The organism is Aurantimonas sp. DM33-3, assembly GCF_014334315.1.
GTDB lineage: Bacteria > Pseudomonadota > Alphaproteobacteria > Rhizobiales > Rhizobiaceae > Aurantimonas > Aurantimonas coralicida.
The window spans coordinates 108,927-165,033 of the sequence record NZ_JACSGS010000002.1; the positions used below are offsets into that span (position 1 = coordinate 108,927).

The 56,107-nt window shown below is 67.6% G+C and carries 52 protein-coding genes, 1 pseudogene and 1 riboswitch (2 of these 54 only partly in view); of the genes and pseudogenes, 20 read left to right on the forward strand and 33 right to left on the reverse strand.

What is annotated here, in order from left to right; all coding sequences use genetic code 11:
- Positions 1-1,028, reverse strand: partial view of a DNA topoisomerase (ATP-hydrolyzing) subunit B gene (gyrB, locus tag H9Q09_RS03285; RefSeq protein ID WP_187389886.1) — the 5' end (the start) only. Its footprint begins 1,408 nt before the window's first position; the window shows 1,028 of its 2,436 coding nt (coding positions 1-1,028); the start codon lies at positions 1,026-1,028; its stop codon lies beyond the left edge, outside the window.
- Positions 1,029-1,242: 214 nt separating this feature from the next.
- Between gyrB and H9Q09_RS03290 the strand changes: the two genes are divergently transcribed.
- From H9Q09_RS03290 to rpsU, 5 genes are all read left to right on the forward strand, one after another.
- A complete protein-coding gene (locus H9Q09_RS03290) occupies positions 1,243-1,680 on the forward strand; it encodes a thioesterase family protein (protein ID WP_187389887.1) in 438 nt (145 codons plus the stop codon).
- A 141-nt stretch (positions 1,681-1,821) separates the two neighbouring features.
- Positions 1,822-3,243 carry a cytochrome P450 gene (locus H9Q09_RS03295; protein WP_187389888.1) on the forward strand — a complete coding sequence of 474 codons (1,422 nt, stop codon included), beginning with the start codon at positions 1,822-1,824 and terminating at the stop codon, positions 3,241-3,243.
- 375 nt (positions 3,244-3,618) lie between these two features.
- Complete coding sequence (locus H9Q09_RS03300) at positions 3,619-3,831, forward strand: cold-shock protein (RefSeq protein ID WP_024349555.1); 213 nt, start codon at positions 3,619-3,621, stop codon at positions 3,829-3,831.
- Between the two features lie 98 nt (positions 3,832-3,929).
- Entirely contained in the window at positions 3,930-4,178 is a 249-nt protein-coding gene (locus H9Q09_RS03305) for a hypothetical protein (protein WP_024349554.1), read from the forward strand.
- A gap of 109 nt (positions 4,179-4,287) precedes the next feature.
- Entirely contained in the window at positions 4,288-4,611 is a 324-nt protein-coding gene (gene rpsU / locus H9Q09_RS03310) for a 30S ribosomal protein S21 (protein ID WP_024349553.1), read from the forward strand.
- Between the two features lie 77 nt (positions 4,612-4,688).
- Here the strand turns inward: rpsU and H9Q09_RS03315 are convergent, their stop codons facing one another.
- Positions 4,689-5,243, reverse strand: a complete 555-nt coding sequence (locus H9Q09_RS03315; protein ID WP_187389889.1) for a DUF6653 family protein — start codon at positions 5,241-5,243, stop codon at positions 4,689-4,691.
- A gap of 40 nt (positions 5,244-5,283) precedes the next feature.
- Entirely contained in the window at positions 5,284-6,285 is a 1,002-nt protein-coding gene (gene cysK, locus H9Q09_RS03320; RefSeq protein WP_187389890.1) for a cysteine synthase A, read from the reverse strand.
- Between the two features lie 256 nt (positions 6,286-6,541).
- Here cysK and H9Q09_RS03325 point away from each other — a divergent pair, with 256 nt between their 5' ends.
- Positions 6,542-7,363 carry a GGDEF domain-containing protein gene (locus tag H9Q09_RS03325; RefSeq protein ID WP_187389891.1) on the forward strand — a complete coding sequence of 274 codons (822 nt, stop codon included), beginning with the start codon at positions 6,542-6,544 and terminating at the stop codon, positions 7,361-7,363.
- A gap of 9 nt (positions 7,364-7,372) precedes the next feature.
- On the opposite strand, the gene dut is transcribed toward H9Q09_RS03325, so the two are convergent.
- The 4 genes from dut to ubiE form a co-directional block, all read right to left on the reverse strand.
- Positions 7,373-7,825: a dUTP diphosphatase gene (gene dut / locus H9Q09_RS03330; protein WP_187389892.1), complete on the reverse strand. Its 453-nt coding sequence runs from the start codon at positions 7,823-7,825 to the stop codon at positions 7,373-7,375.
- Positions 7,822-9,039, reverse strand: a complete 1,218-nt coding sequence (gene coaBC, locus H9Q09_RS03335) for a bifunctional phosphopantothenoylcysteine decarboxylase/phosphopantothenate--cysteine ligase CoaBC (protein ID WP_187389893.1) — start codon at positions 9,037-9,039, stop codon at positions 7,822-7,824. Before coaBC ends, dut begins: the two co-directional genes overlap by 4 nt.
- 142 nt (positions 9,040-9,181) lie before the next feature.
- Complete coding sequence (gene ubiB, locus H9Q09_RS03340; RefSeq protein WP_187389894.1) at positions 9,182-10,768, reverse strand: 2-polyprenylphenol 6-hydroxylase; 1,587 nt, start codon at positions 10,766-10,768, stop codon at positions 9,182-9,184.
- 21 nt (positions 10,769-10,789) lie between these two features.
- A complete protein-coding gene (gene ubiE / locus H9Q09_RS03345) occupies positions 10,790-11,569 on the reverse strand; it encodes a bifunctional demethylmenaquinone methyltransferase/2-methoxy-6-polyprenyl-1,4-benzoquinol methylase UbiE (RefSeq protein WP_187389895.1) in 780 nt (259 codons plus the stop codon).
- A gap of 144 nt (positions 11,570-11,713) precedes the next feature.
- On the opposite strand from ubiE, the gene mutM reads away from it, so the two are divergent.
- From mutM to moeB, 7 genes are all read left to right on the forward strand, one after another.
- Positions 11,714-12,607: a bifunctional DNA-formamidopyrimidine glycosylase/DNA-(apurinic or apyrimidinic site) lyase gene (gene mutM, locus H9Q09_RS03350; protein ID WP_187389896.1), complete on the forward strand. Its 894-nt coding sequence runs from the start codon at positions 11,714-11,716 to the stop codon at positions 12,605-12,607.
- A gap of 224 nt (positions 12,608-12,831) precedes the next feature.
- Entirely contained in the window at positions 12,832-13,101 is a 270-nt protein-coding gene (rpsT, locus tag H9Q09_RS03355) for a 30S ribosomal protein S20 (protein ID WP_024349544.1), read from the forward strand.
- Positions 13,102-13,813: 712 nt separating this feature from the next.
- Positions 13,814-14,248 carry a rhodanese-like domain-containing protein gene (locus H9Q09_RS03360; RefSeq protein ID WP_187389897.1) on the forward strand — a complete coding sequence of 145 codons (435 nt, stop codon included), beginning with the start codon at positions 13,814-13,816 and terminating at the stop codon, positions 14,246-14,248.
- A gap of 104 nt (positions 14,249-14,352) precedes the next feature.
- Complete coding sequence (gene dnaA, locus H9Q09_RS03365) at positions 14,353-15,831, forward strand: chromosomal replication initiator protein DnaA (RefSeq protein ID WP_210315212.1); 1,479 nt, start codon at positions 14,353-14,355, stop codon at positions 15,829-15,831.
- A 178-nt stretch (positions 15,832-16,009) separates the two neighbouring features.
- The gene (gene dnaN, locus H9Q09_RS03370; RefSeq protein ID WP_187389899.1) at positions 16,010-17,134 is read left to right on the forward strand and encodes a DNA polymerase III subunit beta; all 1,125 of its coding nucleotides are present in this window, start codon (positions 16,010-16,012) and stop codon (positions 17,132-17,134) included.
- 14 nt (positions 17,135-17,148) lie between these two features.
- Positions 17,149-18,372: a DNA replication/repair protein RecF gene (gene recF, locus H9Q09_RS03375; protein WP_187389900.1), complete on the forward strand. Its 1,224-nt coding sequence runs from the start codon at positions 17,149-17,151 to the stop codon at positions 18,370-18,372.
- Entirely contained in the window at positions 18,369-19,133 is a 765-nt protein-coding gene (gene moeB / locus H9Q09_RS03380) for a molybdopterin-synthase adenylyltransferase MoeB (protein WP_187389901.1), read from the forward strand. Before recF ends, moeB begins: the two co-directional genes overlap by 4 nt.
- A 21-nt stretch (positions 19,134-19,154) precedes the next feature.
- On the opposite strand, the gene H9Q09_RS03385 is transcribed toward moeB, so the two are convergent.
- From H9Q09_RS03385 to H9Q09_RS03405, 5 genes are all read right to left on the reverse strand, one after another.
- A complete protein-coding gene (locus tag H9Q09_RS03385) occupies positions 19,155-20,549 on the reverse strand; it encodes a nucleobase:cation symporter-2 family protein (RefSeq protein WP_187389902.1) in 1,395 nt (464 codons plus the stop codon).
- Between the two features lie 185 nt (positions 20,550-20,734).
- On the reverse strand, positions 20,735-20,905 hold the full coding sequence (locus H9Q09_RS03390) for a DUF1328 domain-containing protein (RefSeq protein WP_040325970.1): 171 nt from the start codon (positions 20,903-20,905) through the stop codon (positions 20,735-20,737).
- A gap of 132 nt (positions 20,906-21,037) precedes the next feature.
- Complete coding sequence (locus H9Q09_RS03395) at positions 21,038-22,864, reverse strand: NAD(P)/FAD-dependent oxidoreductase (RefSeq protein WP_187389903.1); 1,827 nt, start codon at positions 22,862-22,864, stop codon at positions 21,038-21,040.
- 192 nt (positions 22,865-23,056) lie between these two features.
- Positions 23,057-24,994, reverse strand: a complete 1,938-nt coding sequence (locus H9Q09_RS03400) for an alpha/beta hydrolase domain-containing protein (RefSeq protein WP_187389904.1) — start codon at positions 24,992-24,994, stop codon at positions 23,057-23,059.
- A gap of 280 nt (positions 24,995-25,274) precedes the next feature.
- Positions 25,275-26,276: a D-glycerate dehydrogenase gene (locus H9Q09_RS03405; protein WP_024349535.1), complete on the reverse strand. Its 1,002-nt coding sequence runs from the start codon at positions 26,274-26,276 to the stop codon at positions 25,275-25,277.
- Between the two features lie 193 nt (positions 26,277-26,469).
- Between H9Q09_RS03405 and H9Q09_RS03410 the strand changes: the two genes are divergently transcribed.
- On the forward strand, positions 26,470-27,015 hold the full coding sequence (locus tag H9Q09_RS03410; protein ID WP_024349534.1) for an SH3 domain-containing protein: 546 nt from the start codon (positions 26,470-26,472) through the stop codon (positions 27,013-27,015).
- Positions 27,016-27,129: 114 nt separating this feature from the next.
- Here the strand turns inward: H9Q09_RS03410 and irrA are convergent, their stop codons facing one another.
- Both irrA and H9Q09_RS03420 read right to left on the reverse strand, forming a co-directional pair.
- Positions 27,130-27,576: an iron response transcriptional regulator IrrA gene (gene irrA / locus H9Q09_RS03415; RefSeq protein ID WP_009211012.1), complete on the reverse strand. Its 447-nt coding sequence runs from the start codon at positions 27,574-27,576 to the stop codon at positions 27,130-27,132.
- A 142-nt stretch (positions 27,577-27,718) separates the two neighbouring features.
- A complete protein-coding gene (locus H9Q09_RS03420) occupies positions 27,719-28,186 on the reverse strand; it encodes a hypothetical protein (RefSeq protein ID WP_187389905.1) in 468 nt (155 codons plus the stop codon).
- A 252-nt stretch (positions 28,187-28,438) separates the two neighbouring features.
- On the opposite strand from H9Q09_RS03420, the gene fabA reads away from it, so the two are divergent.
- The 3 genes from fabA to fabI are packed head-to-tail and all read left to right on the forward strand — an operon-like array spanning position 28,439 to position 31,083.
- Positions 28,439-28,969 (forward strand): 3-hydroxyacyl-[acyl-carrier-protein] dehydratase FabA, encoded by a 531-nt coding sequence (gene fabA, locus H9Q09_RS03425; protein ID WP_024349532.1) that lies wholly within the window; start codon positions 28,439-28,441, stop codon positions 28,967-28,969.
- Between the two features lie 37 nt (positions 28,970-29,006).
- A complete protein-coding gene (gene fabB, locus H9Q09_RS03430; RefSeq protein WP_187389906.1) occupies positions 29,007-30,224 on the forward strand; it encodes a beta-ketoacyl-ACP synthase I in 1,218 nt (405 codons plus the stop codon).
- A 13-nt stretch (positions 30,225-30,237) separates the two neighbouring features.
- Positions 30,238-31,083 carry an enoyl-ACP reductase FabI gene (gene fabI, locus H9Q09_RS03435; RefSeq protein WP_024349530.1) on the forward strand — a complete coding sequence of 282 codons (846 nt, stop codon included), beginning with the start codon at positions 30,238-30,240 and terminating at the stop codon, positions 31,081-31,083.
- A 30-nt stretch (positions 31,084-31,113) separates the two neighbouring features.
- Here the strand turns inward: fabI and H9Q09_RS03440 are convergent, their stop codons facing one another.
- From H9Q09_RS03440 to H9Q09_RS03465, 6 genes are all read right to left on the reverse strand, one after another.
- Positions 31,114-31,722, reverse strand: a complete 609-nt coding sequence (locus tag H9Q09_RS03440) for a thiamine phosphate synthase (RefSeq protein WP_187390131.1) — start codon at positions 31,720-31,722, stop codon at positions 31,114-31,116.
- 59 nt (positions 31,723-31,781) lie between these two features.
- A complete protein-coding gene (locus H9Q09_RS03445) occupies positions 31,782-32,579 on the reverse strand; it encodes a thiazole synthase (protein ID WP_187390132.1) in 798 nt (265 codons plus the stop codon).
- Positions 32,580-32,623: 44 nt separating this feature from the next.
- Positions 32,624-32,821, reverse strand: a complete 198-nt coding sequence (gene thiS, locus H9Q09_RS03450) for a sulfur carrier protein ThiS (RefSeq protein WP_187389907.1) — start codon at positions 32,819-32,821, stop codon at positions 32,624-32,626.
- Positions 32,818-33,957 carry a glycine oxidase ThiO gene (gene thiO / locus H9Q09_RS03455; protein ID WP_348646267.1) on the reverse strand — a complete coding sequence of 380 codons (1,140 nt, stop codon included), beginning with the start codon at positions 33,955-33,957 and terminating at the stop codon, positions 32,818-32,820. Before thiO ends, thiS begins: the two co-directional genes overlap by 4 nt.
- Positions 33,945-34,070, reverse strand: a riboswitch (TPP riboswitch). It overlaps the preceding gene by 13 nt.
- Before the next feature lie 60 nt (positions 34,071-34,130).
- Entirely contained in the window at positions 34,131-34,643 is a 513-nt protein-coding gene (locus tag H9Q09_RS03460) for a DUF2937 family protein (RefSeq protein ID WP_187389909.1), read from the reverse strand.
- A 105-nt stretch (positions 34,644-34,748) separates the two neighbouring features.
- Positions 34,749-35,642 carry a LysR substrate-binding domain-containing protein gene (locus tag H9Q09_RS03465; protein WP_348646268.1) on the reverse strand — a complete coding sequence of 298 codons (894 nt, stop codon included), beginning with the start codon at positions 35,640-35,642 and terminating at the stop codon, positions 34,749-34,751.
- A gap of 106 nt (positions 35,643-35,748) precedes the next feature.
- On the opposite strand from H9Q09_RS03465, the gene H9Q09_RS03470 reads away from it, so the two are divergent.
- Complete coding sequence (locus H9Q09_RS03470; protein ID WP_187389910.1) at positions 35,749-36,045, forward strand: hypothetical protein; 297 nt, start codon at positions 35,749-35,751, stop codon at positions 36,043-36,045.
- A gap of 107 nt (positions 36,046-36,152) precedes the next feature.
- Here the strand turns inward: H9Q09_RS03470 and pnp are convergent, their stop codons facing one another.
- Complete coding sequence (gene pnp, locus H9Q09_RS03475) at positions 36,153-38,285, reverse strand: polyribonucleotide nucleotidyltransferase (RefSeq protein WP_024349522.1); 2,133 nt, start codon at positions 38,283-38,285, stop codon at positions 36,153-36,155.
- A gap of 299 nt (positions 38,286-38,584) precedes the next feature.
- On the reverse strand, positions 38,585-38,938 hold the full coding sequence (gene rpsO / locus H9Q09_RS03480; protein WP_276324913.1) for a 30S ribosomal protein S15: 354 nt from the start codon (positions 38,936-38,938) through the stop codon (positions 38,585-38,587).
- Between the two features lie 211 nt (positions 38,939-39,149).
- On the opposite strand from rpsO, the gene H9Q09_RS03485 reads away from it, so the two are divergent.
- Together H9Q09_RS03485 and H9Q09_RS03490 are read left to right on the forward strand one after the other, a co-directional pair.
- Positions 39,150-40,268 carry a GNAT family N-acetyltransferase gene (locus H9Q09_RS03485; protein WP_187389911.1) on the forward strand — a complete coding sequence of 373 codons (1,119 nt, stop codon included), beginning with the start codon at positions 39,150-39,152 and terminating at the stop codon, positions 40,266-40,268.
- On the forward strand, positions 40,269-41,159 hold the full coding sequence (locus H9Q09_RS03490) for a hypothetical protein (protein ID WP_187389912.1): 891 nt from the start codon (positions 40,269-40,271) through the stop codon (positions 41,157-41,159).
- Between the two features lie 348 nt (positions 41,160-41,507).
- On the opposite strand, the gene H9Q09_RS03495 is transcribed toward H9Q09_RS03490, so the two are convergent.
- From H9Q09_RS03495 to metK, 11 genes and pseudogenes are all read right to left on the reverse strand, one after another.
- On the reverse strand, positions 41,508-43,394 hold the full coding sequence (locus H9Q09_RS03495; RefSeq protein ID WP_246715983.1) for a methyl-accepting chemotaxis protein: 1,887 nt from the start codon (positions 43,392-43,394) through the stop codon (positions 41,508-41,510).
- 762 nt (positions 43,395-44,156) lie between these two features.
- Positions 44,157-45,086, reverse strand: a complete 930-nt coding sequence (locus H9Q09_RS03500) for an alpha/beta hydrolase (RefSeq protein WP_187389913.1) — start codon at positions 45,084-45,086, stop codon at positions 44,157-44,159.
- Between the two features lie 2 nt (positions 45,087-45,088).
- Positions 45,089-46,186, reverse strand: a complete 1,098-nt coding sequence (gene corA, locus H9Q09_RS03505) for a magnesium/cobalt transporter CorA (protein ID WP_187389914.1) — start codon at positions 46,184-46,186, stop codon at positions 45,089-45,091.
- A 109-nt stretch (positions 46,187-46,295) separates the two neighbouring features.
- Positions 46,296-47,282: a tRNA pseudouridine(55) synthase TruB gene (gene truB / locus H9Q09_RS03510; RefSeq protein ID WP_187389915.1), complete on the reverse strand. Its 987-nt coding sequence runs from the start codon at positions 47,280-47,282 to the stop codon at positions 46,296-46,298.
- Positions 47,282-47,695, reverse strand: coding sequence for a 30S ribosome-binding factor RbfA (rbfA, locus tag H9Q09_RS03515; protein ID WP_024349515.1), 414 nt, complete (start codon positions 47,693-47,695; stop codon positions 47,282-47,284). Before rbfA ends, truB begins: the two co-directional genes overlap by 1 nt.
- A gap of 132 nt (positions 47,696-47,827) precedes the next feature.
- Positions 47,828-50,935 (reverse strand): translation initiation factor IF-2, encoded by a 3,108-nt coding sequence (infB, locus tag H9Q09_RS03520; RefSeq protein ID WP_187389916.1) that lies wholly within the window; start codon positions 50,933-50,935, stop codon positions 47,828-47,830.
- Between the two features lie 132 nt (positions 50,936-51,067).
- A pseudogene (locus tag H9Q09_RS03525) lies at positions 51,068-51,697 on the reverse strand (RNA-binding protein); the annotation flags it as partial.
- A 25-nt stretch (positions 51,698-51,722) separates the two neighbouring features.
- Positions 51,723-53,333 (reverse strand): transcription termination factor NusA, encoded by a 1,611-nt coding sequence (gene nusA / locus H9Q09_RS03530; RefSeq protein WP_187389917.1) that lies wholly within the window; start codon positions 53,331-53,333, stop codon positions 51,723-51,725.
- Positions 53,334-53,521: 188 nt separating this feature from the next.
- Positions 53,522-54,130, reverse strand: coding sequence for a ribosome maturation factor RimP (gene rimP / locus H9Q09_RS03535; RefSeq protein ID WP_187390135.1), 609 nt, complete (start codon positions 54,128-54,130; stop codon positions 53,522-53,524).
- 245 nt (positions 54,131-54,375) lie between these two features.
- Positions 54,376-55,077 carry a tRNA (guanosine(46)-N(7))-methyltransferase TrmB gene (locus H9Q09_RS03540; RefSeq protein WP_187389918.1) on the reverse strand — a complete coding sequence of 234 codons (702 nt, stop codon included), beginning with the start codon at positions 55,075-55,077 and terminating at the stop codon, positions 54,376-54,378.
- A gap of 3 nt (positions 55,078-55,080) precedes the next feature.
- Positions 55,081-56,107, reverse strand: the 3' portion of a protein-coding gene (metK, locus tag H9Q09_RS03545; protein ID WP_024349509.1) for a methionine adenosyltransferase. It continues 230 nt past the right edge of the window; the window shows 1,027 of its 1,257 coding nt (coding positions 231-1,257); the start codon falls outside the window, past its right edge — the gene reads right to left on this strand; the stop codon is at positions 55,081-55,083.

The following is a 56,107-nucleotide window of genomic DNA, read 5'->3' on the forward strand; positions in this document are numbered from 1 at the left end:
GGGTCCGGCACCTTCACCGACAAGACGCAGGACAGCCCCTCGCGGCAATCGTCGCCGGTCAGCGTCACCTTCTCGCGCTTCAGCGCGCCGGAGGTCTCCGCATAGCCGGTCACCTGCCGGGTCAGCCCGCCGCGGAAGCCCGCCATATGGGTGCCGCCGTCGCGCTGCGGGATGTTGTTGGTGAAGCAGAGGACGGATTCATTGTAGCTGTCGTTCCACCACAGCGCCGCCTCGACGACGATGCCGTCCTTCTCGCCATGCAGCACGATCGGCTCGGGGATCAGCGGCTTGCGGGCGCGGTCGAGATAGCGGACGAAGGCTTCCAGGCCGCCCTCGTAGAACAGCTCGGTGACCTTCTCGTCGGCATGGCGCTTGTCGGTGAGGATGATCCGCACGCCCGAATTCAGGAAGGCCAGCTCGCGCAGCCGATGCTCCAGCGTGCCGTAGTCGAACTCGGTGACGCCCTGGAAGGTGTCGGTCGAGGGCAGGAAGGTGATCGCCGTGCCGGTCTCGTCGCCGGCGTCCCCGGTCACCTCCAGCGAGCCGTCCGGCACGCCATGGGTGAAGGACATCTCGTGGATCTTGCCCTTGCGCCGGATCTTCATCGACAGCTTGACCGACAGCGCGTTGACTACCGAGACGCCGACGCCGTGCAGGCCGCCTGAGACCTTGTAGGAATTCTGGTCGAACTTACCGCCGGCATGCAGCTGGGTCATGATGACCTCGGCCGCCGAGACGCCCTCGCCGGTGTGGATGTCGGTCGGGATGCCGCGGCCATTGTCGGTGACGGTGCACGAACCGTCCGGGTTCAGCGTCACGGTGACATGGGTGGCGTGGCCGGCCAGCGCCTCGTCGATGGCGTTGTCCACCACCTCGTAGACCATGTGGTGCAGGCCCGAGCCGTCATCGGTGTCGCCGATATACATGCCGGGACGCTTGCGCACGGCGTCCAGCCCCTTCAGGACCTTGATCGAGTCGGCACCATATTCGGGATTGGCAAGCGGATCGGTCTCGGGGATAGCTGACATGATGGTCCTTGGTCTCGAGCCGAGCACCCGGGGAGGGCGAATCGGCCAAAATTCACTCTTTTATATAGGGTCTCTCCTTCATTGACGAAAGCGCCTGCCGGCCCTACCCCCAGCGGCAGGCCGGAATGCGGCGCGAACGCAACGCCTGCGCCGGCCGCGCGACCCGTGCCGCGCCTCCGCATCCGCTGCAATCTTCGCCGTGAGAGACCGATCCATGCCTTCCAACGACCCGACTCGGGACGACTTCCCGTTCTGGACCCACGACAAGCTGCGCTACGGCGACACCGACCGCCAGGGCCATGTGAACAACGCCGTCTACGCGACCTTCTTCGAGACCGGCCGGGTGGAAGTGCTGCATGCCGGCGAGGCGCCGCCGCCGGCCGGAACCGCCTTCGTCCTGGCGCAGATCACCATCGACTTCCGGCGCGAGATGAACTGGCCGGGCGAGGTGGAGATCGGCACGGCGGTCGAGGGCCTGGGCAACAGCTCGATCCGCCTGCGCCAGGGCGTCTTCCAGAATGGCGTCCTGTGCGCCAGCGCCGCCGCGGTGATCGTCCTGATGGACGAGACCACCCGCCGCTCGACGCCGCTGCCGGACGACATGCGCGGCCGGCTCGCGGCCCATGTGCGGACGCGCCCCGCCGAGGCCTGAACGCACGCCCTGCCCTGCCGGCAGCCGCCGGCGGCAGGGCAACGGCCCCCGGCGCCACCCGCGACGATTGCGCCGCTCGACGCGGCAATCCCTACAACCCATATGGAATCGCGGTTCCTCTCCTGCGGCGAGTCGCATTTCATGTCCGATACACTGACCGCTCCAGCCCAGGCCGCGCCCGCCGCGCCCGTGCGGCCGTTCCGCGCCCCGGCGCCGGTGCCCAACGCGACGCCGCTCGGCTTCTTCGGCTTCCTGACGACGGCCTCGCGCAATCCCATCGAGATCTGGGGCACGCGGGCGTTCAAGGAGCCCTATATCGTCGGCAAGTGGCTGGGCGTGCCGAACATCGTCATCAACGATCCGGCCGGCGTGCGCCACTGCCTGGTGGAGAACGCCAAGAACTACGTCATGCAGCCGCTGCGCCAGCGCATCCTGCGGCCGCTCCTGCGCGACGGGCTCCTGACCGCCGAGGGCGCCCTGTGGCGTCGTACCCGCAAGGCCATCGCGCCGGTGTTCACGCCGCGCCACACGGCGGGCTTCTCGGAAACCATGCAGGACCGGTCCGAACGCTTCGCCGACGGGCTCGCCGCGCGGGCCGGCGGCATGGTGGACGGCAGCCACGAGATGACGCTGCTCACCTTCGACATCCTGCAGGCGACCCTGTTCACCGACGACATCGCCGATGACGGCGAGACATTCGCCCGCTCGACCCGCGACTTTCTCGGCTCGATGGGTCGGGTCGATCCGCTCGACCTTCTCGGCGCGCCGGCCTTCCTGCCGCGGCTGCGCCGGATGCGGGGGCGCAAGTCGATGGATTATTTCCGCGGTCTCATCGCCCGCACCATCACCCGCCGCCGCGAGCAGATCGCCCGCGATCCCGACGGCGCGCCGAACGATCTCCTGACGCTGCTGGTCAAAACCGACGGCCTGTCGGCCAGCGAGATCGAGGACAACATCATCACCTTCATCGGCGCCGGCCACGAGACCACCGCGCGGTCGCTGGCCTGGACGCTGTATCTCCTCAGCCAGGCCCCCGCCGAGCGCGCCGCCGTCGAGGCCGAACTCGACACGATCCTGCCGACCCTGTCGCATCCCAGCGAATGGCTGGAGCGCCTGCCCTATACGCGGGCCGTCTTTGAGGAATCGCTGCGGCTCTATCCGCCGGCGCCGTCGCTGAACCGCACCGCGCTGGCGCCGGACCGGGTCGGCGACGTGGCGATTCCCGCCGGCGCGACGGTGCTGGTCATGCCCTGGCTGATCCATCGCCATGAAATGCTCTGGGACCGGCCCGACCATTTCATCCCCAGCCGGTTCCTGCCGGGCAATCGCGAGGCGCTCGACCGCTACCAGTATCTGCCCTTCGGGGTCGGCCCCCGGGTCTGCATCGGCGCCAGCTTCGCCCTGATGGAGGGCGTCATCGCCCTCGCCTGTCTCCTGCGGGGCCTGCGTTTCGACTATGAGGAGGCCGCGCCGCCGGAGGTGGTGCAGCGCATCACCGTGCAGCCCGATGGCGGCCTGCCGCTGAGGGTCAGCCGCCGCACGCCCGCGTCCCCGGCGGGGTGACGGGAGCGATCGCGGCCGGGCCGAATCCGGCCGCAAAGGCCCGTCGGGCAGCGCTTTGCGGCCCGGCAGCGGGGCCGCCACGCCGCGCCTTTCCGACAGTGCGCTTGCGTTCGGGCGCGTGAAAGCCCATACTATCAGTTCGGGTATTTGCAGACCCGGAGTCTGGCAGACGTTCCGCCACCGTAAAACGGCGGTTCGCTTGGTAGCGCATTGGCGCGACCAGCGCGACGAGAACCAAACCTTTCGCCGTAACCCTTGTGAAGTTCCGAATCTCCGGCCGCGGCGGCATGCCGTGTCCACACCACTCAAGAAGTCAATCGCGTCGCGAGAACACTTCAGACGATCGCCCACAGGGCAGCGACGAAAGGTAATACCATGAGCCAGACCGGCACCGTAAAGTTCTTCAACGAAGCCAAGGGTTTCGGATTTGTCACCCCGGAAGGCGGCGCGAAGGATGTCTTCCTTCACGTCTCCGCTCTCGAGCGCGCGGGCATCTCCTCCCTGAACGAAGGCGACAAGATCAGCTTCGACACCGAGCCGGACACCCGCGGCAAGGGCCCGAAGGCTGTCAACGTTCAGCGCGCCTGATTGCATGATGTGACCGGCGGGCTTCAGGCCTGCCGGTCTCTACTGTTTCGCATGGGTTCGCGGCGTTTGGTGGCGAACAACGGCGGAAGAAGGTGACGATGGAAAATTCCAGGAAGGCGCGTGAACGCGCCGAAGCGGCACTGTCCGGACCGCCGGAACGACCGGCCAAGGGCTCCGCGATTGGAATCATCGCCGCCGAAAGCCTGGCCGTCCAGGAAAAGACGGCACGATTGAAGAAGCTCCGCATGGAGCGGGATGCGGCCGAAGCGCCTGAGCCGACCAAGGCAGAGGCGAAGGCGTCGAAGGCGAAGGCCAAGACGACAAAGCCGACGGCGCGCGCTAAATAGCCGGTTGGCAGACCGACTCGGTCGCCGATCAATTCCGAGGCCCGGCCACCACCTGCCCCGCAAGGCAGGGAAATGGCCCGTGGCCCATCAACTGATGGAAGGAGTCGTTTTGAAAGTCGACGTCAGAGACAACAATGTCGATCAGGCCCTGCGGGCGCTGAAGAAGAAATTGCAGCGCGAAGGCGTCTTCCGTGAGATGAAGGCGCGTCGCGCCTACGAGAAGCCGTCCGAGCGACGCGCTCGGCAGAAGCAGGAGGCGATCCGCCGCTCCCGCAAGCTTGCTCGCAAGCAGGCGCAGCGCGAAGGCCTCGTGCCCGGTCCGAAGCGCAAGATCCGTCCCGGCGCACCTCGCCCGGGCGCACCGAGCACTGGCGCCAGTGCCAACGGCGCAGCCGGTGCACCGCGTCCGGCTTCCGCGACCTCGCAGTACTGATACGACCCATTCGCTCCTCGAGAGCAGAAAAAGCCCGGCGGATCCGATCCGCCGGGCTTTTTCGTGTCTGGGCCACCTCAGCCGTCTGACAGGTCACCGGAGTGTGGCCGCCGCCCGTCGGGCTTCGGCACCAGCCAGCGGCGGTATTCATCAGAGACCTCGCACATGTCGGCATAGAGCCAGACCATGCGGTCGACGAACCAGATCTTACCGCCCTCCGCGATGATCAGTCCGGCAACCGTGGCGGTCGCCTCGCCCCGGATCAGGCCATAGGCGAGGACCGCCACCCCGACGGCAGTGATGGAGGTGAGGATCGTCGCGGCCCGGCGATGGTGGTCCGGGACCGGCACCGCCTTCCGGTTCAGATAGACCCGCTCGCCGAAGGTCGCCCGCGACGCCCAGTTGTCGGGATTGCGGGGCGGCGGGAACAGCCGCGGATTGACCATGGCGAAGACCGCCAGGGCCGCGACCGGCGCGAGTACCCACCAGCCGATCCAGACGCGGCTCCAGATCGCCAGGACCAGGAGCGGCAGGATCGCCGCCCGGGTCCAGACGCTCCAGGGATTGGCATGGCGGGCCCAGCTCTCCTCATCCATGCGCATCGCCCGCTCGGCCAGCGCGAAGACATCCATGGCGTCCTCCCGTCGGCCGAACGGCCGGAGAGGCCCGGCGCTATTTCGCGCCGTCCTCCTCGCCCAGACCGTCGAACAGTGCCGTCGACAGATAGCGCTCGGCGAAGGACGGGATGATCACGACGATGTTCTTGCCCGCCATCTCCGGGCGCTGACCGACGGTGATCGCCGCCATCAGTGCCGCACCGGAGGAAATGCCCACCGGCACGCCCTCGATGCGGGCGACGAGACGGGCGATCTCGAAGGCGTCGTCATTGGTGACCTGCACGACCTCGTCATAGACCTCGCGGTCGAGGATCGCCGGGGCGAAGCCGGCACCGATGCCCTGGATCTTGTGCGGGCCGGGATCGCCGCCCGACAGGACATGCGAGGCTTCCGGCTCGACCGCGACGATGCGGACGCCCGGCTTGCGCTGCTTCAGCACCTGGCCGGCGCCGGTGATCGTGCCGCCGGTGCCGATGCCGGACACCAGCACGTCGATTTCGCCCTTGGTGTCGTTCCAGATTTCCTCGGCGGTGGTGACGCGGTGGATTTCCGGGTTGGCCGGGTTCTCGAACTGCTGCGGCATCACCGCATCGGGGATCTCGGCCACCAGTTCGCCGGCCTTGGCGATGGCGCCCTTCATGCCCTTGGCGCCCTCGGTGAGCACCAGATCGGCGCCGAGCAGGCGCAGCATCTTGCGGCGCTCGATCGACATGGTTTCGGGCATGGTCAGGATCAGGCGGTAGCCCTTGGCCGCGGCCGCAAAGGCGAGCCCGATGCCGGTGTTGCCCGATGTCGGCTCGATCAGCGTCGTCTTGCCCGGCGTAATCCGGCCGTCGGCCTCGAGCTTCTCGATCATGGCGACGCCGATGCGGTCCTTGACGCTGGCGATCGGGTTGAAGAATTCGAGCTTGGCGAGAAGGTTGGCCTTCACGCCCTTTTCCTTGGCCAGCTTGTCCAGCCGGACGATCGGCGTGTCACCGATGGTGTCGGCGATGGAATCGTAGATGCGTCCACGCCCGTGGGTCCGTGCGGCGCCCTCTTTCACTACCTTGTCCATGATGGTCTCCTTCCCTGTCGCGGCCCGGCGTTCATTCACTTCGCGCCCGGTCATCCTTCCTAACCTATGCCGGATCGCGCGCGGTTTTGAGGTCTGACAATCCAAAGCCGGCGGTCTGGCCGGAATAGCTTGCTAGGCCGGCGCCGGCCGATCCATGCAATTTGCAACCAATTCTTTACCCTCTCTTAGGCCGCCCCCACCAGTATGGCGGATCACGGCGGGTCCCTCGCGCCCTTTGCACGAAACGAGATTGCGCATGGCACGCTCCTTCCAGCACATTCGCACCATTTTCGGCGAGTTCGTCCTGTTGCTTCTGGCCATGACGCTGCTGTCGGTGGTCGCCGCCTTCCACATCTTCGACGGTGTCGGCCAGGCCGCGCTGAACCGTGCGCTGGGCTTTGCCGTCGTGGTGCCGATGCTGAGCGCCGTGCCCTATGCGATCTATTTCGTCGTCCGCCTCACCGGGCTGATGCAGCACAATGACGGCCTGCAGCGCGCCGCGACGACCGACCGCCTCACCGGCGTCCTGAACCGTCCGGGCTTCGACACCGTCATCCGCCGGCACATGGCCGCCCTCGGCGACCACCAATATGCGGGCCTGATGCTGCTCATCGTCGACGCCGACCATTTCAAGCGGATCAACGACCGTCTCGGCCATCCGACCGGCGACAAGGCGCTGAAGGCCATCGCCGGGGCCCTGAAGCGGTCGATGCGTGGCTCCGATGCGGTCGGGCGCCTGGGCGGCGAGGAATTCGCCATCTCCTTCCCCTGCACCAGCCTCGAACAGGGCAAGGCGGTCGCCGAGCGCCTGCGGCTGAGCATCGGCAAGCTGAGTGTCAGCGACGGCAAGCAGAGCGCCCGCCTGTCGGTCAGCATCGGCGGCGCCTTCTATACGACCCCGCAGCTCTTCGACCGGGTCTATGGCGCGGCCGACGTCAATCTCTATCATTCCAAGCGCACCGGCCGGAATCGCACGACCATCACCTCGGTCGCCGCCCATGGCCGCCGCTATCTGCAGGCCGACGGGCAGCAGCAGAACCAGCAGACCGCCCGGCTGACCGCCCTGCCCGCGCGCTGACCCGTCCGCCTAGCTGCGGCCGGTGGAGCCGAAGCCGCCGGCGCCGCGGGCGCTGTCCGACAGGCTCGCCCGCTCGGTGAAGCTCGCCTGCACCACCGGCGCGACGACCATCTGGGCAATCCGGTCGCCCCGCGCGATGGCGAAGGCTTCGCTGCCCAGATTGACCAGCACCACCTGCACCTCGCCGCGATAGTCGCTGTCGATCGTGCCCGGCGTATTCAGCACGGTCACCCCGTGCTTCACGGCAAGGCCGGAGCGCGGCCGGATCTGCACCTCGAAGCCTTCAGGAATCTCGAAGGCGAGGCCGGTCGGCACCAGCCGGCGTTCGCCCGGCGCCAGTACCAGTTCCCCCGTCACCGCCGCGCGCAGGTCGGCGCCCGCTGCCCCGGCACTCTCATAGGCCGGCAGCGGCAGGTCGGGATTGTGGGGCAGGCGCAGGATCGCGATGGCCGGCACGCTCATGAGGCCGCTCCCGCCAGGCGGTCCGCCACCCAGGCGGCCAGGCGCTTCGCCACTTCCGTCTTGTCCATCTTCGGCCATGCCTCGACACCGGCCGCCGTCACGATGTGCACCGTATTGGCGCTGCCGCCCATGACGCCGGTCCCGGCCGACACGTCGTTGGCGACGATGGCGTCGGCGCCCTTGCGGGAGAGCTTGCCGCGGGCATTGGCGAGGAGGTCGTCGGTCTCGGCGGCAAAGCCGACGACGAGCGTCGGCCGATCCGGCGCATGGCCGATGGTCGCCAGGATGTCCGGGTTCTCGGTCAAAGCGAGCGCCGGCGGGCCGCCGCCGGTCTTCTTGATCTTCCGCGCCGTCTCGGCCTCGGCCCGCCAGTCGGCGACGGCGGCGACGAAGATCGCCGCATCGGCGGGCAACGCGGCCTCGACCGCGCCCAGCATCTCGCGGGCGGTCTCGACATGGGCAACGCTCACGCCGGCCGGATCGGGGAGCGTCACCGGACCGCTGACCAGCGTCACCTCGGCGCCCAGTTCGGCCAGTGCCGCGGCGATGGCGTGGCCCTGGCGTCCCGACGATCTGTTGGCGATGTAGCGGACGGGGTCGATCGGCTCGTGGGTCGGCCCGGAGGTGACGACGATCCGCCGGCCGGCCAGCGGCTTCGGCTCCGTGTCGAGCATGGCTTCCAGCGCGCCGGCGATCTCGGTCGGCTCGGCCATGCGGCCGGTGCCGGCCTCGCCCGCTTCCGCCATCTCGCCGGCATTCGGCCCGACGAAGCGCACGCCGTCGGCGATCAGCGTCGCATGATTGCGGCGGGTGGCGGCGTGGTTCCACATGGCCGGGTTCATCGCCGGCGCCATCAGGATCGGCGCGCGGGCGGCGAGCAGGATCGCCGTCGCCAGATCGTCGGTCAGGCCGTTGGCGGCGCGGGCCATCAGATTGGCCGTGGCCGGCGCAACGAGGATCGCATCGGCGTCCCGGGCGAGCCGGATATGGCCGACATCGTGCTCGTCCTCGCGGTCGAAGAGATCGGAGAAGACCTTGGCGGCTGCCAGGGCACCGACGGCGAGCGGGGTGACGAATTCGCCGGCAGAGGCGGTCATCACCGGCGTCACCGCGGCGCCGCGCTCGCGCAGGCGGCGGATCAGGTCGAGCGACTTGTAGGCCGCGATGCCGCCGCCGATGATCAGCAGCACCCGTTTGCCCGAAAGGCCGCTCATGCCGGCTCCGCCTGAATGATCCCGATCGTCGCGGTCGCCATGCCTGCCTCGCGAAAGACGCTGTTCCACGGCCCCGTGTCTAGCGGCCGCCGTCCATCGGAGCAACAAAGGCGCCGCCGGCCGTAATGCCGGCTGGCCGGTCTCAGCCGAAGGTGTAGCCCAGCGCGATGGTCATCAGCGACAGGGCGATGATCCACTGGGCGATCAGGCGCAGGATCACGCTGGAGCGCTTGTCCGTCGCCAGGTTGTTCAGCGTCTCGTCGTCGAGGCGGATGCCCTTCTCGATGAGGTCCGGCATCTGCCGGGCGAGGATTTCCAGCCCGCCGGCAAATTCCGGCGTGCGCCGCAGGAGATGGAACAGCGAATCGACGCCGCGGCGCGCCTCGCGCAGCTTGGCCGCGGGCCCGAGCTCGGTGAGGATGTATTCCGACACCACCGGCTCGGCCGCCACCCACATGTTGAACTTCGGGTCGAAGGAGCGCGCGACGCCCTCGACCACCACCATCGTCTTCTGCAGCAAGACGAGCTCGGGGCGCGCCCGCATGTCGAAAAGCTCGGTCACCTCGAACAGCAGCGACAGGAGATGGCCCATGGAAATGGTCTCGGCCGGCTGGCCGTAGATCGGCTCGCCGATCGCCCGCAGCGCCTGGGCGAAGCTCGCCACGTCCTGGCCGCGCGGCACGTAGCCCGCCTCGAAATGCAGCTCGGCGACGCGGCGATAGTCGCGCCGGATGAAGCCGTAGAGGATCTCGGCCAGGAAGCGCTTGGACTCGTCCGACAGGCGGCCGACGATGCCCATGTCGACGGCGACGACGGCGCCGTCCGGCGCCACGAACAGGTTTCCCTGGTGCATGTCGGCATGGAAGAAGCCGTCGCGCATGGCATGGCGCAGGAAGGACTGCACGATCAGCACGCCGAGCTGCTTGGTGTCGTGGCCGGCTTCGACGATGCCGGCGACATCGCTCATCTTGATGCCGTCGATCCACTCCATCGTCAGGACGTCGCGGCCGGTGCGCTCCCAGTCGATGCGCGGCACCCGGAAGCCGGGATCGTCGGCGGTGTTCTCGGCCATTTCGGACGAGGCCGCCGCCTCCAGCCGCAGATCCATCTCGATGCGGGTGGACTGGGCCAGCGTCTCGACCACGGCAACCGGCCGCAGCCGGCGCGACGAGCGCACGTAGCGTTCCAGGAACTGGGCGATGAAGGCGAAGGTCTCGAGCTGGCGCAGGAAGCGGATGCGCACGCCAGGCCGCACCACCTTGACCGCGGCAAAGCGCTCGCTGCCGTCCTCGTTGCGGATGCGGGCCTTGTAGACCTGCGCGATCGAGGCGGCGCCCACCACCTCGCCGAGATCGATGAACAGGTCGTCGATCCGCCGGCCGAGCGTCGTCTCGATCTCGGCCACGGCCTGTTCGCGCGGAAACGGCGGCACCTTGTCCTGGAGCTGGCCGAGTTCCTGGGCGGTTGCCGCGCCGACGAGGTCGGGCCGCGTCGCCAGGAACTGGCCGAGCTTGACATAGGAGGGGCCGAGCCGGTTCAGCGCCCGCGACAGATTGTCGGAGCGCGGCCGGTTCTCGGCCGAGCCGCGTTCGATCAGCCGAGCGAAGCGGTGCAGCAGCGCCGGGCCGGGCGGCAGGCCCTCGCCCGGGAACGAGCCGACGACGCCTTCGCGGGCCAGAACATAGACGGCCCGGATAAGCGCAAGGGTGCCGGTGACGGGATTGGCCAAGAGAGGCTCCGTTCGTTCAGATCAGAGCTTCCAGCCGGAATGGATGGCCGCGATGCCGCCCGACAGGTTGCGATAGGAGACGCGCTCGAAGCCGGCCGCGCGGATCGCGGAGGCGAAATTGGCCTGGTTCGGGAAGCGGCGGATCGACTCGACAAGATATTCGTAGGATTCGCGGTCGCGCGCGACGGTCTCGCCGATGCGCGGAATGACCTTGAACGACCATTGCTCGTAGATCTTGTCGAGGATCGGCATGTCGACTTCCGAGAATTCCAGGCACATGAAGCGCCCGCCGGGCTTGAGCACCCGGTAGGCCTCCGACAGCGCCGCATCGATGCGCGGCACGTTGCGGATGCCGAAGGCGATCGTATAGGCGTCGAAGCTGGCGTCGGGCAGCTTCAGTTCCTCGGCATTGCCCTCCACGAAGACGAGATTCTCGTCGAGGCCGCGCTTGACCGCGCGCTCGGCGCCGACGCCCAGCATCGAGGCATTGATGTCGAGAACCGTGCCGCTGGCCCGCCGGCGCGAGGCCTCGGTGATGCGGAAGGCGACGTCGCCGGTGCCGCCGGCCACATCGATGAAGTTCCAGCCGGCCCGGTGCGGCGGCGACAGCCACGACACCATGGCGCTCTTCCAGACACGGTGGAGGCCGCCCGACATCAGGTCGTTCATCAAATCGTAGCGCTCGGCGACCCGATGGAAGACGTCATTGACCCGGGCCTGCTTCTCTTCCCGGCCGGTGACCGTGGAAAAGCCGTAGGCCGTCTCCATCGCTTCGGCTCCGGTCACACGCGTTCGCGACATGGGGCGGCACCTTCATTGCATCGCATCGCTTCGATGCGGATATAGGGACGGACGATCCCGGCATGCGACGCGTCCTCGGCGAAGCAGGCTGGGTTCGCCGGGCGCATCGCTCGGATGGCCCAACGGTTCGGGACTTAATCGAATATGCCGGAATTGCCAGAGGTAGAGACGGTCCGCCGCGGCCTGCAGCCCGTCCTCGAGGGTGCGCGCATCACCCAACTGCATCTGGCGCGGCCGGATTTGCGGTTTGCGCTGCCCGAACGCTTCGCCGAACGGGTCACTGGCCGGCGCATCACGGCCCTCGGCCGGCGGGCGAAATATCTCGTCGCCGAGCTGGAGGGCGACCTCGTCCTCGCCATGCATCTGGGCATGTCCGGCTCGTTCCGCATTGAGGGTCCGCAGGGCGACAGCCTGCCGGGCGTCTTCCAGCATCCGCGCTCCACCGCCCGCCTCCACGACCATGTGCGTTTCGACGTCACGACCGGAGACGGCCAGCCGGCCGCGGTGATCTACAACGACCCTCGGCGCTTCGGCTACATGACGCTGATCGCGCGGGCCGAGATGGAAACCCATCCGCATTTTTCCGGCCTCGGCATCGAGCCGACGGGCAACAGCCTGTCCGGCGCGGCGCTGGCCCCGGCCTTCGCCGGGCGCGCGGCGCCGCTCAAGGCGGTGCTCCTCGACCAGCGCATCATCGCCGGCCTCGGCAATATCTATGTGTGCGAGGCGCTGTGGCGCTCGCGCCTGTCGCCGCGGCGTGCGGCGGGAACGCTGGTGAAGAAGGACGGCCGCCCGAGCCAGCGCCTCGACCTCCTGGCGCTGAACATCCGCGAGACCATCGCCGATGCCATTGCCGCCGGCGGCTCGTCGCTGCGCGACTACCGGCAGGCCGACGGCTCGCTCGGCTATTTCCAGCACAGCTTCGCCGCCTATGACCGCGAGCACGAGCCGTGCCGGCATGCGGGCTGCCGCGGAGTCATCCGGCGGATCGTCCAGTCGGGACGCTCGACCTTCTTCTGCCCGGCCTGCCAACGCTAGGACCGCGTCCGTAACGGTGCGGCGGCGCGAAGAGGAATGCCCGCCGGGGCCCGACTTTGTCTTGACGCGCCGAATGCTCTTGCCTATAGAGGCTCTGAATTCGGCGGCACCCATGGTGCGGCCCGTTTCTTCGTGCTGCAGCGTGCACCTCTTGCCGCCCGGCACGATCAAACCGCAGTTTACCGACACAAGCGCATCGTCGCGACAGACAGAGAGAGACGAACATGGCCAACACCCCTTCGGCCAAGAAAGCGGCGCGGAAGATCGCGCGACGCACTGCCGTCAACACCGCTCGCCGCAGCCGGGTCCGCACCTATCTGCGCCGCGTCGAGGAAGCCATCGCATCGGGCGACAAGACCGCCGCGATGACCGCCTTCCTCGCCGCCGAGCCGGTGATGATGAGCGCGACCTCGAAGGGGATCTTCCACAAGAATACGGCATCGCGGAAGATCTCCCGTCTGTCGCATCGCGTGAAGGCCCTCGGCGAAGCCTGAGGCGCGTCCGATCCGCTGACGGGGGCGCATCGCGCCCCGTTCAGACCCTTTCGAAAGGCCTGGCTTAACCGCCGGGCCTTTTTGATTCCGGGCCCGGCCATGGCGATCCGGGGTGATTCCCGACGCCTTTGCAGGGCCTTCGGCGAGCCCGTCATCGATTCGACACACGCAAACCTCCCGATCGCCCGCCGCGATTCCATCGTGTGGTTTTGACGAATGATTCCAGTGACTTGCAGAAGGTCAGTGAGCATCATAAAACAGCCGGCTAAGGCCGGTTTCGGCGGCCCTTGAGTCAAGCGGACTGCCTTATTTTTTTCATTTTTATCTTTTGCCCGATGCGCTCAAAAGCTGCTTGGGAGCCAAGTCACCAGAACCACTGGTGTTTACCCTGACGGGCAATGATTCACGCGGGACGAGTCTGCCACACTGGGGGTGCTCGCATTGCGATTCACGGTTTGCGAGCCTTGCCCGAAGCTGTCGCGTTTCGTATTTTCCTCCTCGAAACAAGTGCGGGGAAAGACGAAGTGCGGGGACAACCGAACTTATCCAGAACATTCGGTCACGGTTCGAGTTGCCAGCGGCGCGGCCCCATCTCGCCTAGAGTCTAAATCCGTCCTTCCACAATTTATTCGTAGTCGATCCCGGCGCTCCCACGCCGCGGGTACGGCTGACTTCTGCCCAACGATGGGCCGGAGCGCAGGAGAGCTTTTGCATGAACGGTGAATACAAGGGCGATGTCACGCCGAAGGAATGCTGGGCGACGCTCGCCGACACGCCGGACGCGGTCCTGGTCGATGTGCGCACGGTGGCCGAATGGAGCTATGTCGGCGTCCCGCAGCTCGCCCCCCTCGGCAAGGCGGCGATCCTGCAGGAATGGCAGAGCTTCCCCTCCATGGCCGTCGATCCGGATTTCGCGGCCAAGCTCGCCCGGCGCATTGAGAGCGAAGGTGGAACCCGCGAAACGCCGGTCTTCTTCCTCTGCCGTTCGGGCGTCCGCTCCATCGCCAGCGCCGTGGCGCTGACCGGGGCGGGCTACAGCAACTGCTTCAACGTCCTGGACGGCTTCGAGGGCCCGCCGGACGAGGAAGCCCATCGCGGACGCAAGGCTGGCTGGAAAGCGGAGGGTCTCCCGTGGGTGCAGAAGTGATGCAGCAGGGCGCAGGACGATCGGCGGACACGTTGCCGATCTGGTCCGGACGGCATGACGCCGCCCGGGTGACGAAAGACAACACGAACGATTGCGGGGGCGGCATGGCGAGCGGCGGCACAGGAACTGCGGACATCATGGAGCGGGTGAATGCCCGTCTGAAGGCGCAGCTTGGGCAGGACATCTTCGCCAGCTGGTTCCAGCGCATGAAGCTCGAGGCGCCGGGCAAGGGCGTCTGCCGCATCACCGTGCCGACCGCCTTCCTGCGTAGCTGGATCCAGTCGCACTATCATGAGCTCCTGACCGAGATCTTCCGCGAGGAAGTGCCGGGCACCCTGCGCGTCGACATCGCCGTGCGCAGCGCGGTGCGCGGCGGCGGCGTGACCATTCGCCAGCCCCGTGTCGCCGAGCCGGAGAACGTGCCGGCCAGCGCGGTCTCCGCCCGTCCCGCCGCGCAGATCGGCGAAAGCCGCGCCGCGCGCAGCGCCGCCCCGGCCGAAGCCCGGCAGATGTTCGATGCGGCGCCCGCCCCGACGCCGACCTTCGGCTCGCCGCTCGACCCGCGCTATGTCTTCGACACCCTCGTCGAGGGCAGCTCCAACCGCGTCGCCCTCGCCGCCGGCCGCGCCATCGCCGAGAACGGCCCCCAGTCGGTGCGCTTCAACCCGCTGTTCATCCACGCCGCCGTGGGCCTGGGCAAGACGCATCTCCTGCAGGCGATCGCCAACGCCGCGATCCGCCGCGAGGACAAGCCGCGCGTCGTCTATCTGACGGCGGAATATTTCATGTGGCGCTTTGCCACCGCGATCCGCGACAACCGCGCGCTCGACCTCAAGGAGACCCTGCGCGGCATCGACATCCTGATCATCGACGACACCCAGTTCCTGCAGGGCAAGTCGATCCAGCAGGAATTCTGCCATCTCCTCAACGCGCTGATCGATTCCGCCAAGCAGGTGATCTGCGCCGCCGATCGCCCGGCCATGGAGCTGGAATCGCTGGATCCGCGGGTCCGTTCGCGCCTGTCCAACGGCATCACGCTGGAACTGGCGGCACCGGACTACGAGATGCGCCGCTCGATCATCCGCACCCGCGCCGCGGCCATGCGGGCCGAGGATTCCTCCTTCGACATGCCCGACGGCGTCATCGACACGATCGCCCAGCGCGTGGCCGGCTCCGGCCGCGACCTGGAAGGCGCCTTCAACCAGATCGCCTTTCGCCATTCGCTCGGCCAGCCGCTGTCGGCCGAGCATCTGGACGATCTCCTCAGCCAGCTCACCCGCGCCAACAGCGAGCGTCGGGTGCGTATCGAGGACATCCTCAAATTCGTCTCGCGCCACTACAATGTGACGCGCACGGACATCCTGTCGGCCCGGCGCACGCGGACCATCGTGCGGCCCCGCCAGATCGCCATGTATCTGGCCAAGACCATGACGCCCCGCTCGCTGCCGGAAATCGGCCGGCGCTTCGGCGGCCGCGACCACACGACGGTACTCCATGCCGTTCGCAAGATTGAGGGCGAGCGGGCCAAGGACGACAAGCTGTCCGAGGAGCTCGACATCATCCGGCGTATGATCGAGGAGTAGGCCGCCCCGGCGCGGCGCCGTCAAGGGCGGCGCCGCCGGTCCGCGGGCCTCCCCCGCTCCGGCCCGCCCAGCCTCGCGCGGTCCGGCCTTTCCAAGCGGCCTCCAAATCTCTAAGACCATCGGACCCCGGAACGGGTGCCGTCTCCTGCGGCGCCTGCCCGAACCAAACGGCTTCGTCATGCGCATCATCATCGAACGTTCGAACCTCCTCAAGTCTCTGGCGCACGTTCATCGTGTCGTGGAACGCCGCAACACCATCCCGATCCTCTCCAACGTCCTGTTGAAGACGGAAGGCGAAGGCCTGCGGCTGAAGGCGACCGATCTCGACCTGGAGATCACCGAGAGCGCACCGGCGACGGGCGAGCAGGAGGGCGCGACGACGGTGCCGGCGCATCTGCTCTACGACATCGTCCGCAAGCTGCCGGACGGAGCCGAGGTGAGCCTGGCCACCAATGCCGAGGGCACCCAGATGACGGTCTCGTCGGGCCGCTCGAACTTCCGGCTGCAGTGCCTGCCGGAATCGGACTTCCCCGACATCACCGCCGGCACGCTCAGCCACGCCTTCAAGCTCAAGGCCGCCGAGCTTGGCCGGCTGATCGAGCGCACCCAGTTCGCCATCTCCACCGAGGAGACGCGCTATTATCTGAACGGCATCTACCTGCACACGATCGAGGCCGACGGCGACCTGCAGCTGCGCGCCGTCGCCACCGACGGCCACCGGCTGGCGCGGGCCGACCAGAAGGCCCCGGCCGGCTCGGAAGGCATGCCGGGCATCATCATTCCGCGCAAGACCGTGGGCGAGCTGCAGAAGCTCCTCGGCGACAGCAATGACGAGGCCGATATCTCGGTCGAGCTGTCGGACGCCAAGATCCGCTTCACCATCGGCGCGGTGGTGATGACCTCCAAGCTGATCGACGGCACCTTCCCGGACTATCAGCGGGTCATTCCGCAGAACAACGACAAGGCGCTGACGCTGGACCGGCAGACCTTCTCGGCCGCCGTCGACCGCGTCTCCACCATCTCGTCGGAACGCGGCCGGGCGGTGAAGCTCGCCGTCGCCGATTCGCAGCTGGTGCTGACCGTCAACTCGCCGGATTCGGGCACCGCCACCGAGGAACTGGCTGTCGGCTACGATTCGGACGAGATCGAGATCGGCTTCAACGCCAAGTATCTCCTCGACATCACCAACCAGCTGTCGGGCGACGAGACCGTCTTCATGCTCGCCGATCCCGGCTCCCCGACCCTCATCAAGGACGGCGGCGACGATGCGACGCTCTACGTCCTGATGCCGATGCGGGTCTGACCGCCGCAACGCGCTTGGACCAGAGCCCGGACGCCGCCGTTTCCCCCTCCACCGACAGCCGGACGCCGCCCGCGGTGCGGCTCGACGAACTGCGTCTGGCCGATTTCCGCAATTACGAGACGCTGTCGCTGCGCTTCACCCGCGGCTTCGTCGTCTTCGTCGGCGACAATGGTGCCGGCAAGACCAATCTTCTCGAAGCCGTCTCGCTCTTGACGCCCGGCCGCGGCCTGCGCCGCGCCACCTATCAGGACGTCGCGCGCAAGGGCGGCAGCGGCGGCTTCTCGGTCCGCGCCAGCGCTGTCTCCCACGGCGTGGAGACCATCGTCTCCACCAAGATGATGCCGGACCCGACAGGCGCGGCGGCGCGTAGCGTGCGGATCGACGAGACCGCGGCGAAATCCGCCGACGAACTGCTCGATCTCCTGCGCATCCTCTGGCTGACGCCGGCCATGGACGGGCTCTTCACCGGACCGGCCGGCGACCGGCGCCGCTTCCTCGACCGCATGGTGCTGGCCGTCGATCCGACCCATGGCCGGCGGGCCGCCGATTACGAGCGCGCCATGCGCTCGCGCAACCGGCTCCTCGCCGACAACCGGCTGGACGATTCCTGGCTGTCGGGCATCGAGGCGCAGATGGCCGAACTCGGCATCGCCATGGCGCTGGCCCGCTCCGAACTCGTCGGCATGCTGGCCGGCATGATCGCCCGGACCGGCGCCGGCTCGCCCTTCCCCAGTGCCGGGCTCGAGCTGACGTCGGGCTATGACGGTCTCGACCTTGCCCGTCCTTCGGCCGATGTCGAGGACGAGGCGCGCATGCGGCTGCGGTCGGCCCGCTACGGCGACCGGGCCGCCGGCCGCACGCTGGAGGGCGCCCACCGGGCCGAGCTCTCCGTCACCCACCTCGCCAAGGCGATGCCGGCGGCCCTGTCCTCCACCGGCGAGCAGAAGGCGCTGCTGATCGGCCTCGTCCTCGCCCATGCGCGACTGGTCGCCGCCATGTCGTCGCTGCCGCCGCTGCTACTTCTCGATGAGATCGCCGCGCATCTCGATCCCGGCCGGCGCGCCGCCCTGTTCGACCTGATCGGCGAGCTTGGCGTGCAGGCCTTCATGACCGGGACCGACGCCAGCCTGTTTGCGGCCCTGGGCGATCGGGCCCAGATCATGGAAGTGTCGGGCGGCACGGTCCGCCCGGCCGATCCCGCACGCATCGAAGGCGCATCACCGGAGACGTCGCCATGAGCCAGGCTCCCCTCGCCCCCGACGAACTGGAACGCTACGCCCGCCATATCGTGCTGCCGGAAGTCGGCGGCGCCGGCCAGCAGGCGCTGAAGCGCGCCAGGGTGCTGGTGATCGGCGCCGGCGGCCTCGGCTCGCCGATCATCCTCTATCTGGCCGCTGCGGGTGTGGGCACCATCGGCATTGCCGACGACGACACCGTCTCGCTGTCCAATCTGCAGCGGCAGGTGTTGCACGGCACGGCCGATGTCGGCCGCTCCAAGCTCGACAGCGCCGCGGACGCCGTCGCGGCGATCAATCCGCATGTCACGGTGATGCCCCATGCCCTGCGCCTCGACATGGCGAACGGCCCGGCGATCGTCGCCGGCTACGACCTCGTCATCGACGGGGCCGACAATTTCGCCACCCGCTACGCCATGGCCGATCTCTGCGAGGCGGCGGCAACGCCGCTCGTCACGGCGGCGGTGAACCGCTTTTCCGGCTCGCTGACCGTGCTGAAACCCTATGAGACCGACGCGGACGGCCGGCGCCATCCGGGCTACCGCGATCTTTTTCCCGAGGCCCCGCCGGCCGGCATGGTGCCCTCCTGCGCCGAGGCCGGCATTCTGGGCGTCACCACCGGCGTCCTCGGCACCCTAGCCGCCTCCGAAGCGATCAAGCTGATCTGCGGCATGGGCGAGCCGCTCATCGGCCGCTTCCTGATGGTCGATCTCCTGACCATGCGGATCGAGGAAATCCGCTACCGCCGCCCGAAAACAGGCTGATCCTGCCGGTCCGCGCCGGCGTCAGGCCGGCTGCACCGGGCTTTCTGCGGTGGAGGGCTCCGCCACCGCGTCGTCCCCTTCCGGGATCACCAGCGACAGGATGATCGCCGACAGGCCGCTCAGCGTGATCGGCGTCGCGAAGACCTGGCGGATGAAGTCCGGCAGGTGCTGGGTCGCGTCCGGCACCAGCGTCACGCCGAGGCCGAGGCCGAAGGACACCGCCATGATGTAGGCCTTGCGCCGGTCGATCGGCTCGGAGGCGAGGATGCGGATGCCGGCGACCGCGATGGTGCCGAACAGCACCAGCGTCGCCCCGCCCAGCACCGGTTTCGGCACCAGCAGGAAGGCGTTGCCGATCACCGGGAAGAACCCCAGGACGATCAGGATCACGGCGATGATCATGCCGACATGGCGGCTGGCGACGCCGGTCATCTGGATGACGCCGTTGTTCTGGGAGAAGGTCGTGTTGGGGAAGGTGTTGAAGATCGCCGCGAGGCCGGAGTTGACGCCGTCGGCCAGGATGCCGCCCTTGATCCGCGCCATGTAGAGATCGCCGCGCACCGGCTCGCCGGCGATGATCGAATTGGCGGTCAGATCGCCCGTCGTCTCGATGGCGGTGATCAGGTAGATGAAGGCGATCGGCAGGAACAGCGCCAGGTCGAAGTCGATGCCGTAGCGAAACGGGATCGGCAGGGCGATCAGCGGCCCGCTGCCGGCGCTGGAAAAATCCACCTTGCCCAGGAGCGCGGCGACGACGAAGCCGATGACGAGCCCGGCCATGATCGCCGAGATCCGCACGGTCGGATTGCGCTGGAACGTCAAAACGAGGATCGCCGCCACGACGATGAAGCCGAGCAGCAGGTTGACCGGCTCGCCCAGCGCTTCGCCGGCCGTCGCGCCGCCGGCAAAGTCGGTGAAGCCGACCTTGACCAGGCTGAGGCCGATGATGGTGATGACGATGCCGGTCACCGTCGGGGTGATGATGCGCCGCAGCCGGCCGACGAACTGGCTGAGGCCGATCTCGACCAGGCAGCCGACGAGGCACAGGCCGAAGATCATCGCCAGGATGTCTTCCGCCGTGCCGCCCCGCCCCTTCACCGCGAAGCCGGCCGCCAGGATCGCGCCGACAAAGGCGAAGCTGGTGCCCTGCACCGACAACAGTCCCGAGCCGACCGGGCCGAAGCGGCGGCACTGGATGAAGGTGGCGACGCCCGACACGAACAGCGACATGGCGATGAGATAGGGAATATGCTCGCCCAGTCCGAGGACGCCGCCGATGATCAGCGCCGGCGTGACGATGCCGACGATCGAGGCGAGGATATGCTGGATCGCGGCAAGAATGGCCGGGCCTGGCGGCGGCCGGTCCTCCAGCCGATAGATCATGCCTGTGAGAGGGGCTGCCGTTTTCTGCGTCATCGCGCTGCTCCGGTCATCATTCCCCTGTCTCCCGCCTGCGTCCCGAGGGGCATGGGGAAACCGAAGCAGGAAGCATGCCACGGGCACGGCGCAAGGCCCATGGCCATCACGCAGAAGGGGCGGCGCCCGTCACGGACACCGCCCTTTCAGATCGATGGATGCCGGCGCCTTGTGGCGCGGCAGGTCTAGATCGAACGTCGACGGAAGCCGCCGAAGATCAGCGACAGGACGAAGAGCACGATCGCGACGAAGAAGATGATCTTTGCGATGCCCATCGCGGTGCCGGCGATGCCGCCGAAGCCCAGAACGGCGGCGATCAGCGCGATGATGAGAAACGTAACAGCCCAACCCAGCATGGCTGGCACTCCTTTGATGTTTGCCTGGCTTACAAACGCGCATCTGCCGAAAAGGTTCGATGCGTCGCCGCTGCCACCAAGGGAGGGTTAAGCGTTCCTTCTGTTCGTCACGGCCCGCGCGTCCGGCTTCGGTCAGCGGCCGAGATGGTGAACCTCCTGCAGCCCGTAGACCGGCGTCGGAATGCCTTCCTGCCGGGCCTTGATCTGCAGCGCCAGATACAGCGAATAATGCCGCGACTGGTGCAGGTTGCCGCCGTGGAACCACAGGTTCTCCACCTGGGTCGGCTTCCACATGTTGCGCTGCTCGCCCTCCCAGGGCCCCGGGTCCTTGGGCGTGTCGGAGCCCAGGCCCCAGACCTTGCCGACCCTGTCGGCCACCTCCTGGCTGATCAGGTCGGCGGCCCAGCCGTTCATCGAGCCGTAGCCGGTGGCATAGACGATGAGGTCGGCCGGCAGCTCGGTGCCGTCGTCGAGCTTCACGCCGGTCTCGGTGATCTCCTCCACCTGCCCGGCCTTCAGCTTGATCTTGCCGTCGATGATCAGCTGCGAAGCGCCGACATCGATGTAATAGCCCGAGCCGCGGCGCAGATATTTCATGAACAGGCCGGATTCGTCGGCGCCGAAATCGAGCTGGAAGCCGGCTTTCTCCAGGTCCCGGTAGAAGTCGGCATCGACCTCGCGGATCTTGTCGTAGATGGGGATCTGGAACTCGTGCAGGATCCGGTAGGGCAGCGAGGCGAAGATCATGTCCGCCTTGTGGGTGGTGATGCCGCTGGCCACCGCCTGTTCGGAATAGAGCGCCCCCAGGCCATGCTCCATCAGCGGGTCGGAGCGCACGATATGGGTGGTCGAGCGCTGCACCATGGTCACGTCGGCGCCTCCCTCCCACAGGGCGGCACAGATGTCGTGGGCCGAATTGTTGGAGCCGATGACGACGACCTTGCGGTCCTTGTAGACGTCGGGGCCCGGATGCTGCGAGGAATGCTGCTGCTCGCCGCGGAACCGCTCCATGCCCTTGAACTTCGGCATGTTCGCCTTGCCCGACATGCCGGTCGCCATGATCAGCTGTGTGGGCCGAAGCGTCACTTCCTCGCCGTCGCGGTCGACAACCACTTCCCATTCGCCCTTCGCCGCGTCGTAGCGGGCGCTCTTGGCCGTGGTCTTCGCCCAGTAATTGAGCTCCATGACCTTGGTGTACATTTCCAGCCAGTCGCCGATCTTGTCCTTGGGCGCGAAGACCGGCCAGTTCTTGGGAAAGTCGATGTAGGGCAGGTGGTCGTACCAGACCGGATCGTGCAGGCAGAGCGACTTGTAGCGCTTGCGCCAGCTGTCGCCGGGCCGGTCGTTTTTCTCGACGATGATGGTCGGCACGCCGAGCTGGCGCAGCCGCGCGCCCAGCGCGATGCCGCCCTGGCCGCCGCCGACGATCACCGCATAGGGCTGGGTCTCGTAGCCCAGCGTGCGCGCTTCCTCCTCGCGCTTTTCCAGCCAGCTCTTGCGGTTCTTCGCCGCCCCGTGCTCGGCGCCGGCCGGCCGGCGCTCGTGGGACGGCTCCTCGAAGCCCTTCAGCTCGGTCATCGCGGTCAGCAGTGTCCAGGCCTTGCCGTCCTTCAGCCGCAAGACGCCCTCGCCGCGGGCGACCTCGGTCTCGAAGACGAACCAGGCGGTGGTCACGCCGCCGTCCTCGGTCGGCTCCTCCGACAGGGTGAAGCCGCGCGGGCCGGTCGCATCCAGCTGCGTGGCCAGCATGTCGCGCACGCCCGCCGGCCCCTCCACCGTCTTGATGTTCCAGGTGAAGGTGACGAGGTCGCGCCAGAAGCTGGTTTCGGCGAACAGCTTGGCGGCGGCGTCGATGTCGCCCGCCGACAGGGCCGTCTCGAAGGCCGACAGCCAGCCTTCGGCGGCGGCACGGGCAGCGCTCGGTTCGGCCGTCACCGGCCGTTCGATGGTCTCGCTCATGGTTCCTCCCCTTGCGCGGTGCTCGAGGAGAGGATTGCCGCGCGACCCCGGCTTGTCCATCATGCGGCTGCGAAACGCAGGCGCAGCAAAAACCGCGGCTCCCGCCGGCTTTTGCGCAACCGATGTCGCGGACTGGGAGGGCGATCTCTGGGCTTGCGGGTCGACGCGCCGAGCGCCGACCCGCTGTCTGGCCTATTGGCCGATCGTTGCCGCGCTGGCGGCGCTTCCCTCCAGCACAATCCCGACGTCGTCCGGCAGCATCAGGCCGCCTGCCACCAGTTCGTCGGCCGCCGCACTGACCGCGGCCTCGAAGGCTGCCGCGTCGCCATAGCGCTCTGCCAGCGGCCTGCGGCTGTCGGCATTGCTCGCGGTTTTCGGGAACGGGATATAGCTGCCGGTCAGGCCGCAGAGTTGGCCCGGCGCGAAGCCCTCGGCCCGCAGGTTCCATCCCCAGTAAGTGCCTAGCGGCGTGGCGACAGCGGGCTGCTTCACGCCGCCCTGCGGAATGCCGTCGGCGTCGACGGCCGGCACCAGAACGCGATATTCGGCGCCGCCGGTCGGCGGCATCGTCGTATGATCGCGCAATTGCAGCCGGTTGATCACCGGAGCCGGGACAGCGCCGTCGATCGTCGGCAGGTCGAGCTCGGCAGGGGCGACCAGACTGCCGTCGGCGACGCTCGGATAGATGCTGGCCGGCGGCGTCTTGCCGGCGCGGAGCCAGGCGTCCATCACCACGGTCAGCGCCCGCATGGTCGGCGCCGGGCTGACTGGATTGCTGTCGAACACACAGGTCGAGGTCGCCTTGGACTCGCCACCCCAGCTGTTGAAATGCGGCGCCCCTGCCAGGAAGAACAGCCGCACCGTATCCGGCATCGTCAGATCCTCGCCTGTCGGCGTGGTCGCCACCAGCGAGGCCCGCGCCTGCCAGAACTCCGTCGACGTGTCGGTCTGGATCACCTTCGGACAGCTCTCGCTCGCCTCGCAGGCCGTGAGAATGCTTTCGGTGCGGCCGCTGATCGGGTCGTTCGTCTCGGCATAGGTGAAGGGGAACTGGTCGCCCTGCACGTCGTGGTCCTCGTGCTGGCGCGAATACCGTCCCGGCTGGCCGAACCGGTAGTTGGTGAAGGTTTTGCGCGAGCCGGCGATATGCGGCATGACGCCGTCGAACACGGTCGCCCCCGCCTCGTCGACATTGAAGCCCTGATAGACGAGATCGCGCATGAAGCGTCCCGACTGCGAGATGCCCATGCCGATCGTCCGGTCGATGCCGGAGACCGGGCTCTCGACGTCGTGGCCGGAACCGCCGCGCAGGAACGACACCACATCAGCCGTGGCGATGAAGGCGAGGCCCGTCGGCAGGCTATCCCTGGCGGGGTAGATGAACTCGTAGATGGCGCCGGCATCCATGCCGGCGGGCCGGGTGATCTCGATGGTGCGGTCGTCGACATAGCGGAAGGACAGGTCGGCCGGCGTCTGCCGCTCGTCGGTCGCGTTCTGGCGCACGGTCAGCGTCGCCTTGGCCGGGTCCTGATCGGCCGCCGGGTAGGTCAGCGTGGCGGTGCTGACCGCCTCGTCCTTGTCGAAAACGTACTCCTCGCGCGAGGGTCCGGTCACCCCCTGCAGCACCGGCAGGGTCATGTCGATCAGCTCGTCGCCGAGATCCGTCTGCCATCCGGCCCAGGCCATCGTGTAGCCCCGCGACATCAAAAGGCCGTCGCCGGGATCGTCGACGCTGAAGGTATTGCCGGCCCCGGCGGACAGGTTGAGAAGCTGGAACGACAGGTTGCGGCCGCGATTGGGCACTTCGTAGAACAGCGTGCCGGACTGCGATGCCGGATCGGCTGGCGTCAGGATCGTCACCTCGGTGGAGAACTCGACGTCGCCCTCGGCATTGGTCGGCGCCTTGTCGAGATCGACGATCTTCCGGCCGCGCTCCGATTTGGGGTCGATGGCGAAACGGGCCGTCGCGTCGATGCGCTCATAAGCGCCGATCGTGCCGAAGCTCTTGCCGTCGTAAGCGGGTGCGCGCGCGGTCACCTCGAACGCGGTCACCCAGGCTGCTGCGGGTTGCGCTGCAAGAGCCAAGGCGCCGAGCGCCGCGGCTGACGACAGCAGTATAGGCTTGGTCATGACGTTCCTCCGATTGCTGGCCGCACTCCCACGCGGCCCTGCAACGAAGCGCGCAATCTTCCCTTATGTCAACCAGATTGTATACGATCCGTGATTCTGTGCATGTAATAGCTGCCCGGTTTGTGCGCAGAGGTTTCGCATATTGCCGGAAGCGAAGCCCGATGCGGTCGCGGTCGTTCAATGCGCGGGCATAGGTTCCCGTACGCCGGTGTTGACCATCGTCGATCGCTTTAGGAGGCAAAGCGGAAGTGTCGGCCGCGGATGGCGCGGCCGGTTGCCGTCAGATCTGGCCGGGCAGGATGCGGTCCGGCGGACGGTGGCCGTCCATCAGCGTGCGGATGTTGATGATCACCTTCTCGCCCATCTCGATGCGCGCCTCGATCGTGGCCGATCCCATATGGGGCAGCAGCACGACCTTGTTGTCGCGGGCGAGCTTCATCAGCTTGCGGTCGACCGCCGGCTCCTCCTCGAAGACGTCGAGCCCGGCGCCGGCGATGCGCTCCTGCTCGATCAGCTTCACCAGCGCCTTCTCGTCGATGATCTCGCCGCGGGCGGTGTTGACGATGAAGGCATGGGGCTGGATCAGCGCCAGCCGCCGCGCCGACAGGAGATGATAGGTCGCCGGCGTGTAGGGGCAGTTGACCGAGATGATGTCCATGCGGGCCAGCATCTGGTCGAGGCTCTCCCAGTAGGTGGCGCCGAACTCGGCCTCGGTCTTGGGGCTGACCCGGCCGCGATTGTGATAGTGGATCTCCAGGCCGAAGGCCTTGGCCCGCCGGGCGACGGCGGTGCCGATGCGGCCCATGCCGAGAATGCCGAGCTTCTTGCCGGAGATGCGGCTTCCCAGCATCCATGTCGGCGACCAGCCCGGCCATTTCTCGTCGCCCAGGAGCCGCATGCCACCTTCCACCAGCCGCCGCGGCACCGCCAGGATCAGCGCCATGGTCATGTCGGCGGTGTCCTCGTTGAGGACGTTGGGCGTGTTGGTGACGAGGAGATTGCGGTTCAGCGCCGCCTGAATGTCGATATTGTCGACGCCGTTGCCGTAATTGGCGATCATCTTCAGCCGCGGGCCGGCCTGCTCGATCACCGCCCGGTCGATGCGGTCGGTGACGGTCGGCACCAGGACGTCGGCCTCGCGCACGGCGGCGACGAGGGCCGGCTGCTCCATCGGCCGGTCGGTCTCGTTGAACCGCACGTCGAACAGCTCGGCCATGCGCCGTTCGATCGGCGCCGGCAATTTGCGGGTAATGATCACAAGCGGCTTTTCGCGTGACGCCATCGGCCGCGCTCCTCCCCAAATCAAGACGATATTAACCGAAACGAACGATCATTCGACCCCGGAGCCGAGGGCCCTCCCTAGCAAGGCGGCAGGCGAAAACAAAGCGCTGCGCCTGCCGGGGTCCCGGCCGCTGGAAGACCCCGGCGCCGCCTGACCGCGCGCGCCCCGTGCATCTTGTCGTCTGGAGTTTGCGATGCCGTTCTTCGCCCGTTTTCGCCGTCCGCTGCTGGCGCTTGCCGGTGCCGCCGTGCTCTTCACCGGCGCCGCCCCCCTGCCCGTTGCCCATGCCGTCGAGCTGGGGCCGGTCTCCAAGCTGCCGCTGCCGCGTTATGTCAGCCTCAAGGCCAGCCGCGTGAATCTGCGGATCGGGCCGGGGCGCGACTATCCGGTGACCTGGCTGTATCTCAAAGAAGGCCTGCCGGTGGAGGTCATCCAGGAATACGAGCTGTGGCGCCGCATCCGCGATTCCGAGGGCACCGAGGGCTGGGTCTATCACTCGCTCCTGTCCGGCGACCGCACCTCGATCGCCGCCCCGTGGCTGCGCGGCAAGGCAACGATGATCGACATCCACAACAGCCCCGCCACCGATGCGCCGCTGGTCGCGCGGATCGAACCGGGCGTCGTCGCGGGGGTGAAGACCTGCACGGCCGGCTGGTGCGAACTCAAGGTCGCCGACCGCGACGGCTATGTCCGCCAGCAGGAAATCTGGGGCGTCTATCCGGACGAGCGCTTCGAGTAGCCGCGTCCCCTTCCGTTAGCGCCGGCCACGGTCGGCGCCAGACATCAAAAAAGCCCGGATCGCGGTCGCGATCCGGGCTTTCTGCGTTCCTCGGGATGGAGTTCTCGTCGGCGCCTATTCGGCGGCCTGGTCCAGCGCCTTCTTGCGGCGCAGGCGTACCACCACGTCGACATTGACGATTTCCATGCCCTCCGGCGCCTCCGGCAACCGGTCGAGCCGCAGCCCGCCATCGGGAATGTCGATCATCGAATTGTCGTCCTCGACGAAGAAGTGATGATGATCGGAGGTGTTGGTGTCGAAATAGGTGCGCTGCCCCTCCGCCGAGAGCGGCCGCACGAGGCCCGCATCGGTGAACTGGTGCAGCGTGTTGTACACGGTCGCCAGCGAGACCGGATCACCGGCCTTGTGCGCTTCCTCGTGCAGTTCCTCGGCCGAGAGATGGCGGTCGCCGGCGCCGAACATCAGGTTGCACAGGGCCACCCGCTGCCGCGTCGGGCGCAGACCCACCGAGCGAAGGCGCTCGAATACACAGAAGCTCTGGGCGCGCGTCCGGTTTTCCATTGCTGAATGCCACCAGTCTCTTGTTCGTGCGATAAGTGTCCGCAGGCTTACCGAAGGGCCTGCACGACCGCAATATACGTCATCGGCATCGCGGTCACAAATGCCGCCCCGCAGAACCCGCGATAACGGTTGACGGAAGGGCCTAGCTGCAGCCCGTGGTGAAGGCCGCCAGCGCGTCGCCCGAGCCTGTCAGCGGCAGGCCGTAGCGCCCGGCCGGCCCCGCCACCTCGACGCTGCGGCCCTTGCGCAGCGCCTCGATGAAGCCGGCGCGGGCCGCCAGCGTCCCTTCCGCCACCAGAATCGAACCGCTGCCGGCGTCGCGCGCGATCGTGTCCAGCACGAAGGCCGTGTCGTCGACCGTCGCCACCACCGTATGGGCCTGGCCCGCCTGCAGCCGTCCCGGAAAGCCGGAAAAACGCACCGTCACGCGGCCGGCACCCGCGCAGCGGAATGTCAGCCCGGTAAAGCCTGCCCCCGCCGTGAAGCCCGCGACCGCGCCGTCGCTGCGCCAGGACTGGCCAAGGGCCGGCGCGACCGCGGCGAGCAACAGCGCGGCGCCGGCCGACAGGGCGAGAGCGCTGCGGCGCGAAGGGGTGAAAACGGCGGTCACGGCAGTGTTTCATCCTGTCGAGGGCGGCGGTCATGCCGCGCGCTGAGGTGGCTTCCTTCGCCCGGTGCTATCGAAATTGCGCGCCATGTACCACAGATAGGCTGGCGAGGACGGCGTTTGCCGGCCGCCATCCTGGCGCGCCGGATACGCCGGGCCCAGCCAAACGGTTTCACCTGTGCGGGTGGCGTGGTATGGGCGCAGCCGACAAGGGCCCATGGCAGGGTCGGGAGAACAGGGCGGACACAAGCGATCATGGCGACGAAGAAGACCTCCTACGATTACGACGACCTCATCGCCTGCGGTCATGGCCAGTTGTTCGGCGCCGGCAATGCGCAATTGCCGCTGCCGCCGATGCTGATGTTCAACCGCATTACCGAGGTCGACGAGACGGGCGGCGAGAACGGCAAGGGCATCATCCGGGCCGAGTTCGACGTGAACCCGGACCTGTGGTTCTTCGATTGCCATTTCGAAGGCGATCCGGTGATGCCGGGCTGCCTCGGGCTCGACGCGCTGTGGCAGCTCACCGGCTTCTATCTCGGCTGGCTGGGCGAACCCGGCCGCGGCCGGGCGCTCGGCGTCGGCGAGGTCAAGTTCAGCGGCCAGGTGACGCCGAAGGTCAAGCTGGTCGAATACGGCGTGGAGTTCCGCCGCGTGATGCGCTCGCGCCTGAAGCTCGGCATCGCCAATGGCTGGATGAAGGCCGATGGCGAGGTCATCTACAAGGCCAGCGATCTGCGCGTCGGCCTGTTCACCGACGAGGAAGCGGCTCAGGCCGCCGTCTGATGACGGCGCGGATCCTGGAATCTGGAAGGAGCGGACGATGAAGCGGGTCGTCGTGACGGGTATGGGGATCGTGTCCTCGATCGGCAACAATGTCGACGAGGTGACCGCCTCTCTCAGGGATGCGCGCTCGGGCATCAGCTTTGCCGAGGAATACAAGGAACTGGGGTTCCGCAGCCACGTCCACGGCAAGCCGACGCTGGACCCCACCACCATTCTCGACCGGCGCGCCATGCGCTTCCATGGCGGCGGCACGGCCTGGAACCACATCGCCATGGAGCAGGCGATCGCCGATGCGGGCCTCGAGGTCGCCGACATCTCCAACGAGCGCACCGGCATCATCATGGGCTCGGGCGGCGCCTCGACCCAGACCATCGTCCAGGCGGCCGAGACCGCCCGCGAAAAGGGCCCGAAGCGCATCGGACCGACGGCCGTGCCGAAGGCGATGTCCTCCACCGCCTCGGCGACGCTGGCCACCTGGTTCAAGATCAAGGGCGTGAACTACTCGATCTCGTCGGCCTGCTCGACCTCGAGCCATTGCATCGGCAATGCCTACGAGACCATCCAGATGGGCAAGCAGGATGTGATGTTCGCCGGCGGCTGCGAGGATCTGCACTGGACCCTGTCGGTGCTGTTCGACGCGATGGGCGCCCTGTCCTCGGACTTCAACGACCGTCCGGAGATCGCCTCGCGCGCCTATGACAATGCCCGCGACGGCTTCGTCATCGCCGGCGGCGCCGGTGTCCTGGTGCTGGAGGAATACGAGCGGGCCAAGGCGCGCGGCGCCAACATCGTCGCCGAGCTGGTCGGCTACGGCGCCACCTCCGACGGCGCCGACATGGTCGCCCCGTCCGGCGAGGGCGCGGTGCGCTGCATGCGCCAGGCGATCGGCCATCTCGACGGCCCGATCGACTACATCAACCCCCATGCCACCTCGACCCCGGTCGGCGACCGCATGGAGGTCCAGGCGATCCGCGAGGTCTTCGGCGACAACATCCCGCCGATCTCCGGCACCAAGTCGCTGACCGGCCACAGCCAGGGCGCCACAGGCGTGCACGAGGCGATCTACTCGCTCCTGATGATGAAGCACGGCTTCCTCGCCAAGAGCGCCCATATCGACGAACTCGATCCCGAGTTCGAGGGCATGCCGATCCTGCGCGAGCGGGTCGACAATGCGAAGATCGACCGGGTCCTGTCGAACTCCTTCGGCTTCGGTGGCACCAATGCCTGCCTCGCCTTCCAACGCGTGACGGATTGAGGTTGAAGGGCACATGACCGATCTGATGAAAGGCAAACGCGGGCTCATCATGGGCGTCGCGAACCACAATTCCATCGCATGGGGCGCCGCCAAGGCGCTGGCGGCCCAGGGGGCGGAGATCGCGCTGACCTATCAGGGCGAGGCCTTCGGACGGCGCGTGCGCCCGCTCGCCGAGGAGATCGGCAGCAAGCTCGTCATCCCCTGCGACGTCGAGGACACCGAATCGCTCGACCAGGTCTTCGCGACTCTGAAGGAAGAATGGGGCACGATCGACTTCGTCCTCCACGCCATCGCGTTCTCCGACAAGAGCGAACTCAAGGGCCTCTACGCCGACACGACGCGGGAGAACTTCACCCGCACCATGCTGATCTCCTGCTTCTCCTTCACTGAGGTGGCGAAGCGCGCGGCGGAGATCATGACCAATGGCGGCTCGATGGTGACCATGAGCTACGGCGGCGCCGTGCGGGTCATGCCGAACTACAATGTCATGGGTGTCGCCAAGGCCGCGCTCGAAGCCTCGGTGCGCTATCTCGCCGCCGATTTCGGCCCGCGCAACATCCGGGTGAACAGCGTCTCGGCCGGACCGGTGCGCACGCTGGCCGGCGCCGGCGTCTCCGACGCGCGGCTGATGTTCAACTTCCAGCGCCGCAACGCGCCGATGCGCCGCAACACCTCGATCGAGGAAGTCGGCGGCGCCGTTCTCTACCTGATGTCGGAGCTGTCCAACGGCGTCACCGGCGAGATCCACTATGTGGATTCGGGTTACAACATCATGTCGATGCCCTCGCTTGAGGAGCTGAAGGCCCAGGAACACCGCAAGGCGGTCGTCGAGGGCGAGGACGAGAGCGGCGGCAAGTAGCCGCCCTCCCCCACTCACAGCCTCAACAGATTATCGCCGGTAGGGCGCGGTCGCCGCGAGCCATTCGCGCGCCCGCGCTTCCGGGTCCTCCGCCCGGGTCACGTCGGTGACCACCGCGGCGCTGTCGGCGCCTTGCGCGAAGACCTGCGACAGCCGCTCCACGGTGATGCCGCCGATCGCCACCAGCGGCAGATCGCCGATACGCTGGCGCCAGACGCCGAGGCGCTCGGGCGTCTGCGGCGCCCATTTCATCACCTTCAGCTTGGTCTGCCAGACCGGCCCCAGCGCCACGTAATCCGGCTCGGCGGACAGCGCCACGGCGAGCTCGGCGCTGTCATGGGTGCTGACGCCGAGCTTCAGGCCGGCAGCTTTGATCGCGACCCGGTCCGCCTCGGCGAGGTCCTCCTGCCCCAGATGGACGACATCGCAGCCCTCCTCGATCGCCAGCCGCCAGAAATCGTTGATCACCAGCAGGCAGCCATGGGCGGCGCAGACATCCCGCGTGCGGCGGATCTCCCGGCGCAGCCTTGCCGCGTCCATGTCCTTGGCGCGCAATTGCAGCAGCTTCACCCCCACAGGCACCAGCCGCTCGGCCATCTCGGCATCGTCGACGATCAGGTAGAACGGATCGAGCCGCAGCCCCGTCCCCGTCCGCTCCTCGGCACCGCGCTCCCCACTCCGATGTCCCTCCGCCCGGCTCATCGCGAGCCTCCCGGTCCGCCGACATCGCCGAGCATCGCCTGCCCCAGCATCGGGGTCGAGGGCGCCGCCATGTCGCGCGGCGCCATGGGATCCGCCTCGAAGGCCAGCCGGCCGGCCTCGACCGCCAGGGCAAAGCCCTTGGCCATCGCCACCGGGTCGCCGGCCTTGGCGACCGCCGTATTGAGGAGCACGCCGTCATAGCCGAGCTCCATGGCGGCGGCCGCCTGCGACGGCAGGCCAAGCCCGGCATCGACCACCAGCGTCACCTCGGGAAAATGCGCCCTGAGCTGGCGCAGGCCGTAGCGGTTGTTCAGCCCGAGCCCCGAGCCGATCGGCGCGCCCCAGGGCATCAGCACCCGGCAGCCGGCCTCGACCAGCCGGTCGGCCACCGACAGATCCTCCACCGTATAGGGCAGCACCTTGAAGCCCTTGCCGGTCAGGATGCGCGCCGCCTCCACCAGCCCGAACACGTCGGGCTGCAGGGTCTCGGCGTCGCGCACCACCTCCAGCTTGATCCAGTCGGTGCCGAAGATCTCGCGGGCCATCTGCGCCGTCGTCACCGCCTCGCGGACCGAATGGCAGCCCGCCGTGTTGGGCAGGATGTCGAGGCCAAGGCCTTGGATCAGCTCCCAGAAGGCCTGGCCGGCCCGCGCCTCGCCGCATTCGCGCCGCAGCGAGACGGTGACGATGCCGGCCCCGGACGCCTTGATCGCATCGGTCATCATCTGCGGCGAAGGATAGAGCGAGGTGCCGAGCATCAGCCGCGAGGCAATGCGACGGCCATAGACGTCCATGCCGGTCACGGCGCTCGCCGTGTCGGTGTCGATCGTGTCCATGCTCAGCCTCCCTTCATCGGGGCGATGATCTCGATGGCGTCGCCCTCGGCGAGCCGCACCGTCCCGCGTTCGGTCTTCGGCACGAAGTCGCGGTTCAGCGCCGTGGCGACCACGGCGCCCTCGTAACCCAGTTCGACGAGCGCCTGGTCGAGGGTGGCGGCCTCGACCAGGCGCTCCTCGCCATTGACGGAAATTCTCATGATGCGTCCTTCAGCGTCTCTGCGAAGATTTCGGCGGCGGCCTCCGCCGCCATGGCCGGCGACAGCAGGAAGCCGTGGCGGTACAGCCCGTTCAGGCTGACCACCCGGCCGTTCCGCGTCACCTTTGGCAGATTGTCGGCATAGGAGGGCCGCAGGCCGGCGCCGGTCTCCACCAGCTCGGCCTCGGCGAATGCCGGATGCAGCGCATAGGCGGCGTTGAGCAGCTCGACGGTGCCGCGCAGGTTGATGCCGCGATCGTCGTCGCTTTCCAGCATGGTCGCGCCCACCATGAACAGCCCGTCCGCGCGCGGCACGACATAGATCGGCGAGCGCGGATGCAGCAGCCGCACCGGCCGCGACAGCGAGACCTCGTTGGTGCGCAGCAGCACCATCTCGCCGCGCACAGCCCGCAGCCGCGGCAGTTCCGGTCGCGCCGCGATGCCGCGCGCATCGATGATGCGATCATGGTCGAGATCGGCGGGCGCGACGCGTCGGCCGAAATGCAGCGCCACGCCGCGTTCGCGCAGCCGTTCCGCCAGCGCCTCCAGCGTGCGGCGCGGATCGAGATGGGCTTCCTCGGCAAAGAACAGGCCCTCGGCGAAGCGACCGGCGAGATCGGGCTCCAACGCCGCGACCCGGTCGGCGTCGAGCCGCTCGTGACCCTGCGTGCGGCGGGCAAAGCGGGCAAGGTCCGCGCGGTCGCGCCAGGGCGCCAGCACCAGCGTGCCGTGGCACGCGACGTCCGGCACATGCCGCGACCACCAGTCGATCCCCGCCAGGCCCGGCGCCACGATGGCCGGGTCGGCGCTCTCGGCCTCGCAGCGCGGCGCCAGCATGCCGCCGGCCAGCCACGACGCCGCGGCAACGCCCAGTTCTGGCGCCGCCTCGTACAGCGCGACATCGGCGCCCCGCTCGGCGAGTTCCAGCGCAGTGACGAGCCCGGCAACGCCGGCCCCGATGACGGCAACCCGCATGGTCAGGCCCCGCTTGTGCGGCAGGCGTCGTGCAAACAGGCGACCCGGTCGGCCATTGTCTCGATCCTCCTCGACGCGTCTCGGAGATCCGGCTGATGGCAGGGGAAAGATCGGCGGCGCGGCGCTCGCCTGCGGCGAACCGCAGGCCAGGGGCCACCGCATTCCATCCCTCCGCCGGTCTCAACCGGATCAGGTTCGAAGGGTCGCCACGCGCTCACGCCTTTCGGCGGCCGATGGCCTCTCAGTTCCCTGCCGGAACTCCCCTTGGATGGACGGAATCTGTGCTTCCCGGGCGGCGCTGTCAACGCCGCCGCGCCAAGATCGCGGTCGTCGGCTCAGCTCGACGCCAGCCGACGCTTGCGGCGACGCCGGCGCATGCGCGCGGCGCCATGGCCGCCGGCCCCGATCGCCCAGCCGAGGGCAAAACCCGCGACCGCCAGGAGCAGCCCCTCGACGGTGATCGGCAGGGCCGGGCGATAGTCGGCGGCGGCGCGCTCGGCGATCTCCCAGTCCGGGTCGCCCGCTGCGACGAAGGGCCGGAACAGGGGCGCCGATTCAGCGACGCTGCGATAACGCCGCTCCACCGCGTCATAGCGGGCGATGGTCTGTTCGGCGTCCGCGCCTTGGCGCGCGACGAAGGCGTCGCGATTCTCGCGCAACCGCGCCACCGCCTCGCTGCGCGACAGGTCGGAGGCCGCCGCGCTGGCGTCGAAGCGCTCCACGACCTTGCGCAATTCGTCGACGGCGCCGCCGAGGCGCTGGAGATATTGCTGGGTGAATTCCAGCGACTGGCTGGAGACGAGCCCGAGAAACAGCGCCGCCACGACGCGGATGATCAGCCCCGGCATTCCCTCATCCTCCCTCAAGGCTCCCCCAGCGCACCGGTCGCACCGAACGACCGCGCCCCCGGCCACGATACGCCTGCTGCCTGATCATACCAGTCCCCGCGCCCGTCAGGCGAACAGGCGGGTGCCGCGTTCGGCAATGGCGCAGAAGCTGGCGGTCACATGGGCGGCCAGAGCATCGGCGACCGGGCCGGCGCCGCCGCGGCGGGCCAGGGTCATGCGGTAATTGCCCAGCGGCGGCAGGCCGCGCTCGGCGCCCAGCTGCACGATGTCGTCCGACACGACGCTGATCGGCAGCGGCGCGATGGCGAGATCGGCGGCGACGGCCGCAAGCTGGCCGGTGCAGAACTCGCTGGTATAGGCGACGCGGTAGTCGATATCGCGGGCGTCCAGCGCCGCCAGCGCCATGCCGCGCCAGGCGCAGCCGGCATCGGCAAGGGCGAGCGGCAGCGGCGTTTCGGCGACGGCGAGGCCGCCGCGCGCGCCCACCCAGACCAGCGGCTCGGAATGGATGTAGTCCGGCCCGTCGAGGCGTTCGTCGTGACTGTAGACGGCGAGATCGAGCTCCCCGGACCAGCAGCGCCGCCGCAATTCCTCGGTGCGGTCCAGCCGCACCTCCACCTCGACCTTGGGATGGGTCCGGGCGAAGCGCCGGAGGATTTCCGGCATGGCGACGACGCCGTTGTCATTGGGCACGCCCAGCCGCACGCTGCCCTCGCAGCAGGGCGACAGGAAGCGCGAGAAGGCCTCGTCGTTCAGCTTCAGAAGGCGGCGGGCATAGCCGAGGAATATCTCGCCATCGGCGGTCAGCGCCACGCTGCGGGCATCGCGGCGGAACAGGTCGCGGCCGACCATGTCCTCCAGCTTCTTCACCTGCAGGCTGATCGCCGAGGCGCTGCGATGCACCCGCTCCGCGGCCCGCGAGAAATTGCCGGTGTCGGCGATCGCCACCATCGTGCGGGCGAGGTCCATGTCGAGATTGGGCAGATTGGGGGTCAGCACGGGCGGAGCCTCCTATTAGCAGAACTTGCCGCTAGGCTTACTCCTTCTCGTTTGCCTCATCAATGAGAAACCCTCACATTTTGCCCACCGTCAATTGGAGGTTCTCATGCTGCATCATTCGACCCTGCCCCAGTCCATCCGGCTCGACGAAGTACACCACAGTCAGCCCGGCCTCGTGGGATGGCTGCATTCCTGGACGGTGGGGAAGCGCCGGCAGCGGCTTTGCCGCGACGCCTTCAACACCCTTTTGCGGGTCGACGACCATATCCTGGAAGACATCACCGGCCTGACCCGCCCGCAGGTCGAGGAGGTCGCGCGGCTGCCGCTCGCCGTCGACGCGCTCGAGGCAATCGCCCGGCTGCAGGAGCGTTCGTCGCGCCGGCGGCACCGGCGGTCCGTCTGACGACACGCAAGCACCGACCAGGTCCGAAGGCCGCGGCCCTCATTCCAACAAAAAAAGGCGCGCCCCGAGGGACGCGCCTTTCATTCTGTCAGCGAGAGACGGCCTGATCAGGCGGCGTCTTCCTCGCCCTTCTTGATTTCCTGGCCGGTCTCCTGGTCGACGACCTTCATCGACAGGCGAACCTTGCCGCGCTCGTCGAAGCCCATCAGCTTGACCCAGACCTTGTCGCCTTCCTTGACGATGTCGGTCGTCTTGGCGACGCGATCGGCGGCGAGCTGCGAGATGTGGACGAGACCGTCACGCGAACCGAAGAAGTTCACGAAGGCGCCGAACTCGACGGTCTTGACGACCGTACCCTCGTAGACTTCGCCGACTTCCGGCTCGGCGACGATCGAGTGGATCCACTTCTTGGCCGCCTCGATCTCCTTGCCGGAGGACGACGCGATCTTCACCGTGCCGTCATCCTCGATGTTGATCTTGGCGCCGGTCTTCTCGACGATCTCGCGGATGATCTTGCCGCCGGCGCCGATGACGTCGCGGATCTTGTCGGTCGGGATCTGCATGACCTCGATGCGCGGGGCGAACTCGCCCAGCTCGGCGCGGCTTTCCGACAGCGCCTGACCCATCTCCTGCAGGATGTGCAAGCGGCCGCCCTTGGCCTGGTCGAGGGCGATCTGCATGATCTCCTCGGTGATGCCCTGGATCTTGATGTCCATCTGCAGCGAGGTGATGCCCTCGGAGGTGCCGGCGACCTTGAAGTCCATGTCGCCGAGATGGTCCTCGTCACCAAGGATGTCGGAGAGCACTGCGAAGCGCTCGTCTTCCTTGATCAGGCCCATGGCGATACCCGCCACCGAACGCTTCAGCGGAACGCCCGCATCCATCAGCGCCAGCGAGGTGCCGCAGACGGTCGCCATCGAGGACGAGCCGTTCGACTCGGTAACCTCGGAGACGGCGCGGATCGTGTAGGGGAACTGCTCCGGTGCCGGCAGCATCGGACGCAGCGCGCGCCATGCCAGCTTGCCGTGGCCGATCTCGCGGCGGCCGGGCGAACCCATGCGGCCGGTCTCGCCGACCGAGTAGGGCGGGAAGTTGTAATGGAGCAGGAAGCGCTCCTTGTAGGTGCCGGTCAGGGCGTCGACGAACTGCTCGTCCTCGCCGGTGCCGAGCGTGGCGACGACCAGCGCCTGGGTCTCGCCGCGGGTGAACAGCGCCGAACCGTGGGCGCGCGGCAGGATGCCGGCCTCCGAGACGATCTTGCGGACCGTCTTCAGGTCACGGCCGTCGATGCGGCCGCCCGTGTCGAGGATGTTCCAGCGGACAATCTTGGCCTGCAGCGACTTGAAGACGGTGCCGACCTGCTCCTTGGAATACTTGGTGTCCTCGACGCCTTCCGGCAGGAAGTGCGCGGTGACCTTGGCCTTGACCGCGTCGACGGCGTTGTAGCGCTCGGTCTTGTCGGTGATCTTGTAGGCGTCGCGCAGCTCGCCCTCGACCAGCTGCAGCATCTCGGCCTCGAGCGCCGAATAGTCGGCGACGACGTGCTCGCGCGGCTCCTTGGCGGCGTGCTCGGCCAGCTTGATGATCGCGTCGATCACCGGCTGGAAGCCGCGATGGCCGAACATGACGGCGCCCAGCATGATGTCTTCGGCCAGCTCGTGAGCTTCCGATTCCACCATCAGGACGGCGCCCTCGGTGCCGGCGACGACCAGGTCGAGCTGCGACTCGGCCATCTCGTCGACATGCGGGTTCAGCTTGTACTCGCCGTTGATGTAGCCGACGCGCGCGCCGCCGATCGGGCCCATGAAGGGCACGCCCGACAGGGTCAGCGCGGCCGAGGCTGCGACCATCGCCAGCACGTCCGGATCGTTCTCCAGATCATGCTGCAGGACGGTGACGACGACCTGGGTCTCGTTCTTGTAGCCCTGGGCGAAGAGCGGGCGGATCGGACGGTCGATCAGGCGAGAGACCAGCGTCTCCTTCTCGCTCGGACGGCCTTCGCGCTTGAAGAAGCCACCCGGGATCTTGCCGGCGGCGAAGGTCTTTTCCTGGTAGTTCACGGTCAGCGGGAAGAAGTCGAGGCCCGGCTTGGGCTGCTTGGCCGACACGACGGTCGCCAGAACGACGGTCTCGCCGTAGGTCGCCAGCACGGCGCCGTCGGCCTGACGGGCGATCTTGCCGGTCTCGAGGGTGAGCGGACGTCCCGCCCAGTCGATTTCCACCTTATGGGTATCGAACATGTTCTTGCCTTTTCATCCTGCGCGCCGAAACCGCCTTTTCGGGGTCATGGACGGCGCGCGTTGCGGTGCCGAAACGCATCACGGGCAAGACGACGGGAGGCTTCGCTTGTGGCACGCGGCGGGGGCGACCCGCATTCGCACCGGAAGCATCCGGCAATCCTGCCCCGTGACCGTTCGAAGGGTCGGACCTGCGAGCCTTGCGGGCGCGCCGGGTACCGGGGCATGACCGCCTCCGACGTGCGGAAGCGGCATAAGCGGCGGGCCGGAAGCGTATCGCCCCCGGCCCGCCGGAAAACTGACTAGCGGCGCAGTCCGAGACGGCCGATCAGGGTCGTGTAGCGCTGCTCTTCCTTGGACTTCAGATAGTCGAGGAGGCGGCGGCGCTGGGAGACCATCTTCAGAAGGCCACGACGCGAGTGGTTGTCCTTCTTGTGGTCCTTGAAATGCTCGGTAAGGTTGGTGATCCGCTCGGTCAGGATCGCAACCTGGACTTCCGGCGAACCGGTGTCGCCGTCCTTGGTGGCGTATTCCTTCATGAGCTCGGCCTTGCGCTCAAGCGTAATCGACATCGGATTCCCTTTCTTGGAAAATGTGAGGGTTGGTCGCCCTGGCCGGGATGTCGTCCAGCGAGGGCCATGAACAGCGCGGGGCAGGCAAACCGCCCGGCGCTGCGGCGCATATACGCGATCTCGGCCCACAATGCTAGCCGCGACCGGCCGCGGCCCGTTTCGCGCCGCCACAGCCGCCGATCGGCCCGCATATACATTGCCGGCTAAGCAAGCATTGCGCCATCACGATCGCGTCAACCGAATATCAACAGGGTGACCGGTAACAATGCTGCACGAAACGGGCGACCCTGATCCCATGCCAGCAGCATCAGACGATCACCACCTGCGTATCGCCTGCGAGAAGAGCTTCGACTTTTCTGGCCCGGACTATGCCCGTCTCTTCGAAGCCGCGGCCACCGGAGCCTTCGCCCATCCGCTGTGGCTCGACACATTCTACGCGATGCTGGCGCCGGCGCGGGGCGCTGCGCCCGTCATCGTCACCGGCCGCCATCCGGACGGCCGCCTCGCCTTCGTCCTGCCGCTGATCCTGCGCCGCGTCCAGGGCATCCGGCTCCTGGAAGCCACCGATCTCGGCGTCAGCGACTATGCGGCGCCAGTGGTCGACCCGGCCAGCCGCCCGGCGCTCGCCGCCGACACTACGCTTACCGCCCGCATCCGCGCCGTCCTGCCGGGCCATGACATGCTGCGCCTGCGCCCGGTCCGGCCCGAAGCCGTCGCCGACTGGCGGCTGTTCCTGGCCGTCGAACCGGAACCCGCCGATTTCAGCGCCCATGCCGCCACTCTGACGACGCCCTATGCCGACTGGCGCCGGACGGCCTTCTCGCGCAGCTTCCAGAAATATCTCGACCGCCGCAAGAAACGCCTCCTGAAGAACCCGGCGGTGCGCCTCGACCGGCTGGAGGGCCAGGCTGCCGCGGAAGCCGTCCACCGGCTGCGCGATTTGCGCAGCGGCCGCTTCGACGGCGACCCGATCCAGACGCCGGACGTCGCCCGGTTCTACGCCGCCATCGCCGAGCGCGGCAGCGGCGCCGGCTTCTGCGCCCTCTACCGCCTGTCGGAGGGCGACACGCCCATCGCCTATGTCTTCGCCCTCACGGAAGGCGAGCGGCTGCTCTACCTCCTGATCGGCGCCGACTACGACAATTTCGGCCGCCATTCCCCCGGCCTCGTCCTCTACGATCTGATGATGGAGGACTGGCTGGCGCGCGGCGGCCGCATCTTCGACTTCACCATCGGCGACGAAGACTTCAAGGCCGATTTCGGCACCGCGCCGACACCGATGTTCATCCTCACCGGCACACCCACTGTACTGGGACGGGCCGCCCGTCTAGTCTTTGCGATACGCGAACAACTTCGCCGTCTGCGCGGGGTCATGCTGCGCCGCACAGTATCGACGAAGACCAGCGAGACATAAATGCCTGCCAGGCCCGACTTCCTGACCAATTCCATGATCATCGGCGCGCATCCCGACGACGAGATGCTGTGGTTCAACGCCATCGTCGGCAAGGTGGACAAGGTCGTCATCGTGTTTCGCGACTTCTGGGCCGCGCCCCGGCTCGGCCCGGCGCGGGCGGCGGCCATGGCGGCGCTGCCTCTGCGCGACGTCACCTGCCTCAACATCGCCGAGCCCGGCAGCTATGGCTGCGCCGACTGGCAGAACCCGGTGCTGACCGATTACGGCATGCGGCTCGGGCCCGAGGAGACCCGCCGCGAGGTCACGCGCCTTGCCAAGCGGGCCCTCGGCAAGGTCTCGCCGCTGTCGCCGGTCACCTCGCCCGAGCGGGTCGCCCAGGCCTACCGGGACAATTTCACCCGCATCTGCGATGCGCTGGCGCCGATGCTGACGCCCGACATGAACGTCTTCACCCACAATCCCTGGGGCGAATACGGCCATGAGGACCATGTCCAAATCTTCCGCGCCCTCGACCATCTGCGCCGCAGGATCGGCTTCACCTTGTGGATGTCGAACTACTGCACCGAGCGCTCGCTGCCGCTGGCCATGCGCTATCTGCGCTCGGACCCGGCGCCCTATGTGCGGCTGCCGACCGACAAGGCGCTGGCCGAGGCAATCGCCGACGTTTACCGCGCGCATGATTGCTGGACCTGGACCGACGCCTGGGCCTGGTTCGACGACGAATGCTACATCGAGGCGCCCCGCGGCGAGGCCGGCGGCAACCAGAACCGCCTGATGCCGCTGAACTTCTTCAGCGGCGAAACCGCGCCCCGCAAGCCCCTGCCCCTCAAGACCTCCTCCGCCCTCATCCTCTCCGCCCTCGCCGGCGCCGCCCTGGCGGATCTGTGGTAGGGAAATAACAGGACTTTTACGCCGGTCTCCAATGTGGCCACCTGCGCCAGTGGAGGCCACGAGTGAGCTTCCCCACGCGCCGGCCCGCATCCGTCCGCCGACTTCTGAAGACGCAGTTGAATATCTCTACCGTTGCATCGTTATGGATATCGCGCCGTTCTGCAACAGGCAGAAGTGCTATAGTCTGACATTCTAATGATCTGTTCCGGTGTCATTTCCTTATCTTACTCTTCCATCCTCATTGGGCGTACGCGGTGCCCGGTCAAGCGAGCGGAGACGTTCGCCGGAGCATTCGAGTTCGGCGTGGATGACCGGGGCCAGTAAACTTACTGGCCCCGGTCACCAAGCTTAGAACTCGGCCCAGCTATCGGTTTCGGGGTTCTGAGCCCGAACCGCGCCCCCTGTGCCAATTTGGCGAAGCTGCGTGACATTCGCACGGTGATGCTTCGATGGACGCGCCAGCTGCGGACGAGCCTTTGCCTCGCCCATACCGGTGCGGAACTGCGCCATGGCATGGGCCAGCTCGTCGGTCTCGTTGGCCAGCGTCTGGCTGGCCGCCGTCGCCTCTTCCACCATGGCGGCGTTCTGCTGGGTCACCTTGTCCATCTGGTCGGCGGCGCCGGAGACTTCGCGCAGGCTCGTCGCCTGTTCGCGAGCCGAGGAGGCAATGGTCGAGATGACCTCCGCCATGGCGCTGACTTCAGTGACGATCTCCTCCAGCGACTTGCCGGACGCGGTGACCAGCTCGACACCGGTGCCGACCTGCTCGCGCGACGTCGCGATCAGGGTCTTGATCTCCTTGGCCGCTTCCGCCGAGCGCTGGGCAAGCCCGCGCACTTCCTGGGCGACGACCGCAAAGCCCTTGCCCGCCTCGCCGGCCCGCGCCGCCTCGACGCCGGCATTCAGCGCCAGGAGGTTGGTCTGGAAGGCGATCTCGTCGATGACCGAGATGATCGAGTTGATCTTCTCCGAAGACTGCTCGATCTGGCCCATGGCCGCGACCGCCTTGCCGACGACCTCGCCGCCCTTCTGGGCCTTCTCGCGGGCACCGGACGCCACCTGCTGGGCCTTGCCGGCGCCCTCGGCGGTCTCGTTGACTGCCTGCGTGACCTGACCCAGCGCTGCGACGGTTTCCTCGAGGCTCGCCGCCTGCTGCTCGGTGCGGTGGGCAAGATCGTTCGACGCGGTGTTGATCTCGCCGAGACCGGTGCGGATCGAGGCGATGGAGGTCACGACATGGCCGATGGCCTCTTCCAGCGAGGCGACGCTGGCGTTGAACTTCGCCCGGATCGGCTCGAATTCCTCGGCCACCCTGTCCTGCATGCGCACGGTCAGGTCGCCGGCCGACAGGCGTTCGAAGCCCACTTCGACGACGCCGACGAAGGCGCGCAGGTCCTCGGCCTTGGCATTGTCGAGGGCCGCCTGACGCTTCTTGGCGTCTTCCTGGCTGATGCGGGTGGCCTCGGCTTCCTGAGCCAGCTCATCGCGCTCGATCGCGGCCTTCTTGAAGGCCTCGACGGCCCCGGCCATCTCGCCGATCTCGTCCTGGCGTCCGGCGCCCGGGATCGCCACGGTCTTGTCGCCGGCGGCGAGCGAACGCATGACACCGGTCATCTGCGAGATCGGCGTCGAGATCGAACGAGACAAAAAGAAGCCCATTACAAGCGCGATCGCGGTCGCAGCAACGGCGCCCAGCGTAAGTGTCAGATTAGCAGCGCTGGCCGCCGCATCACGTTCCACGACACGCGCTGCAATTAGGGCTTCCTGTCCTTCGCGAACCGCGTCTACAAGGACGCGCCCCTCGGCCAACGTCAGTTTTCCAGTGAGCGCGAACGCCTGTTCACGCGTCGAAGGGTTGCGTGCTAGTTCTAATTGCCGCTCAGCAGACTGGGCCTGCCAGTTTGCGACGATGGCCTGCAGGTTCTCGACGCGCGTCCGCTGCTCAGCCGAAACGGTGTTCGCTTTGAAGGACTCGGCATGGGATGTGAAGCCGCTCTTCGCTTTCTCGTACGTCGCAACGAAGCTCTCATTGTTACTTAACAAGTATCCGCGCACGGCGTTCTGCTGCTCGACCATGGTCTCCAGCATTTTCTCGGCATTGATGCTGAGACCGAAGCTTTTCTGATTGAGGTCAGCATTCTTCCCGATAGCGTCCAGCGAGCGATAGACGAGGAAGTCCGCCGAGATCGTGGCGAAGATTACGGCGAAGAAGGCAAGCGCGAGCTTCCTGGCCATGCGGAGGTCGTTGATTCTCACTTTTGTTCCAGTCGGATAACCTGAATGACGTCCCAGCGACGCCCGCGTGTAAAAACAATCATTCCGGTTAATTCTGCATTAGCGACGGGAGGTCGGCCACTTCGATTTCCCCCCGTCTGCAGCAGCATCGGGGAAACTCGTCATTTCATCCGGCGGGGCCGCGATCCCAGGCATGGCCTGTTCCGACACTAGGACTGATCTACAGCTTGGAGCCGAAGAACCGCTATCTCCATGGTGGAAACCTGCCAGTCCTATTTTCTATTGCATCAATCCCGCCCCACAAATCTTATCCCCACCCCTCGCCACCGCCTGCACACTGCCCTCACCGCGTCCCCGACGGGACGGACGATCGCCGGGATCGTTCGGGGAGGCGGGCGGCGTCCGCGACGCCTGGCCCTTCCGGAGGGTCGGGCGGCCCGGACGGATGCGTGGCCCCGCCGGACCCTGCCCACTAGGAGGCGGCGCGGAACGGTCCGCATGCGGGGCAACCCGCACCGAGCCGGCAGCCACCCACCCCGAGGCCAGCGCCCGCGCCAATGCGGCGCCGGCGGACGGGAGGGTGAAACGCATTCGCAAAGACGCCGTGCGGAGCGCCGGAGGCGAGCCGATACACAAACAGTCGGAAGGTTCGCCTCCGGCGCTCCGCTGCCCGTCGGCAGCCGGACGAGATCCGCCGGGGGGAAGCCGGCGCGGAACGGGCCACAGCCGGGGCGCATCGCGCCGCCGGGCGCGGCCGCGCGCCTAGCCGAGGAAATCCGCGATGCGGGCGCGCAGCTCGGCGGCACGGGCGATCCAGCCATCCATCTGCAGGACTGCGTGGATCATCCCCGCCTCGCGATGGGCGGTGACCGCGACGCCGGCGTCGCCGAGGCGCGCGGCAAAACCCTCGCCCTCGTCGCGCAGCGGGTCGTGCTCGCAGGTGATCACCAGCGCCCGCGGCAGGCCGGCGAGGTCCGGCGCCAGGAAGGGCGAGGCGCGCGGCGTGTGGCGCTCGGCGACATCGGGCACGAAGAGGTCGTTCTCATAGGCGAGCGAGCCTCGCGTCATCACATGGCCGCTCTCGGTGCCGAGCGACGGCCAGGGGCGGTCCGGCCGCAGATCGGTGTTGGGATAGACCAGCACCATCGCCTCGGGTAGCCGCTCGCCCGCCTCGCGCAGCGCCAGCGCCACGTCGGCGGCAAACAGCCCGCCGATGGAATCGCCGCCGATGGCAAGGCGCGCCGGGTCGCAGCCGAGCGCCTCGGCCGCATCCCGCAGGGCGCGCGTGGCGGCGAGGCAATCGTCCTGGGGGGCGGGATGGGGATGTTCGGGCGCCAGCCTATAGTCGACCGAGGCGATCGCCCAGCCGGTCGCTTCGGTCAGCTGGCGCAGCGGGACGTCGTGGCCCTCCAGCGAGCCCGCCATGGCGCCGCCGCCGTGATACCAGACCAGGAGCGGCGGCGATGCTGCGCCGTCTGGCCGGGTCAGGCGCACGCGGATCGGCCCGGCCGGGCCCGGCACCGCGATGTCGCGGGCGCTGACGCCGGCGGGCGCCTCGCCGGAATAATCGGCCATGGCGCCGGTCATGGCGCGGGCCTGGGCGAGTTTCTGGGGGGCATCGCGCGGCGCCACCTGCACGGCGGCCTTGCGCGCCAGATCGTCGAGAACGGCCTGGGCTTCAGGGTCGAGCATGATCAGATCCAGCGCCGTTTGCGGAAATAGACGAGAAGGCCCAGCGCCAGCGCCAGCATGAAGGCCAGCGCGATCGGATAGCCGAGCGGATGCTGGGTCAGCGGCATGTTCCAGTCGGATATCTCGGGGTTGAAATTCATGCCCCAGAGACCGGCGAGAAAGCCGAGCGGAATGAAGATGGTCGAGATGATGGTCAGGAGGTTGATCACCTCGCTCGTTTTGGCCGCCGACAGGGTCATGTGCAGGTCGATCAGCCCCGAGGCGGTGTCGCGATAGGTCTCGTTGGTGTCGATCAGCTGGTCGGCGTGGTCCTGCACGTCGGTGAAATAGACCCGCGTCTCGGCCCTCAGCCACGTCCGGTCGAGCCGCAGGATGACGCCCAGCGCGTCGCGGGTCGGCCGCAGCCAGCGCTTCAGGCCGAGGAGCTCGCGGCGCAGGCCGTGCAGATCGTGCACCTGGTCGCCGTCGACGCCGGCGAGGATGTCGTCCTCGAGCTGCTCGATCCGGGCGATCTGTGCGTCCACCACCGGGAAATAGGCGTCGATCACCGCATCGATCAGGGCATAGGCGAGATAGTCGGCATGGCCGGCCAGGAGCCGCGGCGCGCCCTTGGCGATGCGCTGGCGCACCGGCTCGAAACTGTCGCCGCCGCGCTCCTGGAAGGTCAGGACGAAGCCCTCGCCGAAGAACAGCGACAGCTGTTCGCTGCCGCCCTCGCGGTCGAGCATCCGCATGACGACGAAGGCGTGATCCGCCTGCACCTCGCATTTCGGCCGCTGGGCGGTGTCGAGGACGTCTTCCAGCGCCAGCGGATGCAGGCCGAAGGCAGCGCCGATGGCGCGGATCGCCTCGATGTCGGCAAGGCCCGAACAATCGATCCAGACAAGCGGCCACGATTCGCGCAGCGCCAGCGCTGCTTCGACCGTCACGCCGGTCTGGCGCAGGCTCTCGCCGCCGCCGATGGCGACAACGCTGATGACGGTGGGGGCGGCCTGCGGATCGGCCTCGAGGGTTCCGGGCGGCGCACCAACGGCCAGACGCCGCGCCTTCTCCTTGCGCCGTGCCCGTCGCTTCGTCCCGGGTATGCTCGCCAGTCTCATCGCGTCCCTGCTGCCCAGCTGCCGTCCGGAGGCTTATCCGGGCGGCTCATTCGCAGCGAGATAAGGCGCGCTGGCAGGATCGACAGGCACGAACGGGATCCGCGGTGGTTTAGCCCTTGCCGCCGAACACACGCTTGGGGCGGAAGGAGCCCTCTTCGACCGAACCCAACGCGATCAGCCGGCCATGGCCGGTGGCATAGGCCTCGTCGCAGAAGGCCGGCGCATCGCGGCCGCGCAGCAGCACCGGATTGCCGGAGAGGACGCGGCTCGCCTGCTCGTCGCTGAGCATGACCTCGTAGAGATCCGACAGGGCCGATTCCGGGCTGACGAGATATTCGTCCAGCGGCTCGAAATCGACGACACGCGGTTTGGCACCGGACTCGATCGCCTCCGCGTCGAGCTCTTCCATGCCCTCTTCGGCCGCCGCTTCCAACTCGCTCAGCGGCACCAGGTCGTCTTCCCCGAAGGCCCCGACGGAAACCCGGCGCAACTCGACCACATGGCCGTAGCAGCCCAGATCGCGGCCGAGGTCGCGGGCGATGGCGCGCACATAGGTGCCCTTGCCGCATTCCGCCTCGAAGACGGTCGTCTCGGCGTCGGGCATCTCGACGATGTCGAGGCGATGAACGGTAACCGTGCGCGGCGCGATCTCCACGGTCTCGCCCTCGCGCGCCAGATCATAGGCCCGCTCGCCGGCGATCTTGATGGCCGAGAAGTTCGGAGGCACCTGGGTGATCTCGCCGGTATAGTCGGCCAGCAATTCCTCGATGTCGGCCCGCGACGGGCGCGCCTCGGAGGAATTGACCACCGGGCCCTCGGTGTCGTCGGTCGTCGTCTCGGCACCCCAGCGGACGCTGAAGCGGTAGACCTTGCGGCCATCCATGACGAAGGGAACGGTCTTGGTCGCGTCACCCAGCGCGATCGGCAGCATGCCGGAGGCCAGCGGGTCCAGCGTGCCGGCATGGCCGGCCTTCTGGGCGAAGAACATCCACTTCATCTTCGACACGGCCTCGGTCGAGCCCATGCCCTTGGGCTTGTCGAAGATGATCCAGCCATTGATCGGCCGACCCTTGGGCTTCTTGCCACGGCGTGCCATCAGCCGTTGTCCTTGTCGTCGTCCTCGTCATCAAGGTCGCGGGCGACCTCCGGCGATTTGAGGAGCGCGTCGATGCGCGCGAAATTGTCGAAGGAGGTATCGGTGCGAAACCGCACCTCCGGCATGTATTTCATCTGCCGCAGCGCTGGCGTCAGCCGGCCGCGGATGAAGCGGGCATTGCGGTTCAGCGCATCGACGAAGGGCTTGGTCTCGGTCTGTCCGAGGATCGTGACATAGGCTGTTGCGAGTTTGAGATCCGACGACATGCGCACCTCGGTCACCGAGACGAGCGCCTTCTCCAGCATCGGATCATTGATCTCGCCGCGCTGCATCACCTCGGTAAGGGCGTGCCTGACCTTCTCGCCGACGCTCAATTGGCGCTGCGAGGGTCCGGAGGATGAGGTTCGGGCCATATCCGAATCGTCCCGTCATATCGGTGGATGGGCAAAGGGTGCTCGCCGTTTCCGGCCAGCGTGACGCGCAAGGCTCGGCGGGCGAGGATCGCTCCCCGCCCGCCGATTGAGCCCTGTTGTTTCCGCGTCGCTCTAGAGCGTGCGGGCCACGTGCTCGACGCGGAAGCACTCGATGACGTCGCCCTGGCGAATGTCCTCGTAGCGCTCGAAAGCCATGCCGCACTCCTGGCCGCTGATGACCTTGGGCACTTCGTCCTTGAAGCGCTTGAGCGTCTTGAGCGTGCCTTCGTGGATGACGACGTTGTCGCGGATGAGGCGCACACCGGCACCGCGCTCGACTTCGCCCTCGGTGACGAGACAACCCGCGACCTTGCCGACCTTGGTGATGTTGAACACCTCCCGGATCTCGGCATTGCCGAGGAAGGTCTCGCGGCGCTCCGGCGACAGCAGGCCGGACATCGCATCCTTCACGTCATCCACGAGGTCGTAGATGATGTTGTAGTAGCGGATTTCGATCCCGTCGCGGGCCGAGGCGTCACGGGCCTGCTTGTTGGCGCGGACATTGAAGCCAATGATCGCGGCGTTGGAGGCGGCGGCGAGCGCCACGTCCGACTCGGTGATGGCACCGGCGCCCGAATGGACGATCCGGGCACGAACCTCGTCGGTGCCCAGCGCGTCGAGCGCGCCGACGATGGCTTCGATCGAGCCCTGCACGTCGCCCTTGATCAGCAGCGGGAACTCCTTGAGCCCCGTATCCTGCAGCTGCGACATCATCTGCTCGAGCGAACCGCGCTGGCCGGCGTTCTTGGCGACCTGCTTCTCGCGGGCCACGCGCTGGCGGTAGTCGGCGATCTCGCGGGCCTTGCCCTCGTTCTCGACGACGGCCATGCGGTCGCCGGCAAGCGGCGTTCCCTGCATGCCCAGCACCTCGACGGGCGTCGACGGCGCGGCTTCCTTGATCTGCTCGCCCTTGTCGTTGATCAGGGCACGCACGCGGCCCCATTCATCGCCGGCGACGACGATGTCGCCGATCTTGAGCGTGCCGGTCTGGACGAGAACGGTCGCGACCGGACCGCGGCCCTTGTCGAGCTGCGCCTCGATGACGGAGCCCTCGGCGGTGCGCTCCGGGTCGGCCTTCAGGTCGAGCAGTTCGGCCTGCAGCAGGATCGCCTCGAGCAGCTTGTCGAGGTTGAGACCCTTGGTGGCCGAGACCTCGACGTCGAGGACCTCACCGCCCATGGATTCCACGAAGACCTCGTGCTGCAAGAGGCCCGTGCGGACCTTCGACGCATCGGCGCCCGGCTTGTCGATCTTGTTGATCGCCACGATGATCGGGACACCCGCCGACTTGGCGTGATTGATGGATTCGATCGTCTGCGGCATGACGCTGTCGTCGGCCGCCACCACCAGAACGGCGATGTCGGTCGCTTCGGCGCCACGGGCCCGCATCGCCGTGAAGGCGGCGTGGCCCGGCGTGTCGATGAAGGTGATCTTCTGACCATCCTGCTCGACCTGGTAGGCGCCGATATGCTGGGTGATGCCGCCGGACTCGCCGGACACCACGGACGTCTTGCGGATCGCGTCGAGCAGCGAGGTCTTGCCGTGATCGACATGGCCCATGATCGTCACGACCGGAGGGCGCGACTGCAGCTTCTCGACATTATCCTCGACGTTGAAGATGCCTTCCTCGACGTCGGATTCCGCCACGCGGCGAACCGTGTGTCCGAATTCCGATGCGATGAGCTCGGCCAGATCCGCTTCGATGATGTCGCCCGGCTTCATCATCTGTCCCTGCTGCATGAGGAACTTGATGACGTCGACGGAACGCTCCGACATGCGGTTGGCGAGTTCCTGAATGCTGATCGTCTCTGGAATGGTCACTTCGCGTGCAATTTTCTCCCGCGGCGTATTCTGCTGCGAGCGTTTGAACTTCTCCTGGCGGCGCCGGATCGACGACAGGGACCGGCCCCGTGCGCCATCATCGGCGGTCAGCGCCTTGTCGAGCGTCAACTTGCCGCGACGGCGGCCGGCATCGCGATCCGGACGGGCCGGCTTCGGTGCTTCGGCACCCTTGACCGGACGACGGACACCCGGACGGGCGCGCGCATCGTCTTCCTCGCCGGGCCGGCGACGGGCATCGCCGCGACCACGTGCAGCGGCGGCTTCCGCCGCCTCTGCGTCGGCCGGGCTCGGTGCCGGCGCGTTGGCGTCGGCCTTGCCCTGCGGAGCGCGGCGTTCGGCATCGGCCTCGGCCTTGCGGCGGGCCTCGGCCTCGAGCTCGAGCCGGGCGTTCTCCTCGGCCTGACGGCGCTCGGATTCCTCACGCTCGCGCTGACGGCGCTCGTCCTCGGCAATGCGGCGGGCTTCCTGCTCCTGGAACAGGCGACGGTCTTCGGCCTCGCGCTGCTTGGCGAGTTCGAGCGCACGGCGGCGGGCATCCATCTCACGCGACGACAGATCGCTGAGAACGGCGCCGCGCGGCTGGCGACCCGTGGCCGGTGCCGCGGGACGACGCTCGTCGCGACCGCCCGGACGTCCACCACCCTGTGCCGGACGACCACCAGCACCGCCCGGGCCGGGACGGCCCTGCGGTGCGGCGCCCGTACGGCCGGCAGCCGGACGTGCAGTTGCCGTCGGTGCAGCAGGCGTGCTGGCGACCGGCGCGGCCGGCTTGGCGACAGCCGGCTTCTCGGCGGCAGGCTTCTCGGCAGCGGGGGCCGCAGCCTCGGCCTTCGGCGCATCCGGCTTGGCCGCAGGGGCCTCCGGCGCCGGTGCTTCCGCGGCCGGCGTCTCGGGCGCAGCCGGAGCGGCCGCTTCGGCCTTCGCCGCGACCGGAGCTTCCGGCTCGCTCGGCGCCGGTGCCTTGGCAGCCGGCTCCTCGCCGGGCTTGGGACCGAGCTGGATCTGCTGCGGGCGACCGCCAGCCTGGGGCGGGGTCGGCGGCGGCGTTGTCGGTGCGACGCGCGGCGACGTCGCCTCTGCCGGCGTTTCGGCCGGCTTGGCGGGTGCGGCCGGCTGCGGCGCACGCGGCTTCAGGCCGGCGGCGACCGCAGGCGATGCCTCGCGCTCCTCCGGCTTGGCGATGCGCCGCTTCTTGGTCTCGACAACGACGTTGTTGGTGCGCCCATGCGAGAAACTCTGGCGCACCGTCGACTGCTCGACGCCGCTCCGCTTCAGGGTCAGGGTCTTCTTCGTGCTGACGCTCAGCGTCTTGTCGTCGCCGGACTTGGTATCGCTCATCTACGCTTCCGCTTCCTGCGCGGGATCGAGCCCGCGCCCTTCATCTTGCCCGGAGCGTCGCTGTAAAGGCGCTCCCATGTCGTTCCCAGTATCGGTCACGTGGCCGGCGGACCCTGCGGGCGCGCCTGAAACCGATCCGGAGCCTTCGCCCCGATATGTCGCGAGTGCTCGAAGGCACGTCGCCGCAGCCGAGCCCGCGCCACCGGCAAGGATCGCTGCATGTATCACATTCCCCTGGCCAAAGGCCAAACCCAATTCGTCCGCATCGAGCAGACGCAGGGATGAAATCTCAGTTCCGCCGGTCGCCGCGACCGCCCGTCGGGCGGCGTCCAGCTTGCGTATTCCGTCCGGCGCCGCATCGCTGGCATGGATCACCATGAGCGCGCGTCCCGACCGGATGGCCGTGTCCACCTTGGTCGCGCCGGTTACCAGTTGACCGGCCTTGCGAGCCAGCCCGAGGGCGCCCAGTGCAGCCTTGGCCAGAAGCCCGTCCACCTGATCGCCGAGATCGGCGGGTCCGGTGACCTGCGCCCGGAACGCCCGGGCGAAGAGCTTGCGGCGAACCGCCTCGTCGACCAGCGTCCGGTCGAGGGAGACATGGGCTCCCCGACCGGGAAGTCGACGCCGCAGATCCGGCACGACGGCCCCGTCGGGGCCGCGCACGAAGCGGATGAGATCGGCAGGATCGCACGTCCGACGTGAAACGATGCACGTACGATCGTTCAATTCAACCTCCGCTTCGTCGCCCGCGTCCTCCGTCATGCCGATTCCCGGCCCGTCCTTCGACTCAGACCGCCTGGCCTTCCTCGGCCTCCTCGGTCATCTCTTCCTCTTCCGGTCCGGCAAGATCGGCTTCGGTGATCCAGCCGGCGATCAGACGCGCCTGCAGCACCATCTGGTCCGCGTCGGCCCGCGACACGTCGAAGGCGGACAGCGCCCCCGGGAAACGCGTCGTCTCGCCGTTCTTGCGCTCGGTCCAGCCGATCAGATCGTCAGCAGCGCAGCCGGCAAAGTCTTCCATCGTCTTCACGCCGTCCTCGCCGAGCGCCACCAGCATCGGCGTGGTTACGCCGTTGATCTGGCGCAGATCGTCGCTGACACCCAACTCGACGCGCTTGGCGTCGAATTCCGCCTCGCGGCGCTCCAGGAATTCGCGTGCGCGCTCCTGGATCTCGGAAGCCGTCTCGTCGTCGAAGCCTTCGATCGCAGCGACCTCGTCCTGGTCGACATAGGCGATTTCCTCGACGGTCGCGAAGCCTTCCGACGCAAGCACCTGACCGACCATCTCGTCGACATTCAGGGCGTTCATGAAGGTCTCCGAACGCTCGGCGAATTCCTTCTGGCGCCGCTCGGATTCTTCCTGCTCGGTCAGGATGTCGATGTCCCAGCCTGTGAGCTGCGAAGCCAGCCGGACATTCTGTCCGCGACGACCGATCGCCAATGACAATTGGTCATCGGGGACCACGACTTCAATACGCTCGGCGTCCTCGTCGAGCACCACCTTGGCGACTTCCGCCGGCTGCAGCGCATTGACGAGGAAGGATGCGGCGTCCGGCGACCAGGGGATGATGTCGATCTTTTCGCCCTGCAGTTCGCCCACCACGGCCTGCACGCGCGAACCGCGCATGCCGACGCAGGCGCCGACCGGATCGACGGAGGAATCGCTCGAGGTCACCGCGATCTTGGCGCGCGAACCCGGGTCACGGGCGACGGCCTTGATGGTGATGATGCCGTCGTAGATCTCCGGCACTTCCATGGTGAAGAGCTTCGCCATGAACTGCGGATGGGTGCGCGACAGGAAGATCTGCGGACCGCGCTGCTCGCGGCGCACATCGTAGACGAAGGCGCGGACGCGATCGCCATAGCGGAAGAGCTCCCGCGGGATCTGCTCGTCGCGGCGGATGATGCCCTCGCCGCGACCCAGATCGACGATGACGTTGCCGTATTCGACCCGCTTGACGGTGCCGTTGACGATCTCGCCGACGCGGTCCTTGTATTCGTCATACTGGCGGTCGCGCTCTGCGTCGCGCACCTTCTGGACGATGACCTGCTTGGCGGACTGGGCCGCGATGCGCCCGAAATCCATCGGCGGCAGCTGCTCGGCGATGAAGTCGCCCGGCTCGGCGTCGGGGTTCTTGTCCCGGGCGAGATCGAGATAGATCTGGGTGTTCGGATCCTCGACCTCGTCGACGACCTCGAGCAGCCGCTGCAGCTTCATCTCACCGGTCTTCTGGTTGATGTCGACGCGGATGTTGGTTTCCTGGCCGTAGCGCGAACGTGCCGCCTTCTGGATGGCGTCGGCCATCGCCCCGATGACGATCTCACGATCGATCGACTTTTCCCGCGCGACAGCGTCCGCAATCTGCAGAAGCTCCAGCCGGTTCGCACTGACTGCCATTGTCTCTTCTCCTGACTTCGAACCGTCCGCCGCTCAGCCGCAGTCGGTCCCATCATCGCTTCCGGCCGTCCACCCTTGAGGTGGCTTGTGGCGCCTGGCGTCCGGTCGGGTTCCCGACCGGGTCACACCGCAGCGCCCGGCTTGTCGTTCGTCATAAGGCGGCGGGCGCTGCCGCCCGCTGCGCCATTCTAGTGCTCGGAGGCTTCCGCCTCGTCATCGTCGCCGGCATCCGGGTCGACGTCGCCGCGCGCCTTGCGGGCAGCCTTGTCGGCCTTCAGGGCCGCGGCGATCAGATCGTCGGTCAGGATCAGCCGCGCTTCGCCGATGGCATCGAAGGGAATCTCGACCGCGCCCGGCTCGCCTTCGGCAGGCTGGTCGCGTTCGACGGTGATCGCCTCATCGCCGACGGCCACGATCTTGCCGCGATAACGCTTGCGCTCGTTGATCAGCCGGTTGGTCTCGAGCTTCATCAGGAAACCGGCCCAGGTCTCGAAGTCGCCCTTGCGCACGAGGGGACGGTCGATGCCTGGCGAGGACACTTCCAGATGATACGCCTTGTCGATAGGATCGTCGACATCGAGAACCGGAGAGACCGCGCGCGATACCGCTTCGCAATCCTCGACGGTCATCGTGCCGTCCGGCCGCTCCGCCATGATCTGCAGCGTCATGCCGTTGAGGCCCGATGTGCGCACGCGCACCAACCGGTAGCCGATCTGCTCGATCGCCGGCTCGACGATCTCAGCGACGCGGCCTTCCAGGCCCTGTTCCTTCACGATGCGGTCTGTAGCGGTCGTCACGGTACTCCGAGAGAAGTGTTGCGGGCCGGCGTCCGACCCGGCCCAGTTGATCGATCCGCGACATGGATCGGCGTCTTGACGCGTGATCACTGGAGATACCGTACCCCCGGTAACAAAAAAGAGCGGGACCGGCAGGACCCACTCTCTCGACCACATCGCAGAGAATTTGGGAGGGGTATACGCCGTTTTGCCCGATCCTTCAAGCATCTTCACGACGGCCCCGGCCACGCCGCGCCAAAACCGCCTCAGCGGCGACGGAAAGTCAGGTAGGCCGGCGGACGTCCCTCGCGGATCGCCTTCGCCTCGTAGCGGGTGCCGGGCCAAGCCTCGTAGGGTGTGTGCCAGTCGGCCGCGCGCTCGGCCGTCCACTTGAATTCGGCATGGTCGCGGCAGTGGCGCAGCGTCCAGTCGACATAGGTGTCGATGTCGGACGCGAAGCGAAAGCTCGATCCCGGTGCCAGGACCCGGGCGATCCGATCCAGATTGCGCGCGTTGACGAACCGCCGCTTGAAATGGCGGCGCTTGGGCCAGGGATCGGGATAGAACAGATCGACGCCGGCTAGGCTTGCCGCGGGCAGCCAATCCAAGAGCCGCGTGGCGTCGTCGTCGTAGAGCCTGAGGTTGGGCCGCGGCGCATCCTGGATGGCGCTGAGCAGCTTCGCCATGCCGTTGACGAAGGGCTCGACGCCGATGAAGCCGACGTTCGGAAAGCGCCCGCTTTCGTGCAGGAGATGTTCGCCGCCGCCAAAGCCGATCTCCAGCCGCACCGCCTCGACGGGCACCGGAAACAGATCGGCCAGAGATTCGGGGGCAGGCTGGGTGAGGTCCGGCCGCAACTGCGGCAGAACCTCTTCGATCAATGCGGTCTGGCCGGGCCGGAGCTTCGGCCCCTTGAGCCGGCCGAAGAACGCCTCGCGCGAGCGCTCGGGATGTCCTTCGGCCGTCATCGATCAGCTGGCCAGCGCGGCCTTCAGCTTCGGCGCGAGATCGGTCTTCTCCCAGGAGAAGGAACCGTCACGGCCGGGCTTGCGGCCGAAATGCCCGTAGGCTGCGGTCTTGGCATAGATCGGCTTGTTGAGGTCGAGATGACGACGGATGCCCGTCGGCGACAGATCCATCACCGCGCGGATCGCCTTCTCGATGGCCACTTCGTCGACATTCTTGCCGGTCTCGTGGAGGTCGACATAGACCGCCAGCGGCTGGGCGATGCCGATCGCGTAGGCGAGCTGGATCGTGCAGCGGTCGGCGAGCTTGGCCGCCACGACATTCTTGGCGAGGTAGCGCGCGGCATAGGCGGCAGAACGGTCGACCTTGGTCGTGTCCTTGCCGGAGAACGCGCCACCGCCGTGGGGCGCCGCACCGCCATAGGTGTCGACGATGATCTTGCGGCCGGTGAGGCCGGCGTCGCCGTCCGGGCCGCCAATGACGAACTTGCCGGTCGGGTTGATGTACCAAGCGCAATCGTCGGCGATCGCGATATCGCTCAGGGCTTCGCGGATATAGGGCTCGACGACCGTCCGCACCTTGGCGGAATCCCAGCTGTCATCTGTGTGCTGGGTGGACAGGACGATCGAGCTAACTTCGAATGGCATGCCGTCCTTGTAACGCACGGTCACCTGGCTCTTGGCGTCCGGGCCGAGATGCGCCGCATCGCCCTCGCCCTTCTTGCGGGCGGCCGCCAGGATCTCGAGGATCTTGTGCGCATAGAAGATCGGCGCCGGCATCAGGTCCGGCGTCTCGCGGCAGGCGTAGCCGAACATGATGCCCTGATCGCCCGCGCCTTCGGCCTGGTTGGCGCCGTCCTCGGCGTCAGACGCCTTGTCCACGCCCTGGGCGATGTCGGCCGACTGCGAATGCAGCAGGATGTCGACCTTGGCGTTCTTCCAGTGGAAGCCGTCCTGCTCGTAGCCGATATCGCGGATCGCGCGACGCGCGGCAGACCGGAAACGACCGGCATTGATGACTTCGTTGCCGTTC

Excerpts from the sequence above, each read along its gene's own strand:
- H9Q09_RS03290 (WP_187389887.1), top strand. The coding sequence starts at position 1,243 with ATGCCTTCCAACGACCCGACTCGGGACGACTTCCCGTTCTGGACCCAC.
- H9Q09_RS03295 (WP_187389888.1), top strand. The coding sequence starts at position 1,822 with ATGTCCGATACACTGACCGCTCCAGCCCAGGCCGCGCCCGCCGCGCCC.
- H9Q09_RS03300 (WP_024349555.1), top strand. The coding sequence starts at position 3,619 with ATGAGCCAGACCGGCACCGTAAAGTTCTTCAACGAAGCCAAGGGTTTC.
- H9Q09_RS03305 (WP_024349554.1), top strand. The coding sequence starts at position 3,930 with ATGGAAAATTCCAGGAAGGCGCGTGAACGCGCCGAAGCGGCACTGTCC.
- H9Q09_RS03315 (WP_187389889.1), bottom strand. The coding sequence starts at position 5,243 with ATGGATGTCTTCGCGCTGGCCGAGCGGGCGATGCGCATGGATGAGGAG.
- cysK (WP_187389890.1), bottom strand. The coding sequence starts at position 6,285 with ATGGACAAGGTAGTGAAAGAGGGCGCCGCACGGACCCACGGGCGTGGA.
- H9Q09_RS03325 (WP_187389891.1), top strand. The coding sequence starts at position 6,542 with ATGGCACGCTCCTTCCAGCACATTCGCACCATTTTCGGCGAGTTCGTC.
- dut (WP_187389892.1), bottom strand. The coding sequence starts at position 7,825 with ATGAGCGTGCCGGCCATCGCGATCCTGCGCCTGCCCCACAATCCCGAC.
- coaBC (WP_187389893.1), bottom strand. The coding sequence starts at position 9,039 with ATGAGCGGCCTTTCGGGCAAACGGGTGCTGCTGATCATCGGCGGCGGC.
- ubiE (WP_187389895.1), bottom strand. The coding sequence starts at position 11,569 with ATGTCGCGAACGCGTGTGACCGGAGCCGAAGCGATGGAGACGGCCTAC.
- mutM (WP_187389896.1), top strand. The coding sequence starts at position 11,714 with ATGCCGGAATTGCCAGAGGTAGAGACGGTCCGCCGCGGCCTGCAGCCC.
- rpsT (WP_024349544.1), top strand. The coding sequence starts at position 12,832 with ATGGCCAACACCCCTTCGGCCAAGAAAGCGGCGCGGAAGATCGCGCGA.
- H9Q09_RS03360 (WP_187389897.1), top strand. The coding sequence starts at position 13,814 with ATGAACGGTGAATACAAGGGCGATGTCACGCCGAAGGAATGCTGGGCG.
- dnaA (WP_210315212.1), top strand. The coding sequence starts at position 14,353 with ATGGCGAGCGGCGGCACAGGAACTGCGGACATCATGGAGCGGGTGAAT.
- dnaN (WP_187389899.1), top strand. The coding sequence starts at position 16,010 with ATGCGCATCATCATCGAACGTTCGAACCTCCTCAAGTCTCTGGCGCAC.
- moeB (WP_187389901.1), top strand. The coding sequence starts at position 18,369 with ATGAGCCAGGCTCCCCTCGCCCCCGACGAACTGGAACGCTACGCCCGC.
- H9Q09_RS03385 (WP_187389902.1), bottom strand. The coding sequence starts at position 20,549 with ATGACGCAGAAAACGGCAGCCCCTCTCACAGGCATGATCTATCGGCTG.
- H9Q09_RS03390 (WP_040325970.1), bottom strand. The coding sequence starts at position 20,905 with ATGCTGGGTTGGGCTGTTACGTTTCTCATCATCGCGCTGATCGCCGCC.
- H9Q09_RS03395 (WP_187389903.1), bottom strand. The coding sequence starts at position 22,864 with ATGAGCGAGACCATCGAACGGCCGGTGACGGCCGAACCGAGCGCTGCC.
- H9Q09_RS03400 (WP_187389904.1), bottom strand. The coding sequence starts at position 24,994 with ATGACCAAGCCTATACTGCTGTCGTCAGCCGCGGCGCTCGGCGCCTTG.
- H9Q09_RS03405 (WP_024349535.1), bottom strand. The coding sequence starts at position 26,276 with ATGGCGTCACGCGAAAAGCCGCTTGTGATCATTACCCGCAAATTGCCG.
- H9Q09_RS03410 (WP_024349534.1), top strand. The coding sequence starts at position 26,470 with ATGCCGTTCTTCGCCCGTTTTCGCCGTCCGCTGCTGGCGCTTGCCGGT.
- irrA (WP_009211012.1), bottom strand. The coding sequence starts at position 27,576 with ATGGAAAACCGGACGCGCGCCCAGAGCTTCTGTGTATTCGAGCGCCTT.
- fabA (WP_024349532.1), top strand. The coding sequence starts at position 28,439 with ATGGCGACGAAGAAGACCTCCTACGATTACGACGACCTCATCGCCTGC.
- fabB (WP_187389906.1), top strand. The coding sequence starts at position 29,007 with ATGAAGCGGGTCGTCGTGACGGGTATGGGGATCGTGTCCTCGATCGGC.
- fabI (WP_024349530.1), top strand. The coding sequence starts at position 30,238 with ATGACCGATCTGATGAAAGGCAAACGCGGGCTCATCATGGGCGTCGCG.
- H9Q09_RS03445 (WP_187390132.1), bottom strand. The coding sequence starts at position 32,579 with ATGGACGTCTATGGCCGTCGCATTGCCTCGCGGCTGATGCTCGGCACC.
- thiS (WP_187389907.1), bottom strand. The coding sequence starts at position 32,821 with ATGAGAATTTCCGTCAATGGCGAGGAGCGCCTGGTCGAGGCCGCCACC.
- thiO (WP_348646267.1), bottom strand. The coding sequence starts at position 33,957 with ATGCGGTGGCCCCTGGCCTGCGGTTCGCCGCAGGCGAGCGCCGCGCCG.
- H9Q09_RS03460 (WP_187389909.1), bottom strand. The coding sequence starts at position 34,643 with ATGCCGGGGCTGATCATCCGCGTCGTGGCGGCGCTGTTTCTCGGGCTC.
- H9Q09_RS03470 (WP_187389910.1), top strand. The coding sequence starts at position 35,749 with ATGCTGCATCATTCGACCCTGCCCCAGTCCATCCGGCTCGACGAAGTA.
- pnp (WP_024349522.1), bottom strand. The coding sequence starts at position 38,285 with ATGTTCGATACCCATAAGGTGGAAATCGACTGGGCGGGACGTCCGCTC.
- H9Q09_RS03485 (WP_187389911.1), top strand. The coding sequence starts at position 39,150 with ATGCCAGCAGCATCAGACGATCACCACCTGCGTATCGCCTGCGAGAAG.
- H9Q09_RS03490 (WP_187389912.1), top strand. The coding sequence starts at position 40,269 with ATGCCTGCCAGGCCCGACTTCCTGACCAATTCCATGATCATCGGCGCG.
- H9Q09_RS03495 (WP_246715983.1), bottom strand. The coding sequence starts at position 43,394 with ATGGCCAGGAAGCTCGCGCTTGCCTTCTTCGCCGTAATCTTCGCCACG.
- H9Q09_RS03500 (WP_187389913.1), bottom strand. The coding sequence starts at position 45,086 with ATGCTCGACCCTGAAGCCCAGGCCGTTCTCGACGATCTGGCGCGCAAG.
- corA (WP_187389914.1), bottom strand. The coding sequence starts at position 46,186 with ATGAGACTGGCGAGCATACCCGGGACGAAGCGACGGGCACGGCGCAAG.
- truB (WP_187389915.1), bottom strand. The coding sequence starts at position 47,282 with ATGGCACGCCGTGGCAAGAAGCCCAAGGGTCGGCCGATCAATGGCTGG.
- rbfA (WP_024349515.1), bottom strand. The coding sequence starts at position 47,695 with ATGGCCCGAACCTCATCCTCCGGACCCTCGCAGCGCCAATTGAGCGTC.
- infB (WP_187389916.1), bottom strand. The coding sequence starts at position 50,935 with ATGAGCGATACCAAGTCCGGCGACGACAAGACGCTGAGCGTCAGCACG.
- nusA (WP_187389917.1), bottom strand. The coding sequence starts at position 53,333 with ATGGCAGTCAGTGCGAACCGGCTGGAGCTTCTGCAGATTGCGGACGCT.
- H9Q09_RS03540 (WP_187389918.1), bottom strand. The coding sequence starts at position 55,077 with ATGACGGCCGAAGGACATCCCGAGCGCTCGCGCGAGGCGTTCTTCGGC.